This is a genomic window from Blautia sp. AF14-40 (assembly GCF_003479665.1).
In the GTDB taxonomy this organism is placed as follows: domain Bacteria; phylum Bacillota; class Clostridia; order Lachnospirales; family Lachnospiraceae; genus Fusicatenibacter; species Fusicatenibacter saccharivorans.
In genome coordinates this window covers 63,837-121,507 of the sequence record NZ_QUHK01000001.1, presented here as the reverse complement: position 1 = coordinate 121,507, position 57,671 = coordinate 63,837, and the positions used below count along the sequence as shown (strand labels likewise).

52 protein-coding genes and 1 tRNA gene (2 of these 53 cut by a window edge) are annotated in these 57,671 nt (G+C 49.4%); 3 read left to right on the top strand and 50 right to left on the bottom strand.

Going from position 1 to position 57,671, the window contains the following annotated elements:
• Nucleotides 1–236, top strand: partial view of a 3-deoxy-7-phosphoheptulonate synthase gene (locus DWW13_RS00630; protein WP_117509093.1) — the 3' portion only. 799 nt of this gene lie to the left of the window's left edge; only the last 236 of its 1,035 coding nucleotides appear in the window; its start codon lies beyond the left edge, outside the window; its stop codon occupies nucleotides 234–236.
• 98 nt (nucleotides 237–334) lie between these two features.
• Here the strand turns inward: DWW13_RS00630 and DWW13_RS00625 are convergent, their stop codons facing one another.
• The 10 genes from DWW13_RS00625 to DWW13_RS00580 all read right to left on the bottom strand — a co-directional run bounded on the left by DWW13_RS00625 (nucleotide 335) and on the right by DWW13_RS00580 (nucleotide 14,360).
• Entirely contained in the window at nucleotides 335–1,681 is a 1,347-nt protein-coding gene (locus DWW13_RS00625; protein WP_117509094.1) for a glycoside hydrolase family 30 protein, read from the bottom strand.
• Between the two features lie 39 nt (nucleotides 1,682–1,720).
• A complete protein-coding gene (locus DWW13_RS00620; RefSeq protein ID WP_158554955.1) occupies nucleotides 1,721–2,542 on the bottom strand; it encodes an MBL fold metallo-hydrolase in 822 nt (273 codons plus the stop codon).
• Between the two features lie 160 nt (nucleotides 2,543–2,702).
• Complete coding sequence (locus tag DWW13_RS00615) at nucleotides 2,703–4,238, bottom strand: ABC transporter substrate-binding protein (protein ID WP_117509096.1); 1,536 nt, start codon at nucleotides 4,236–4,238, stop codon at nucleotides 2,703–2,705.
• 42 nt (nucleotides 4,239–4,280) lie between these two features.
• Nucleotides 4,281–5,189, bottom strand: a complete 909-nt coding sequence (locus tag DWW13_RS00610; RefSeq protein ID WP_117509097.1) for a carbohydrate ABC transporter permease — start codon at nucleotides 5,187–5,189, stop codon at nucleotides 4,281–4,283.
• 24 nt (nucleotides 5,190–5,213) lie between these two features.
• Nucleotides 5,214–6,146, bottom strand: coding sequence for an ABC transporter permease (locus DWW13_RS00605; protein WP_117509098.1), 933 nt, complete (start codon nucleotides 6,144–6,146; stop codon nucleotides 5,214–5,216).
• Nucleotides 6,147–6,472: 326 nt separating this feature from the next.
• Nucleotides 6,473–8,275 carry a cache domain-containing sensor histidine kinase gene (locus DWW13_RS00600; RefSeq protein ID WP_118718974.1) on the bottom strand — a complete coding sequence of 601 codons (1,803 nt, stop codon included), beginning with the start codon at nucleotides 8,273–8,275 and terminating at the stop codon, nucleotides 6,473–6,475.
• Nucleotides 8,272–9,789: a response regulator transcription factor gene (locus DWW13_RS00595; protein ID WP_118718972.1), complete on the bottom strand. Its 1,518-nt coding sequence runs from the start codon at nucleotides 9,787–9,789 to the stop codon at nucleotides 8,272–8,274. Before DWW13_RS00595 ends, DWW13_RS00600 begins: the two co-directional genes overlap by 4 nt.
• Before the next feature lie 205 nt (nucleotides 9,790–9,994).
• On the bottom strand, nucleotides 9,995–10,876 hold the full coding sequence (gene xerD, locus DWW13_RS00590) for a site-specific tyrosine recombinase XerD (protein ID WP_118718970.1): 882 nt from the start codon (nucleotides 10,874–10,876) through the stop codon (nucleotides 9,995–9,997).
• Between the two features lie 111 nt (nucleotides 10,877–10,987).
• The gene (locus DWW13_RS00585; RefSeq protein WP_055218220.1) at nucleotides 10,988–11,563 is read right to left on the bottom strand and encodes a stage II sporulation protein M; all 576 of its coding nucleotides are present in this window, start codon (nucleotides 11,561–11,563) and stop codon (nucleotides 10,988–10,990) included.
• 214 nt (nucleotides 11,564–11,777) lie between these two features.
• Complete coding sequence (locus DWW13_RS00580) at nucleotides 11,778–14,360, bottom strand: glycoside hydrolase family 3 protein (protein ID WP_055218222.1); 2,583 nt, start codon at nucleotides 14,358–14,360, stop codon at nucleotides 11,778–11,780.
• A 187-nt stretch (nucleotides 14,361–14,547) separates the two neighbouring features.
• Here DWW13_RS00580 and DWW13_RS00575 point away from each other — a divergent pair, with 187 nt between their 5' ends.
• The gene (locus DWW13_RS00575) at nucleotides 14,548–15,378 is read left to right on the top strand and encodes a helix-turn-helix transcriptional regulator (RefSeq protein ID WP_117760398.1); all 831 of its coding nucleotides are present in this window, start codon (nucleotides 14,548–14,550) and stop codon (nucleotides 15,376–15,378) included.
• Nucleotides 15,379–15,490: 112 nt separating this feature from the next.
• Here DWW13_RS00575 and rny read toward each other — a convergent pair whose 3' ends face one another.
• The 28 genes from rny to DWW13_RS00435 all read right to left on the bottom strand — a co-directional run bounded on the left by rny (nucleotide 15,491) and on the right by DWW13_RS00435 (nucleotide 46,427).
• Nucleotides 15,491–17,056, bottom strand: a complete 1,566-nt coding sequence (rny, locus tag DWW13_RS00570; protein WP_118718968.1) for a ribonuclease Y — start codon at nucleotides 17,054–17,056, stop codon at nucleotides 15,491–15,493.
• 148 nt (nucleotides 17,057–17,204) lie between these two features.
• Nucleotides 17,205–17,831: a regulatory protein RecX gene (locus DWW13_RS00565; RefSeq protein ID WP_055218226.1), complete on the bottom strand. Its 627-nt coding sequence runs from the start codon at nucleotides 17,829–17,831 to the stop codon at nucleotides 17,205–17,207.
• On the bottom strand, nucleotides 17,832–18,899 hold the full coding sequence (recA, locus tag DWW13_RS00560) for a recombinase RecA (RefSeq protein WP_022463338.1): 1,068 nt from the start codon (nucleotides 18,897–18,899) through the stop codon (nucleotides 17,832–17,834).
• Nucleotides 18,889–19,074 carry a hypothetical protein gene (locus DWW13_RS00555; RefSeq protein ID WP_118718966.1) on the bottom strand — a complete coding sequence of 62 codons (186 nt, stop codon included), beginning with the start codon at nucleotides 19,072–19,074 and terminating at the stop codon, nucleotides 18,889–18,891. The genes recA and DWW13_RS00555 overlap by 11 nt, the downstream gene beginning before the upstream one ends.
• A 106-nt stretch (nucleotides 19,075–19,180) precedes the next feature.
• Nucleotides 19,181–20,623 (bottom strand): glycogen synthase GlgA, encoded by a 1,443-nt coding sequence (gene glgA, locus DWW13_RS00550; RefSeq protein WP_055218231.1) that lies wholly within the window; start codon nucleotides 20,621–20,623, stop codon nucleotides 19,181–19,183.
• A gap of 192 nt (nucleotides 20,624–20,815) precedes the next feature.
• Nucleotides 20,816–21,616, bottom strand: coding sequence for a sporulation transcription factor Spo0A (gene spo0A / locus DWW13_RS00545; RefSeq protein ID WP_055218233.1), 801 nt, complete (start codon nucleotides 21,614–21,616; stop codon nucleotides 20,816–20,818).
• Between the two features lie 206 nt (nucleotides 21,617–21,822).
• Nucleotides 21,823–23,043, bottom strand: coding sequence for a SpoIVB peptidase (gene spoIVB, locus DWW13_RS00540; protein ID WP_158568303.1), 1,221 nt, complete (start codon nucleotides 23,041–23,043; stop codon nucleotides 21,823–21,825).
• A 165-nt stretch (nucleotides 23,044–23,208) separates the two neighbouring features.
• Nucleotides 23,209–24,900, bottom strand: a complete 1,692-nt coding sequence (gene recN / locus DWW13_RS00535; protein ID WP_117509106.1) for a DNA repair protein RecN — start codon at nucleotides 24,898–24,900, stop codon at nucleotides 23,209–23,211.
• Between the two features lie 63 nt (nucleotides 24,901–24,963).
• A complete protein-coding gene (gene argR, locus DWW13_RS00530; protein ID WP_055267041.1) occupies nucleotides 24,964–25,440 on the bottom strand; it encodes an arginine repressor in 477 nt (158 codons plus the stop codon).
• Between the two features lie 29 nt (nucleotides 25,441–25,469).
• Complete coding sequence (locus DWW13_RS00525; RefSeq protein WP_022463345.1) at nucleotides 25,470–26,327, bottom strand: NAD(+)/NADH kinase; 858 nt, start codon at nucleotides 26,325–26,327, stop codon at nucleotides 25,470–25,472.
• A gap of 19 nt (nucleotides 26,328–26,346) precedes the next feature.
• Nucleotides 26,347–27,156, bottom strand: a complete 810-nt coding sequence (locus DWW13_RS00520; RefSeq protein WP_022463346.1) for a TlyA family RNA methyltransferase — start codon at nucleotides 27,154–27,156, stop codon at nucleotides 26,347–26,349.
• On the bottom strand, nucleotides 27,153–29,030 hold the full coding sequence (gene dxs / locus DWW13_RS00515; protein WP_117760402.1) for a 1-deoxy-D-xylulose-5-phosphate synthase: 1,878 nt from the start codon (nucleotides 29,028–29,030) through the stop codon (nucleotides 27,153–27,155). The genes DWW13_RS00520 and dxs overlap by 4 nt, the downstream gene beginning before the upstream one ends.
• Nucleotides 29,031–29,041: 11 nt before the next feature.
• Nucleotides 29,042–29,956, bottom strand: coding sequence for a polyprenyl synthetase family protein (locus DWW13_RS00510; protein WP_330415388.1), 915 nt, complete (start codon nucleotides 29,954–29,956; stop codon nucleotides 29,042–29,044).
• Nucleotides 29,934–30,179 (bottom strand): exodeoxyribonuclease VII small subunit, encoded by a 246-nt coding sequence (xseB, locus tag DWW13_RS00505; protein WP_226906307.1) that lies wholly within the window; start codon nucleotides 30,177–30,179, stop codon nucleotides 29,934–29,936. The genes DWW13_RS00510 and xseB overlap by 23 nt, the downstream gene beginning before the upstream one ends.
• A gap of 22 nt (nucleotides 30,180–30,201) precedes the next feature.
• Nucleotides 30,202–31,428, bottom strand: a complete 1,227-nt coding sequence (gene xseA, locus DWW13_RS00500) for an exodeoxyribonuclease VII large subunit (RefSeq protein WP_022463350.1) — start codon at nucleotides 31,426–31,428, stop codon at nucleotides 30,202–30,204.
• Nucleotides 31,418–31,855 carry a transcription antitermination factor NusB gene (gene nusB, locus DWW13_RS00495; RefSeq protein ID WP_022463351.1) on the bottom strand — a complete coding sequence of 146 codons (438 nt, stop codon included), beginning with the start codon at nucleotides 31,853–31,855 and terminating at the stop codon, nucleotides 31,418–31,420. The genes xseA and nusB overlap by 11 nt, the downstream gene beginning before the upstream one ends.
• 127 nt (nucleotides 31,856–31,982) lie before the next feature.
• Nucleotides 31,983–32,375, bottom strand: a complete 393-nt coding sequence (locus tag DWW13_RS00490) for an Asp23/Gls24 family envelope stress response protein (protein ID WP_022463352.1) — start codon at nucleotides 32,373–32,375, stop codon at nucleotides 31,983–31,985.
• Nucleotides 32,376–32,445: 70 nt separating this feature from the next.
• The gene (gene sdaAA, locus DWW13_RS00485) at nucleotides 32,446–33,318 is read right to left on the bottom strand and encodes an L-serine ammonia-lyase, iron-sulfur-dependent, subunit alpha (RefSeq protein WP_117760404.1); all 873 of its coding nucleotides are present in this window, start codon (nucleotides 33,316–33,318) and stop codon (nucleotides 32,446–32,448) included.
• The gene (gene sdaAB / locus DWW13_RS00480; RefSeq protein WP_117760405.1) at nucleotides 33,308–33,991 is read right to left on the bottom strand and encodes an L-serine ammonia-lyase, iron-sulfur-dependent subunit beta; all 684 of its coding nucleotides are present in this window, start codon (nucleotides 33,989–33,991) and stop codon (nucleotides 33,308–33,310) included. The genes sdaAA and sdaAB overlap by 11 nt, the downstream gene beginning before the upstream one ends.
• Before the next feature lie 38 nt (nucleotides 33,992–34,029).
• Nucleotides 34,030–35,622: a peptide chain release factor 3 gene (locus DWW13_RS00475; RefSeq protein WP_022462532.1), complete on the bottom strand. Its 1,593-nt coding sequence runs from the start codon at nucleotides 35,620–35,622 to the stop codon at nucleotides 34,030–34,032.
• Nucleotides 35,623–35,729: 107 nt separating this feature from the next.
• Nucleotides 35,730–36,248 (bottom strand): DUF4364 family protein, encoded by a 519-nt coding sequence (locus tag DWW13_RS00470; protein ID WP_022462531.1) that lies wholly within the window; start codon nucleotides 36,246–36,248, stop codon nucleotides 35,730–35,732.
• A complete protein-coding gene (locus tag DWW13_RS00465; protein WP_118718964.1) occupies nucleotides 36,245–37,192 on the bottom strand; it encodes a TIGR01212 family radical SAM protein in 948 nt (315 codons plus the stop codon). The genes DWW13_RS00470 and DWW13_RS00465 overlap by 4 nt, the downstream gene beginning before the upstream one ends.
• A gap of 14 nt (nucleotides 37,193–37,206) precedes the next feature.
• Nucleotides 37,207–38,529, bottom strand: coding sequence for a replication-associated recombination protein A (locus tag DWW13_RS00460; RefSeq protein ID WP_022462529.1), 1,323 nt, complete (start codon nucleotides 38,527–38,529; stop codon nucleotides 37,207–37,209).
• Nucleotides 38,530–38,642: 113 nt separating this feature from the next.
• Nucleotides 38,643–39,335, bottom strand: a complete 693-nt coding sequence (locus DWW13_RS00455) for a polysaccharide deacetylase family protein (RefSeq protein ID WP_117760406.1) — start codon at nucleotides 39,333–39,335, stop codon at nucleotides 38,643–38,645.
• A 98-nt stretch (nucleotides 39,336–39,433) separates the two neighbouring features.
• Entirely contained in the window at nucleotides 39,434–41,797 is a 2,364-nt protein-coding gene (locus DWW13_RS00450; RefSeq protein ID WP_117760407.1) for a DUF2298 domain-containing protein, read from the bottom strand.
• A 2-nt stretch (nucleotides 41,798–41,799) separates the two neighbouring features.
• Entirely contained in the window at nucleotides 41,800–43,431 is a 1,632-nt protein-coding gene (locus DWW13_RS00445) for an ABC-F family ATP-binding cassette domain-containing protein (RefSeq protein WP_117760408.1), read from the bottom strand.
• Nucleotides 43,432–43,552: 121 nt separating this feature from the next.
• Nucleotides 43,553–45,622: an LTA synthase family protein gene (locus tag DWW13_RS00440; RefSeq protein ID WP_117760409.1), complete on the bottom strand. Its 2,070-nt coding sequence runs from the start codon at nucleotides 45,620–45,622 to the stop codon at nucleotides 43,553–43,555.
• Nucleotides 45,623–45,653: 31 nt separating this feature from the next.
• On the bottom strand, nucleotides 45,654–46,427 hold the full coding sequence (locus DWW13_RS00435) for a DUF6062 family protein (protein ID WP_117760410.1): 774 nt from the start codon (nucleotides 46,425–46,427) through the stop codon (nucleotides 45,654–45,656).
• A gap of 237 nt (nucleotides 46,428–46,664) precedes the next feature.
• Between DWW13_RS00435 and DWW13_RS00430 the strand changes: the two genes are divergently transcribed.
• Entirely contained in the window at nucleotides 46,665–46,898 is a 234-nt protein-coding gene (locus DWW13_RS00430) for a helix-turn-helix domain-containing protein (protein WP_022462523.1), read from the top strand.
• A gap of 89 nt (nucleotides 46,899–46,987) precedes the next feature.
• Here the strand turns inward: DWW13_RS00430 and metA are convergent, their stop codons facing one another.
• The 12 genes from metA to nrdR form a co-directional block, all read right to left on the bottom strand.
• Nucleotides 46,988–47,920: a homoserine O-acetyltransferase MetA gene (metA, locus tag DWW13_RS00425; RefSeq protein WP_055228462.1), complete on the bottom strand. Its 933-nt coding sequence runs from the start codon at nucleotides 47,918–47,920 to the stop codon at nucleotides 46,988–46,990.
• Between the two features lie 151 nt (nucleotides 47,921–48,071).
• Complete coding sequence (ligA, locus tag DWW13_RS00420; protein WP_117760411.1) at nucleotides 48,072–50,027, bottom strand: NAD-dependent DNA ligase LigA; 1,956 nt, start codon at nucleotides 50,025–50,027, stop codon at nucleotides 48,072–48,074.
• Nucleotides 50,024–50,725: a pseudouridine synthase gene (locus tag DWW13_RS00415; protein WP_117760412.1), complete on the bottom strand. Its 702-nt coding sequence runs from the start codon at nucleotides 50,723–50,725 to the stop codon at nucleotides 50,024–50,026. The genes ligA and DWW13_RS00415 overlap by 4 nt, the downstream gene beginning before the upstream one ends.
• A 75-nt stretch (nucleotides 50,726–50,800) precedes the next feature.
• Nucleotides 50,801–51,679, bottom strand: coding sequence for a hypothetical protein (locus tag DWW13_RS00410; protein WP_117760413.1), 879 nt, complete (start codon nucleotides 51,677–51,679; stop codon nucleotides 50,801–50,803).
• Nucleotides 51,680–51,823: 144 nt separating this feature from the next.
• A tRNA-Arg gene (locus DWW13_RS00405) sits at nucleotides 51,824–51,896 on the bottom strand.
• A 127-nt stretch (nucleotides 51,897–52,023) separates the two neighbouring features.
• On the bottom strand, nucleotides 52,024–52,935 hold the full coding sequence (locus DWW13_RS00400) for a DUF5688 family protein (protein ID WP_147345088.1): 912 nt from the start codon (nucleotides 52,933–52,935) through the stop codon (nucleotides 52,024–52,026).
• 268 nt (nucleotides 52,936–53,203) lie between these two features.
• Nucleotides 53,204–53,761: an elongation factor P gene (efp, locus tag DWW13_RS00395; RefSeq protein WP_022462517.1), complete on the bottom strand. Its 558-nt coding sequence runs from the start codon at nucleotides 53,759–53,761 to the stop codon at nucleotides 53,204–53,206.
• 84 nt (nucleotides 53,762–53,845) lie between these two features.
• Entirely contained in the window at nucleotides 53,846–54,370 is a 525-nt protein-coding gene (locus tag DWW13_RS00390) for a YqeG family HAD IIIA-type phosphatase (RefSeq protein ID WP_117509173.1), read from the bottom strand.
• Nucleotides 54,371–54,444: 74 nt separating this feature from the next.
• Complete coding sequence (locus DWW13_RS00385; RefSeq protein ID WP_117760415.1) at nucleotides 54,445–55,332, bottom strand: patatin-like phospholipase family protein; 888 nt, start codon at nucleotides 55,330–55,332, stop codon at nucleotides 54,445–54,447.
• Nucleotides 55,333–55,436: 104 nt separating this feature from the next.
• Nucleotides 55,437–56,795, bottom strand: coding sequence for a citrate/2-methylcitrate synthase (locus tag DWW13_RS00380; protein WP_055218390.1), 1,359 nt, complete (start codon nucleotides 56,793–56,795; stop codon nucleotides 55,437–55,439).
• Between the two features lie 130 nt (nucleotides 56,796–56,925).
• A complete protein-coding gene (locus DWW13_RS00375; RefSeq protein ID WP_118718962.1) occupies nucleotides 56,926–57,561 on the bottom strand; it encodes a DUF3786 domain-containing protein in 636 nt (211 codons plus the stop codon).
• 14 nt (nucleotides 57,562–57,575) lie between these two features.
• A protein-coding gene (gene nrdR, locus DWW13_RS00370; protein WP_022462512.1) for a transcriptional regulator NrdR crosses the window boundary here: on the bottom strand, nucleotides 57,576–57,671 show its end. Its footprint extends 357 nt past the window's final position; the window shows 96 of its 453 coding nt (coding positions 358–453); the start codon falls outside the window, past its right edge — the gene reads right to left on this strand; its stop codon occupies nucleotides 57,576–57,578.

Here is a 57,671-nt window from a genome sequence, read left to right as displayed (position 1 = left end):
ACTCCGGAAAGAAATACGAGCAGCAGATCCGTATCGTCAAAGACGTTCTGCACACAAGACGATGCAGCAAGGATATCGAAAGTCTCGTAAAAGGTGTTATGATCGAAAGCTATCTGGAGCCTGGCAATCAGAAAATCGGATGCGGAACCCATGTTTACGGAAAATCCATTACCGACCCGTGTCTTGGATGGGATCAGACCGAACGACTGATTTACGATATTGCTGAGGAGTGCTAAATTTTCTCCTTCGTTGCAAAAACACATATGAAAGAAACCTCTGTCGCAGATTTTACCGGTCTGCACAGAGGTTTCTTTCTTTTGTTATGATAAGGTTGTTAAATCAATACCGTTGCAATGCTATTGCCCCAGAAGGTCAGGCGGGTTGTGGTTCCGTTCATGCGGAGATTGACTACTTTCGTCTCTTCTGACGTATTTAATACAACGAGTGCAATCGTTCCATCCGGGTTTTTCGCTGCTGTAACCTCAAGATCCGGCGAATACGTGGAGCTTGCGATGCGGACGGCGCCCGGTTTGATGTATTTTGAGAAGTGGGCGATCGCGTGGAACATCGGTTTTACTTCGATTGTGTCGGTCGTTCCGTCGCAAATGATCGGTGCGCCGCAGAAGTTGTCCACGTGGTTCGGGCCGCCGATCTCATCAAGCACGAGGTTCCAGTCAATCCAGTAATTCATGCCATGGTTCAGATCGCCGATGATGTCGTGCGCATACTGTTTTGCATGGCGCAGAGAGTTTCCGGCAGCCGCACCGTACCGTGCCAGCTCTACGCAGCCCTCACTGTGCATCAGCATCAGATCCGGGTAATCTTCTCTTACCATCGAGAGGGTGTCAAAATGATCGCCTGAATACCAGTGGTATGCAACACCAGCAATCATATCTTTCGTTGTCTCATCCACAATGTCGCGGGTTCTCTCGTACGTTCTCTCTTTGTTGTGGTCCCAGATGTACAGTTTTACGTGATCAAGGCCTTTTTCTTTTAAGGTCGGGTACAGATAGTCACGCAGGAATTCTTTTTCCTCTTCTGCCGTATATTCGCAGGAATCCCAGGTCTGAACAGCCAGCGGCTCATTCTGTACCGTCATCCAGGAAATCGGCAGGCCGAGTTTTTCGTACTCGGTGATGTATTTTGCAATATAATTTGCGTAATCCGGATAGCTTTCTTTTTTCAGGTGGCCGCCGCCGTTTCTCACGCCGGTCTCTTTCAGGAAGGCTGGCGGGGACCACGGGGAAAGCAGCAGTGAGACCGGTTTGCCAAGAGTTTTGGAAACAGCTTTTACGAGCGGCTGCACGTATTTTGCATCTCTTTCCAGGCTAAAATCCCTGAATTCCGGATCGTCCGGGTTTTCGACTGCGCAGTAATTGCCGATGGAGAAGTCACAGCTGTCCATGTGAATCCGGCCGATCGTATAGCCAATGCCGTCTTTTCCATAATACGCTTCTACTACTTTCTTACGGTTTTCCTCACTCATGCGGGACAGTGCATAGCCTGCGGACTCGGTGAGTGCGGCGCCAAATCCCTCAATTTTCTGATACGTCTTGTCCGGGTACAGGTTGATGACCTGCATTTCCTGATTTTTCGCGTCCGGGATCAGTGCAGTTTCATAGTCTCTTGTTTTGATGCCATCTTCCCCAAAGATGGTTGCGTGTAATGTTACTTTTGCCATAAGTTTTCTTCTCCTTTTCTCTGCTTTTTGCAGATCATTTTATCGCTCCGGATCCTTTTCCAGGCAGTCCGGGTAATAACTGAGTCTTGCGGTTCCGTGTTCGGCATAGAGCATGCCTTCCCGCGGTGCGGTTTTTCCTTCTGCTTCGCCGGACAGAATCTGCTCGGCGGTTTTGATGCAGTCATCGAGAATCGTCTCTGGCTGGCTGAAATAGCCCTGCATGCCGCCGAAACCGATGTGCCCGCTGTAGGATCTCTCATAGCGGGTTTCGTATGTTTTCAGGTGATACAGCCCTTCCAGCGTTTTTCTCACGCTGCAGCCGAGGACAAGAAGATTCTGGTTGCAGGCATCGCCGGAGAACAGGATTTTCGTCGCTTCATCAAGAAAACAGATGCCGCCCGGCGTGTGGCCGGCCACCTCGATGCACTCGACGCGGCGGTTTCCCAGTTCGAAAACATCGCCCTCGTGCAGGGCATGGAATGTCGGCATTTCGAACGGCTGAATTTTGTTGAGATCATACTCATATGCCTGATAGCCGCCGTTTCTTCCAATTTCATCAGCAAAGCCGCGCAGCTGTTCTGCGTTCAGGTTCCGTGTCATAGCAAAATCTGCCTCGCCAAGATAGACATCCGTAAACGCACCGATTCCGCCGACATGATCGAGATGGCCGTGCGTCAGGACAACGTCGTACGGCTTGTCCGTCAAGCTTGCCGCGATGCCTTTCAGATCAGAAAGGCCGCATGCGGTGTCAATCAAAAGCGCACGCTCCTCTCCGACCAGAAAATAACACGCGGACAGACCGAATTCGTTGATGGCGTAGGTGTTTTTCGCAATTTCCATTACCATTGGTTCTTTTATCATAGTTTTGTTCCCTCCCATACATGATGGCTGTTTTCGGAAAAAGCAGGCACCGCACGCATACCCCCACGATATGTTCTGCTCCAGTACCTGCTTTTTGTCCGTCTGTTCTGCCTGCGGCAGAAGTTATATAGTCTTTGCGTTTCCCTTTCGGAAATTCGTTTTATTTCAGGCCTGCTACGTAAGCGTCAAGCTGTTTCTGAGCTGCCTCTTTCATGGTTTCGATTCCTGCTGCTTCCATCTGGGACTGATAATCAGCCAAACCAGATTCTGCATCTGTGTATCCGAGCTCAAGCGGCCACCAGTACTGCTGCTGTACATTGTTGCATGCAGCAAGCTGGGTCTCGAAGGAAGAGGTATCCAGTACAAATCCTGTGAATTTCTCATTTCCCTGTCCAGAAACGATGTGGGACTCAAACTCATCAATGTTAGTCTTATAATCGTCCGGAGTACCGATCGCCTGACGGTTCAGAGCATCACTTCTTGCAGACCACATTGCGCTCGTTCCATAGTTGTCCGTATCCAGAACCTTGAACTGTCCTTCATCGTTCAGCTCATAAGAAGTTCCTTCAATGCCGTAGTAGAACGCATCGTATACTTCCTGATCATTGGTGATCAGATCCCACAGTGCCATTGCTCTCTCCGGATTCTTGGAAGTATTGGAGATTACCATACAGTCCTGCGTATATGGAAGATGTGCAACATCTTTTACCATGTTAGAATAGTGAATATCGTATTCCGGATGAAGAATTGCCTGTCCCACATAGGAATCAATGTTATGGATCTTCAGAGCTGCTTTACCATTCTGAAATTTCGTGCTGTCCGTGTCTGACAGAGCAGATTTTGAATAAAATCCTTTCTCATTCCATCTTGCCATCATTTCCAGGAATTCCGGTGTTTTCTCCAGCTCATAGGAAGTCATAACAGTTGGATTTTCTGCATTTGGATCATACCACAGATAACGGATTCCGTTGAAGGCTGCCAGTCCCTGATTTTCCATATACATGAAGAAGATTTCCGGTGCTGTAGAGTACAGATCGATGCACTCCATTTCCGGATGCGTTTCTTTGATGATATCGCAGTACTCTTCAATATCTTCAAAGGTCTCCATCTTTCCGTCCCATTCGGTTCCCTCTACCAGGTCACCACGATAGATAGGACCATATGAATTGTAGGTAGACAGCAGGGAAGGAACACAATAATAGCTTCCATTTACTGTTGCCTGCTGTTTTGCTTCCTCAGACTGTGCTGCAAAGTTCTTCGGTGCGTAGGTTGGCCAGAGCTCATCAAGGCTCTTGAAGGCACCCTTCTGCGCCAGAGATGCAAAGTTCAGCCAGGATGCACTGTATGCCATATCAAACTCTTCTCCCGAAGAGAACAGCAACGGATATTTGTTTGCGTACTCCGCCCAGCCGATCCAGTTGATTTTCAAAGAGCAGTTCAGTTTCTCTTTTAAGAGTTTGTTCAGATTCTCGTCGATTGCATCCTGTCCTGCCGGACGGTCACTGATGACATACATGGAAAGCTCCACAAACTCGGATGTGTCAAGCTCACCGCTTGCGGATGATGTAGATCCGCTCTTTGCAGCTCCACCATTGGAAGAGCTGGAATTGTTGCTTCCGCAGCCTGCAAGCAGGCCTCCGGTCATGGCGATTGCCATGGATACAGCAAGTGCTTTTCTTAATTTTTTGTTTTGCATTTCTTTTTCCTCCTTTTTCGTTGCCTTTATCTAATCGTTCCATCAGCCTTTGACGGAACCGATTGTAACACCTTTTACAAAATATTTCTGTATAAACGGGTAAACCAGAATGATCGGGCCGGTTGCCACAACTGCCATGGCCAGCTTCAGGGAGTTGGATGGCATATCCTGCAGCGGAATGTTTGCAGAGCTTGCCATCTGGGACATTGCCTGCGTTTTCTGCATCAGGGCATACAGCATGTACTGCAGCGGATATTTTGTTTCTGTATTCATATACAGCATTGCATTGTACCAGTCATTCCAGTAACCAAGCGCAAGGAACAGACCGATGGTTGCCATTCCGGATTTCAGAAGCGGAAGGATGATGCTGAAAAATGTTTTAAACTCGCCTGCGCCGTCAATCTTCGCAGATTCGATCAGTGCGGTCGGAATTGCGGATACGAAGGTTCTCATGATCAACAGGTAGAAGACATTGAACACACCCGGTAAGATCAGGGCAAGGTAGCTGTCTTTTAAGTGCAGATACTGGATGTAGAAAATATAGGAGCAAACCATACCGCCGTTAAACAGGGTCGTAAAGTAGAAGAAGAAGGACAGAGCATTTCTGTACTTGAAATCTTTACGGCTGATCACGTAAGCGGTCATTGTCGTAAGCAGAAGTCCTACTGCAGTTCCGGCGAGGGTGATAAAAATAGATACCCCGTAAGCACGGACAACGGTCATCGGGCTCTTGAAGATCAGTGCGTAAGCGGCTGTGGTAAATTCTCTTGGGAGAATGCCATAACCCTGAAACCGAATCGCCTGCTCAGATGAAAACGAACCGGAAACCACCATAATAAACGGCAGTAAACATACCAGAGCCATCAGCGCAACAAAGGTGTAACAGATGACATAAAATACTTTTGTAGAAGTACTTTTCTTGATTTTCTGTGATTTTGCAACAGCTTGCATAACTAATTCCTCCTTTTTTCTGTCTTAGAACAGTGCAAGATCTTCTTCTACATGTTTTACGATTGCGTTTACGATCAGAATAGTCGCAAAGCAGATGACGGACTGATAGAAAGATGCTGCCGCTGTCATACCGAGGTTGGAGTTCTGAATCAGGGAACGGAATACATAGGTATCAATAACATCGGTCTTGTTGAAGAGCTGTCCGTTGTTTCCAACGATCTGATAGAACATCTCGAAATCACCACGGAGAATTCGGCCAACCTGCAGAAGAAGCATGGTGATAATGGTCGGAAGAATGCTCGGAAGAGTGATGAAACGGATTCTCTCAAAAATATTTGCACCGTCGATGGAAGCTGCTTCGTGAATCTCAGCATCGACACCGGTAATTGCTGCGATGTAAATAACGGAGTTATATCCACACCATTTCCATGAGTTGAACAGACAGATGATCCATGGCCATATACCGGCTTTGGATGCATCGTACATATTGATCTTCTCCCCTCCAAAGAAGGTTACGATACTGTTCAGGATACCGGTTTCATAGTTGAAGATATTGTAAACAAAAACTCCAACGATAACCCAGGAGATGAAGTACGGTAAGAAAATGATTGACTGTGTCACTTTTTTAAAGATTTTTTTGTTGATCTCAGAAATAAAAATTGCGATCAATACCGCAAGAAGCTGTGAAGTAACCAGGTTTAACAGGTTGTACACAACTGTGTTTCTCGTAATCAGCCATCCGGTTCCGGATGAGAACAGGTATTCGAAGTTTGCAAATCCATTCCACTCACTTCCGAATACGCCAAGGTCATATCGATAGTTCTTAAATGCAAGCACCAGTCCGGACATCGGAAGGTACTGCATAATCAATACCAGCAAAAATGCAGGCATCGCCATAACAAAAAGGGCTCTGTTTTTCTTTACTTCTGCTACAAAACTTTTCACATGCTTTCCCATTTGTTAACTTCCTTTCTTTTTCATCGTTCCTGCACTGTATGTAACTGCCGGCCTGTACAAGAGTGCTCCCAAGACCCTCCACGCATCGCTTTGTCTTGGGCTTGTTCTCAACTGATGACCCTATTATACCGAAGAATTTATCTATTTTGTACCCAACAAAACTTCGATTTCTAGTAATTTCTTATGCTTTTTGTGATCTCGCACAGGAAAAATCTTGTTTTTCTTCCCGTTTCTTGTCAATTTGCACAGCGTACTTTCCACATCTCTCTGCTCATTTTCACAATTTTTATGCAAAAAGAAAGAGAGGTTTTCCTCTCTCTTTCTTTTCAGATCTTCTCTTCCGCTTCTGCTATTGTCATAACCGGAATTTTGATCTCAACATGCGTTCCTTTTTCACTTTCCAGATACGTAACACCATACTTTTCACCGAAGCAGAGCTTCAGGCGAAAGTTGATGTTCCGCACACCATAGCCATGCTGTGCTGTCCGGATGTCCTGCTGTGTCTCTTTCTGCATCTGCTCCACATCAACTCCGGGACCATCGTCCTGAACCGAAAAAATAATATCCTGTTCCTCTCTTCTCGCACGGATCCTGATTTCACAACTTTCAATATCCGGTTTCTCCGCAATCCCATGGACGATCGCATTTTCCACAAATGGCTGAAGAATAATATTGAGACATGCATAGCTCTTCAGTTCTTCCGGCACATCTACCTCGAGAGAAATGGCGTTATCAAAGTGATAATTTTCGATATTGACATAAACCTCAACATGCTCGACTTCTTCCCCGATGGAAATCAGGCTCTTTCCATGATTCAGACTCAACCGATAGAACCGGGCCAGATTCCACGTCAGCGTTCCGATCTCCTCTGCACCGTAGTCCATGGAAATCCAGTTAATCAGATCCAGCGTATTGTAGAGAAAATGTGGGTTGATCTGCGCCTGCAGTGCCCGTACCTCTGCCATTTTAACTTCCTTACCAAGTTGATAATGCTCCTGCATCAGCCGCTGGACTTCCTGCACCATACCGTTAAAATTGTGATAAATTTCCTCAATTTCATCTTCCTCGGTTGTGATTGGCAGATTTGCGTTCAGATTTCCGCTTTCCAGACCCGTCATTTCCACATTCAGCTTTTTCAGTCTTCCAACGTAGTAACCGGAAAGAAGATATGACATCAATACAATAACGGCAATCATACTTCCAAGCATCAGAGCCGCTGAGAGCCACAGAAACCTGTACTGATCCTCATATTCATTTTCGGGAATTATCAAGATCATCTGCCAGGATGCACCGTCCACATTTTGCCGGGTAATGTAATATTCCTTCTGTCCCTCCTTCCTTTTTTCCATAAAAAGCTCCGCGCCATAGTTTAAAAGTATTCCTTTTTTCTGCATTTTTTGAAGAATACTGCTGTTAGAGCTGGTAATCATCCTGCCGTTTTCACTCATCAGATAAACAAGACCTTCTGATGTGATATTGGCATTTTTCATAATATCCTGGAAATATTTCGCAGAAACACTGATGCTGCAGATACCAAGTTCCTCTTCTTTTTCTTTTTTGGATGCAATCCGGTGATACAGGGTAACCATCTGCGAGGTATCCTGCTGATTCACACCGTCTCTCTCACGACTGATTGCAACGTAATCTTCTCCCCTGTTCAGAGCATACCGCAGATCAACGTAATCGCTGCGTTCCTTAAGCCTTGATACTCCATCGAAATAATATTGATTTCCCGCATACATCACCTCATCCGGCACGTACAGGCAGAAACGATAGATCGAGTTCGAAATCTCGTAGGAATTAAATTCTTTATTCAGCTCATAGTATTCCAGCCACTGCTCCATGTATGGTCTTTCTTCTCCAAAGCCATCCGCTGACAGTGTATTCTGAATTACCCCATTGTCCTCCACCATATTCGCCAGATACGTCATATTCCGCAGATAACTCTCCGCAAAAGAAATCGCCTGGCTTACCGACTGTTCCATCGAGTAATCCGTTTTTTCACGATAACGGCGCACCACCTGCGGATAGCACAAAGAACAGAGCAAAATCTGCATCAGAATCAGCGGAACGGCAAAATACAGCATCATTCTCTTATGCATTGACATTTTCTGTAATGGATGTTTCATCGCATCTGCAGACTCTCCTTATACTCTGTCGGGGTAACCCCCGTTTTCTTTTTAAATATTTTCGCAAAATAATTGGCATCCTCATAACCCACCATTTCAGATACCTGATAGAATTTTAGCTGCGGATCACGCATTTTCTGTTTCGCATTCTCTACACGCACTTCCAGCAGATACTGTCCAATCGTAAGTCCCGTTTGTTTTTTAAATACAGTAGAAAGATACGTCGGTGTCAGATAAACAAGCTCAGCGAGTGTTCCGATGGAAAGATCCTGATCTGTATAATGTTCCTGGATATATTCTGTGATACGGCTCACATGATAACTGTTCTCCGTTTTATGCGTATTCGTTTTCCCATTCTGCTTTTCAAAGAGCTGCCCAATTCTGCGTATCATTTCCTCTTTCATCTCCGCAAACGTTTCTGCCTGCATAAAGAAATCGGTTCCTCCCTGCTTCCAAGGCTTTTCCATCGTACCGGGATATCGATATTCCGCTGCTTTTTCCAGCATATCACGCATTACACAATAATGGTAACGTATATCAGAATTCATGCACAGATGATGGCTGACCAGTTTTTCATACAGCGTTTTCTGAAAAAGGCAGGCACCTTTTTCATCGTTGTCCATAATCAGTTGATAAAATTTATCCCGCTGTTTCTTGGCATCATCTATCCACGGCTTCTCTGGCGGAACATCGTCGTAGCAGACGCTTTTCCCCCATCCAAGCCAGGAAAGAGCCTTTCCCGCTTCCTTTGCCTGACGGTAAGACAACAAAATGTCTTTCTGGCAGCCGCCTCTTCTTCCATAGGATAAAAAGCATCCCGAAATCGAACCATCCTGCGTACAGCTTTTCAATGCATCAACCAAAACCGGTTCCATTTCTTTCCATCGCTTTTCTTTTTCACTTCCAAGAAGCAGAATCAGATAGAACGGGTCAAGCAGTGTCATTGTTATCGAAATCCGATACGGTTTCAGTGCTTCTTTTGCCATTTTCTCAAACTTTGGTAAAAATCCGGCTCCACAGCCTTCACTGTCAAAATGGATCATGACAATGCGGAAACTGGATCCCTCCGCCTGCTCAAGTGAAACATCGGTGTCCACCTCTAAAAGATAGTTTCGAAGTTTCGCGCGCTCACTTTTTCTGCGCTCCTTCACGCGTCGCACTGCTTCCTCGACGCTTTCCGAGAGCAGCTTCACGTTAACCGGTTTTTCCACGTATCCGACCGCATGCAGATCGATTGCCGCTTTTAAATATTCCTTATCTGCATAGCCTGTTGAAAAGATGATCTCAATCTCCGGAAATTTTTCCCTCAATTTCCGGCACAAATCCACACCGCTCATGCCCGGCATACGAATATCCGAGAGAACAATATCCGGCCGGAAGGCTTCCGCTTTCACCAGTGCTTCCTCTCCGTTTGCGGCTGCTTCAACCTCCGAAACGCCGAGTCGTTGCCATGGAACATGCCTTAAAAGGCCAGTTCGAATGATCTTTTCATCTTCTACCACAATCAGTTTCATGTTGTGATACCCCTTTGCTTATATCATACTTAAATGTAAAACCTGTTTTTCAGTATAACACAGATTTTGTAGCTTGTGAATCAAAATTGCTGTTTCCTGGCACATTCTAATCTGCATAATCTCCAAAAATTAAGCGTATTTGGCAAATCTTTTCATTCAAGTTTTGCCAAATACGCTTTTTCCATTTCTTTTTTTGTTCAATCTGCTACTTTCTCGGATGTGTCTTCCGGTACACGTCCCTGATTTTATTCACACCAAGGTGGAGATACATCTGCGTCGTCGAAATATCGGCGTGTCCCATCATCTCCTGGACACTCTTTAAGTCCGCACCGTTTTGCAGCAGATGGGTTGCAAACGAATGACGCAGGGTATGCGGCGTAATATCCGCCGTAATGCCTGCGGATTTTGCATAGGATTTCAGAATTTTCCAGAACCCCTGACGGCTCATCGGACCTCCGGAACAGTTGACAAACAGTACATCGTCCTCCCGTCCATGCATCAGGGCTGCGCGCGCACTGCCCAGATACTGCTCCAACGCCTTTTTTGCCGGTCCACCAAACGGAACGATCCGCTCCTTTTCATCGCGGCAGGTGATGTAGCCCATCATAAGGTTAACATCCTGCATTTTTAAATGGATCAGTTCACTGACACGGATACCGGTCGCATACAACATTTCCAGCATTGCTTTGTCGCGGATCCCCTTTGGCGTGTCGGTTTTGGGCTGGCGAAGCAGCAGATCGACCTCTGCGATGGAAAGGATCTCCGGCATTTTCCGCTCAACCCTCGGTGGCTGCAACGCTTTCGACGGGTCAGATACCATTTTTCCCTCCTGACATGCATATTGGCAAAACATATGAATCGCCGCGATGCTGCGCGAGATCGTTGCCGGGGAGAAGTGTTCCCGCTCCAGATATAATAAATAAGAATTTAAAACCGTTGCATTCATCTGCTCCGGTTTTTCTATTCCGTGCTCCTTCAAAAAAACTGCCAGCTTTCGAAGATCGCGCTGATAGGAGACTTCTGTATTTTTTGACGCTTTCTTTTCCGTCTGTAGATAGTCCGTAAATGACTGTATCGTTTCCTGCATAGCTTTTTTCCTTTTTGCTTTTTTCTCCCTCTCACTGCCCGATAAAGGGTAACAATGCTTTTAATTATATACACGTTTTTTCAAAAATGCAATTCCCTTTTCCGACCGTTTTTACAGGATTTTCGCAAGAAACCACGGATTGACATAACTCTCAAGCAGAATACCCCACAGAAGCAGGATCAGTGCAAAGAAGTAGCGCACGCCAAAGCAAAAATATTCCTTTTTCTGTATGCCGCCGGCAAGGTGATTCGTCTCTGCCATCCGGCTGCACGCAGCAGCCATCAGAAATAACGCGGCAAGGTAGAGGAAAATCTGCGGAAAAAGAGCCAGAAAAAAGAATAAAAGACCTGCCATTCCGTTCTGCAGATAGGCAGCCGAGAGAAAGACGCCACACAGAAAACCATATGCCCAAACGGCAGCAGTGGCAAAATACGCACCGATTGCCGTCAATCCAAAGAGAAGTCCCGCAAATGCCGGTGCTAACCGTACCTTTAGAAGATAGGAAAAGCAGGCCTTTGCGGAAATTTTTCTTCCCAAAAACGCCTCCGCCTGAAAGAGGCGGACGCTATTTCCCTCCTTCATTCCCATGTGGGATGCCGTAAGCAGCAGCAGTACACCGAGGGTCATACCGGCCGCAAACCAGAGGGCAAAAAAACGAATATATGCATTCTCATCCCGTTCTCTCATTTGCTTTTTGCGCCTCCTTATTTTCTGCCTTACTGTCAATGTATTCACGGTTCATAGACAATATACGTAAAAGAAGTGCCTGCTCCGCAGACCCCCATCTGCGAATGGCACTTCTTTCCTCTTTTCAGGGTCCCCCAATGTCTCACGCACCGAAATGTCCGTTCATTTCAAACCCTGCTTTTTGTATATCCCCATAAGATATTTTTCACTTCTTTTATTTCACGACAAGATAGGTATCCAGATCATCGAACTGATCAAGGTAGCTGACTGCGCCCTCGTACATATTGGACTGCAGTACGATATTTACCGTGTTATAGATGCAGCGTTTCAATTCTGCCATCGTCAGAGTTCCATCTGCAAGTTCTTTTTTGATGTTCTCGTGATCCTCCGGCAGACCCGGCATTACCATGTCATTTCCGGCTCTCATGCAGCCCGCTGCCGTACACTCGCCCTGGATCTGTACGTTGGTGGTTGTCCAGTCGGTCATGATAGCTCCTGCAAATCCCCACTCATCTCTCGCTGCTTTCGTGCAGGTATCGTAGCAGTTTGCAGCGTGCACACCATTGATCAGGTTGTAAGATGTCATAATGGACATCGGCTGTGCATCTTTGACTGCGATTTCAAAGCCTTTCAGATAGATCTCACGCAGTGCACGCTCGGACAGGATGGAATCGGAGCCCATACGGTTATCCTCCTGATTGTTGCATGCGAAGTGTTTGATCGTGGTTCCGCAGCCCGGTACCTTCTGTACACCGAGTGTCATGGCAGCCGCCATCATACCGGCAAGCAGCGGATCCTCGGAATAATATTCAAAGTTTCTTCCGCAGAGCGGATTTCTGTGGATGTTCATGCCAGGTGCCAGCCACAGTGTTACGTTGAACAGCTCCATCTCATGGCCGATCATCTCGCCGACTCTCTTGATCAGTTCTACATCCCAGCTCTGTGCCAGAAGTGTTCCAACCGGAATTGCGGTACAGAACTGATAATAGGTTGTTCCGCGTTTTTCCTGCGGTTTGCTGAAGAATCCGCCTTCCAGTGCCGCCAGGAAATCGCTCGCTACGATCTCTCCGTTGTCTACCTGGTATTCTCTCTTCAGACGAAGACCTGCAGGTCCGTCGACCAGAGCAATCGTGGTTACATTCCACGGCTCCTCCGAAGCACACGGGGATGTCTCCGCTGCTGCTCCCGGAACAGAAATTCCTGCGGAGCCAAGCGCGTTGCCCTGTGCTCTTCCCGGATCACCGGTTGCAAGGAGTGCCAGCTGATCCACAGAAAGGGATTCCACAATCTTTCCTGCTTTTCCAGGAAGCTCTTCCGGTACCGGCTGGTAATCTACTTTCTCAGTTGGGATCTCAGATGCTTTAAGCTCGATCACGCTCATTCTCTTTTCTTTTACTTCCTTCTGCCATGCAGCCTCTCTTGCCTGAACTTTTTCTGCATCAGGAACAATCTCATTCAATTCCTCTTTCAGCGGGCAGATATTTTCACACGCTGTCATGACTGCTTTCTCGTCCAGCTCCAGCGCGCCGGAGAGAACAGATGTATTCAGATCATTTCCAATCCAGATACCATACATGCCCGGCTCCAGAATCCAGGATGCGCTTTCCTCCTCATAGGAAGTCAGCTGATACAGCGGGAAGGTGATGGTCATGGTCTGGGATTCCTTCGGAGCCAGCAGTTTTGTTTTTCCAAAGCCTGCCAGACGGCGGAACTCTTTCACCAGTCTGCCCTGCGGGCAGGAAGCGTAGATCTGTACAACTTCTTTTCCTGCATAAGTATCGCCGGTGTTGGTGACGGTAACAGTCACGCTTACTTTCGGATTCATCATACCGCGGCCGCTTACTTTGATGTCATCGGTTCTGATCTCGAAATCGGTGTAGGACATACCGTAACCGAAGGAGTAACGGACTGGTACTTCAAAGGTATCGAAGTAACGGTATCCAACGAAGATACCCTCTTCGTATTTTTCTTTCATGAGGTCGCCGCTCTTGTAGCTGTAAACCTCTGCACCCGGATAATCATAGTAATCTTTTGCCCAGGTATCTGTCATTTTTCCGGATGGGGTTACATCGCCGCTTACAACATCAGCAAATGCATTTCCGCCTTCCTGGCCTGCCTGTACGTACTGTAAAATAGAGCGGATATTGTCAAATTCTTCTACGAATGCCAGATCCATCAGGCCGCCGGTGTTGATAACAAGAACAACGTTTTTATAGCATCTGGAAACCTGTGCCAGAATAGCTTTCTCTTCTTTGGAGATGAAGTAGTCACCCTCCGTATCAAAACGGTCTTTGTTCTCTCCTGCGATACGTGCCAGAACGAAGAATGCGGTGTCTGCACCGTCGGCTGCTGCTTTCTCTTCATCGATTGGGTTTCCGGATGGCATAAAGAACGGGGTTGCAGAGTACGCATCAAAGAATTTTGTGTCGTCTCCGTTCAATTTTGTGAAAATCTCATTTTTCCAGTCCAGTCTTGCCTGTACGTAGAGTTTATCGTAATCCTCCAGCCATTCACTGCTTGTTACGTCGTAGCCTGCATTTTTCATGCCCTGGAAAATATTAACGCTGTCACGCTCATTGACATCGCCGGAACCGGTGCCTCCTTTGATGGTGCGGATCGCACCTGCTCCGTAAAGACCTACCTTGCTGCCCTTTGCCAGCGGCAGGAAATGATCTTTGTTTTCCAGAAGAACGAATCCCTCTGCTGCTGCCTCGCGGGCAAGTTTGCGGTGATCTGTTTCACGCTGGGTTACTTCCGGAGATGTAGTTCCGTTAAAGGTTCTTACCTTTGCTTTCATGTCTTTGTTCCTCCCAAACTTTGTTTCGTGCTAATGTCTCCATTATCTTCCCTTTTTCGTGTAACTTCTAGTTCCTTTCTTGTCCTTTCTCTGGTTGATATTGATATTTCGCCCAATTTCTGGTACAATATTCTTATCTTTTTTGATTATAATTGACGTATATTTCTATCACATCCTGGAGGTACTTATGGAATCCTGCTTTTACGAAACAATACACGAAACCGATCTGCTGCACGTCCGTTTTGAGCTGCAGGATGCGCCCGCTTTTGTTTTTCCGGCGCACTGGCACGAATATGTGGAAATTCTCTATCTGATCAGGGGACAGTTTTCCGCGATTGTCCAGGCAACGGAGTATCGGTTAAACGAGGGCGATCTGATTATCATCAACTCCGGCGACCTCCATATGACGCGCTCCAACACCTGTACATATCTTCTGCTGCAGATTTCCGCAAGCCAGATGCGCCAATATCTGCCGGACTTTGATACGATGCGTTTCGACACGATCATTCCCTACTCGGAACAGCCGGCTCCGCTCCGCGCACTGCTCTCGGAGATGAACGAGATCCGGCAGAATCCTTCCGATTCATACCAGCTTCTCTTTACCTCACGACTGTACGAATTTCTGTACCATCTCTGCCGGTCGTATTCCCACCAGATCCCTTCGGCATCCCTCACGGGTTCACAGCGCGATCTGCAGCGCGTGACACACGTTATGAACTGGGTGAAAGTGCATTACCCGGAACCGTTAAGCCTCGAAACAGCCGCGGATTCCCTGGCGCTCTCGAAGGAGTATTTCTGCCGGCTCTTTAAAAAGTATACCGGACAGACCTTTCTCGAATATCTGAACGATGTGCGCACGATGCACCTGTACGAAGATTTACAGAATTCCGACGAAACGATCACGGTACTGATGGAGAAAAACGGGCTGTCGAATTACAAAATTTTTATGCGGACCTTCAAAAAGCTGTATGGCTCTACACCTCAGAAAATGCGCTCGAACCGGATACGGCACGTATAAATTCTTTTGAAACTTACTGTTCTTATACACACTGAAAAGGCTGTGGAACATGATTGCTCATGTCCACAGCCTCTTTTTGATTTCGTTATTAAATTGTTTCGTAGAAAGTCTTTTATTTCGCGTAATCCGTTACACGGCTCTCGCGGATAACATTGACCTTGATCTGTCCCGGGTATTCCAGTTCAGCTTCGATCTGTTTCGAGATATCCCTTGCGAGCAGTACCATTTCAGAATCGGATACCTGTTCAGGAACAACCATGATGCGGACTTCTCTACCAGCCTGAATAGCAAAAGATTTTTCGACACCCTTGAACGAATTCGTGATGTCTTCCAACTGTTTTAATCTGTTGGTATATGTTTCGAGTGTTTCTCTTCTTGCACCCGGTCTTGCTGCGGAAATTGCATCCGCTGCCTGAACGATACATGCAATCAAAGACTGGGGCTCTACATCCCCGTGATGTGATTCTACTGTGTTGATCACAATCTGAGATTCTTTGTACTTTTTGCAGAGATCTGCACCGATCTGAATGTGAGATCCTTCTACCTCATGGTCGATGGATTTACCGATATCATGAAGCAGTCCGGCACGTTTTGCCATGCGGACATCGCATCCTATCTCTCCTGCGAGGAGACCGGAAAGCTGTGCTACCTCGATCGAATGCTTTAATGCATTCTGTCCGTAGCTGGAACGGAATTTCATTCTTCCAAGGAGACGGATCAGCTCCGGATGAAGTCCGTGTACACCGACTTCCAGTGCGGCTGCCTCGCCTTCCTCGCGAATATTCTGTTCTACTTCTTTGCGGGCCTTTTCTACCATCTCTTCGATGCGGGCCGGATGGATTCTTCCGTCTACGATCAGTTTTTCCAGAGCAATTCTTGCCACCTCACGGCGAATCGGATCGAATGAGGAAAGAACGACTGCTTCCGGTGTATCGTCGATGATCAGGTCAACGCCTGTCATGGTTTCGAGTGTACGGATGTTTCGTCCTTCACGACCGATGATGCGGCCTTTCATTTCATCGCTCGGAAGCTGTACCACGGAGATGGTACTCTCGGATACGTGATCGACAGCACATTTCTGAATAGCTGTTACCACATACTCTTTTGCCTTACGGCCTGCTTCCTCTTTTGCTCTGCTCTCCAGCTCTTTGTAGAGCTTTGCTGTGTCGATTTTTACTTCGTCTTCCACAGATTTTAACAGATACTCTTTTGCTTCCTCGGAGGTAAAACCGGAAATTCTTTCCAGTTCCTGTACTCCTTTTTCGTGTAGACCGTCTACTTCCTTTTCTTTCTTTCTGACGCTTGCCTCTTTTGCTGCAATTTCGTTTTCACGACGCTCCAATACGTCCGCTTTTTTATCTACAGATTCTTCTTTCGATAAAACGCGCTTCTCATATTTCTGCAGTTCCGCTCTGCGCTCTCGGGTCTCTTTTTCTACTTCATTCTTCGTACGAAGAGACTCCTCCTTCGCCTCCAGCAGGGCTTCCCGTTTCTTAGTTTCGGCAGTTTTCAGTGCTTCATCTATGATGTTTCTCGCCTTTTCTTCCGCTGTGCCAATTTTTTCAGCATCCTGCTTGATTTTATTGTCCACAGCAATTTTCCTGGTAACAGGAACCGCAATAAGCAGCGTGACTACTACAGCAATGAATACCAGCAGAATTGTAATACCTGTACTCATTACCGGAGCACCTCCTTATTTAGTTTTCATTGCACATTTACAACACTACAATTTTATACTGTTTTCACAAATTTGTCAATGTTTTAAAAATATTCATGTAATTTATTGCACATAATTTCGCGGCATGTGGCGGAATCGCCGGGAATATTCAGGATTCTTCGTCAGCGGAATCTTGGTATTCTTCCAGTGCCCGACGGATTTCGGAACTGCCGAATCCCTTCCGCGTCAGAAAACCGGCAGCACGGCGGTACTCTTTTTCATCCAGCCGGTGCGGCGTGCCGAGCTTTGCGAAGGCGGCACTTTTTGCAAGTTCATACTCATCGCGGGCATCCTCCTGCTCTTCCAGGACGGATTCCACCAGTTCCCGGTCCACGCCTTTCTGTGCCAGCGCATAGAGGACTGCCTTTTTCCCTTTTTTCGCACCGCTGCCCGCAAGATACTGCTCCACGTATGCGCGGTCGTCGATATAGTGAAAGCTCTCCACGTACGAGACAGCCTCTTCAATGGCTCTCTCGGGATAGCCGTCTTTTCGTAACTTATCTTCCAGCTCTTTTTTCGTCCGCATCTGTCCGAGCAGCAGATACATCGCGCGGTGTTTGGCCCTTTTAGTCAGCACTTCCCCTGCCAGCTTTTCGTAAACCTCATCGGGAAGCTCCTCCTGCTCTTTGATGCGGGAAGCGCGGATTTCCCCGTTATAAAGAACCAGATCCTCTCCGTCATCGAAGAGGATCCGTGATTTCTTTTTATTCAGAGGACGAATCTCTGTCACAAACATTTATTCGTCGTCTCCTTCGGTTTCCGGAACTGCTGCTGTTTCCTCTGTGCCTTCCGGCGCTTCTTCCTTGATCAGGCCGTAAGCCACGCGCACTTTGTGCTCGATCTCATCCATGATTTCCGGATGCTCGCGCAGGTATGCTTTCGCATTTTCGCGTCCCTGGCCGATCTTGTCGCCGCCGTATGCGAACCATGCGCCGCTCTTCTGTACGATGCCGACGGAAGCTGCCAGATCCAGAACGTCTCCTTCTTTGGAGATTCCTTTTCCGAACATGATATCAAATTCTGCCTCGCGGAACGGCGGAGCTACTTTGTTTTTCACGACTTTGATTCTGGTACGGTTTCCGACCATCTCTCCGCCCTGCTTTAAGGCTTCAATTCTTCTGACATCGAGACGGATGGAAGAATAGAATTTCAGTGCACGGCCGCCGGTTGTGGTCTCCGGATTTCCGAACATGACACCGACTTTTTCACGCAGCTGGTTGATAAAGATAACAATACAATTGGATTTGCTGATCGCTGCAGTCAGTTTCCGGAGTGCCTGAGACATCAGACGCGCCTGCAGTCCGACGTGGGAATCTCCCATGTCGCCGTCGATCTCGGCTTTTGGAACGAGGGCTGCAACAGAGTCCACGATGATGATGTCTACCGCACCGGAACGGACCATCGTCTCGGTGATCTCAAGTGCCTGCTCGCCGTTGTCCGGCTGTGAGATATAAAGATTTTCAATATCAACACCGATGTTTTTGGCATAGGCCGGATCGAGCGCATGCTCTGCATCGATGAAGCCGGCGATTCCGCCGCGTTTCTGTACTTCGGCTACCATGTGGAGCGCTACGGTTGTTTTACCGGAAGACTCCGGTCCATATACCTCGATGATTCTTCCCTTCGGCACACCGCCAAGGCCGAGTGCGATATCCAGGCTTAAAGAGCCGGTCGGGATGGTTTCCACGTTCATGTTTGCTGCGGAATCTCCGAGCTTCATGACAGCTCCTTTTCCGTACTGTTTTTCAATCTGTCCAAGTGCGGCATCGAGTGCACGCAGTTTATCTTCGTTATTATTTCCCATACTGAATATTCTCCTTACCATGCGAACGTCCGTTCGCTTCTGTATCCATACTATTACAAATCTGCTTTGTTGTCAACTGTTTTTCTTTTTTTCCTGTGTCTTTTTTCAGCCCCCAAATCCTCTGCACCGGAGCTGCTTCGAATATATCCTTATGCACAAGTGTAGCATATTCCACTCTCCTGCCGCAACCCAAAAATACTGCAAAAAAATCCCGAAACGGCTTTTCTTTCCTCTTCTGCCATTTCGGGATTTTTTTCTTATTTTTCAGAATGCAGATCAGCTTATCCGATCAGCCAGTTGTACATTTCCTCGTACTGTTTTGCGGAATTCGCCCAGGAGAAATCCTGTGCCATTGCGCGGTCGATCATCTTGTTCCACTCGCGTTTTTTGTCGTAATAGATGCGCTCTGCGTACCGCACGGTACCCATCATCTCATGCGCATTGTAGTTTGTGAAGCTGAATCCAGTTCCTGTTCCCTCGTACTCATTGTACGGCTCTACGGTGTCTTTGAGGCCGCCGGTCTCGCGGACGATCGGAAGGGTTCCGTAGCGGAGGCTCATGAGCTGGGAGAGTCCGCATGGCTCAAACAGGGACGGCATCAAGAAGGCATCGCAGGATGCATAGATCTTGTGTGACATTGCATCGGAATAGTAGATGTTTGCCGAAACCTTCTTGTCGTATTTCCATGCGAAGTGGCGGAACATGTTCTCGTAGCGCTCCTCGCCGGTTCCAAGGATCACAAACTGTACGGCATCCTGGCACATCTCATCCATCATATAGCTGATGAGGTCGAAGCCCTTCTGATCGGTCAGCCGGGATACGATACCGATCATCATCGTCTTCGGATTGACCTCGAGTCCTAACTCCTCCTGCAGTGCCAGTTTATTTTTCACTTTCTCTTTACGGAAGTTCTTTACATTGAAATTCTTTGCAATCTGAGCGTCTGTCTCCGGGTTCCACTCATTGTAGTCGAGTCCGTTTACAATACCGCGCAGATCGTTTGCTCTTGCACACATCAGACCGTCGAGTCCTTCGCCATAGAACGGGGTCTGAATCTCCTGCGCGTATGTATTGCTGACGGTGGTGATCGCATCTGCGTAAACCAGACCGCCCTTCAAGTAGCTGGCATCGTGTTTGAACTCCAGCTTATCCGGTGTGAAGTAGTAGTCGGAAAGGCCGGTAATGCTCTGAATCGTCTTGCGGTCCCAGATGCCCTGGAATTTCAGGTTGTGGATCGTCATGACGGTTTTGATTCCCCGATAGAATTCATCTGCCTGGAAACGCTCGTGCAGGTAAACCGGAACGAGACCGGTCTGCCAGTCGTGGCAGTGGATGAGATCCGGGCGGAAGCCGATGGTCGGTAAAATGGAAAGCGCTGCTTTACTGAAGTAAGCAAATTTTTCCAGATCCCACGGCATGCCCGCATATGGAGTGCTTCCTCCGAAATGCTCCTCGTTGTCGATAAAGTAGAATTTGATGCCTTCATATTCCATCTCGAAAATGCCGACATACTGCTGTCTCCAGTTCAGATCCATGTAGAAGTTTGTCACATACTGCATCTGATTTCTAAACTGTTCTTTGATTCCTGCGTATTTTGGAATCACCACGCGCACATCAAAATACTCTTTCGGGAAGTATTTCGGCAGAGAACCTACTACATCCGCCAGACCGCCTGTTTTGATGAACGGTACACACTCTGAAGCCACGAACAAAATATTTTTCATGAAAAGAATCCTCCTGTAATTTCATGCTGATTATCGCATCTTTGTTTTTCTGTAATTCCTTCCTTTTTGTCACGATCCTATGAAACGCGAAAGGATAATCAACGTCCTGTCTGTATTATACCGTACTTTATCCAGAAAAAAAAGTCTAAACTTCTGTAATTTCTCCGTTTGTTCGGATTTTTTTGTTACTTTTTACTGATTTTTCAGTTCGAGACGTATTTTATCTGCAATTAATGCAATAAATTCAGAATTTGTCGGTTTACCCTTGCGGTTGTTCACGGTATAGCCGAACAGCTCGTCGATTGTATCCATTTTGCCGCGGCTCCAGGCCACTTCAATCGCATGGCGGATGGCACGCTCGACACGACTTGACGTTGTCTGGTGGCGTTTCGCGATGGTCGGATAGAGAATCTTGGTAATGGAATTGAGCATTTCCGTGTCCTCTACGGAAAGCAGAATCGCATCGCGCAGGTACTGGTATCCTTTGATATGGGCAGGAACGCCGATCTCGTGGATCATATTTGTCACATCGATTTCCAGACTGTTTTCCGGCGGACAGATCGGCTCTTTTCCGGGGTTTGTAAAATTTCTTGGATGGTATCTTCTTACTGCTGTCATTCCTTTTGTTGCTTTGATCCGGTTCAGAAGAGTTTCGTTGTCGAACGGTTTTAAGACGTAATAGTAAGCGCCGAGCCGGAACGCATCTTCGGTGATCCTCTCCTCTCCTACGGCGGAGACAACGATAAAGGCAGGTCTTTTTTTCAGATTTTTATCCTCATTGACTTTCTCCATTACAGTCAGACCATCCATCTTCGGCATGAAAATGTCAAGCAGTACGACGTCCGGTTCTTTGTCGCGGATGATACTGTAGATATCATTTCCGTTTCCGGTCTGCCCGATCAGTTCAAGCGTGTCATCCTGTTTTATGACGTTCCCAAGCATTTCCTGCATGCGTTCGTTATCATCCGCGATGGCAATGTTGATCTTTTCCATAAAGCTCTCCTTTGCAAAAACTCATAGTCTTTCCGGAATTTCACTGCATCCGTTTTCTTCTGAACTTTTTCCAATCACACAGACATTATAATTTTATTTTTTCGCATTTTCAATATATTTCCCGTAATTTTTTGAAAATTCGATCGACATTTTCCGTAAAAATTCGGAAGTTTGTAACAATTTCAACCAAATTAACGCATATTTTTTCAGTTCCGTTCAAGCATGTTTTCCGCAAAGACACCGTAGCCTTTTTCTGGATGGTTTACGAAAACATGGGTAATGGCGCCGATCAGCCTTCCGTTCTGGAGCACCGGCGAGCCGGAATTTCCCTGTACGATGCCGCCGGTTTTCTGTAGCAGCCGTTGATCGGTAATTTCGAGCACAAAATTTTTGTTCGTATTCTCGCTTCCAAGATCGATTTCTGTAATCTCCGCCTCATACTCTTCTACCGTATTGTCCACGCACATCCGCACGGTGGCCGGGCCCGTCTCGATCTCCTGCCGATAGGCAATTTCCGTCACGGTAAGCGGCAGTGCACTGCTTTTTTCCCTGTCCAGAACGCCGTGGATACCGTAGATGGTATTCTCCGCCACTGACCCGATACGGTTCTTTTCTTCGTAATGGATCACGCCCTGCAGTTCACCCGGTACACCCGCTTTTCCCGGGATCACAGACAGAATCTGTGTCAGATACAGTTCTCCGCCGTTCAATTGGAGCATTTTTCCGGTATCGATATCACTGATTCCATGGCCGAGCGCTGCAAAGGTTCCGTCCGGTTCCACGAAAGTCAGTGTTCCGATTCCCTGCATATTGTCGCGGACCCAGGCCCCGAGGCGGCAGGTGCCGTCCTGGCTTTTCTGCGGTGTCACCTGCACTTCGATCGTTTCCCCGTCCCGAAGCAGGGAAAGATACACCGGGGAACCGTTTGATACTTTTACTGCATCAATCAGATCCTGCTTGCTGCGGATGCTCTGTCCGTTTACTTTTGTGATATAGTCGCCTTCCCGAAGAATATTTTCTGACGGACGGCTGACGGTTCCGTCGGACGAACGGATTTCGGCTGTACGGATCACCATCACACCGTCGGTCTCCATATAGATACCGACCGGCGCTCCGCAGACGGCAACTTTCGGCCGTTCTTCCTGGATCACACGGATCTTTTTCAGCGGGATCCCGGCGGCGGAACATTCTACAACCGTTTCACCCGTTTCTCCGAATTCGGTTTTTTCTGCTTCCTTCGTATCTTCCGAAATCGTCAGAAGTGGATGTTTCGTGAGCGGCTGAAACGGGCTTTCGCTGTTCTCATCCACATACATCGTATCCGGCAGGGATTCGCGCATGGCATCGTAGCCAAGAAGAACGGCGAGGATCAGAAACAGCGCCGCCAGCGCAAGCAGGACTCTTCGGTATTTTTGTTTTCTCGTCATTTGCATTCCCATCCTTTCCGCCGCAGGGCAGAACTGCGGCATTTCTTTTGTTTTCGCGGCGGTCGTCAAGTTCTCGTGCAGGCACGGACTTTGACTCGCCGCCCGCGAAAAAGAGGGAAACCACGCTTTGTTTCGTGATTTCCCTCTTAGTATGCGGACTTCTCTTTATTTGAGTCTTGCAGATTTTTGTACCTGTGCCAATTCCTTCATCTCGCTGGCATTTGCCAGAACAGAATCCGTAATTTTCGCGCCGCCGAGCATTCTTGCCAGTTCTCTGACAGAATCTTCCTCGGATAATGGATGGATCGATGTGACGGTCTCGTTTTCTTCGACGTTTTTTTCGATTTCAAAATGAGAATCTGCCATCGCCGCGATCTGCGGCAGATGGGTGATGCAGATGACCTGATGGCGCTGCCCGATCTGTGCCATTTTTTCGGAAACCTTCTGCGCCGTCCTTCCGCTGATTCCGGTGTCGATTTCATCGAAAATCAGGGTTTCTGTCTCGTCGCGGTCGGCAAGAATCGTCTTGATTGCAAGCATGATTCGCGACAGTTCACCGCCGGAAACAACTTTCGCCAGCGGACGGATCGCTTCGCCCGGGTTTGTGGAGATTAAGAACTCCACAGCATCGGTTCCGTTTTCGGTGTAGCTTTTTGTCTTTTCAAATGAAATTTCAAATGCGACATGCAGGAAATTCAGGTCGCGCAGACCTTCGATAATCTGTGTTTCGAGCCGTTTTGCATAGTTTCTGCGGATTTTGGACAGATTATGTGCGGCCGCATCCAGTTTCTGCTCCGTTTTCTGTAACTGCTCCTGCAGTGCGGCGCGGCAGCTCTCAAAATTTTCCAGTTTTTCCAGTTTTTTCTGCTGTTCTTCGCGGTATGCGGCGATCTCTTCCATCGTCTTTCCATACTTTGCTTTCAGGCGGTTGATCTCATCGAGCCGTTTTTCCGTCTCGTAATACTCTTCTTCGGAAAAGGTCAGTTCGGAAAGATATGCGGAAATTTCGCGGTTGAAATCATTCAGCAGTCCGTCAATATCGGAAAGGGTCTGCGACGGACCGGAAAGTGCATCGTCGTACACTGCGGCCTGCTGCAGCTCCCGGATTGCGCGGCCGACCTGCTCCCCGGCGCTGTTCTCTGCACCGTAGCCGGTGATCGCATATACCGTCTGCAGAGATTCCGCGATCTTTTTCGCATGGCCCATTTTCCGGTACGCAGTTTCCAACGCTTCGTCCTCGCCCTCTTTTAGCTCTGCCTGATCAATCTCGTTGATTTCAAACGTAAGAAATGCTGCCTCCCGCTTTCTTGCCTCCTCGTCGAGTTCGTACGCCGAGAGCTCCTTTCGGACATTCTTCCACTCCTGGTACAGCGCCCGGACCTCTCCTTTTGCCGTGGCCGCCTCGGTTCCCGCAAACGCGTCAAGAATCGCGATCTGCCGGTCCGGATAGAGCAGCGACTGGTGCTCATGCTGGCCGTGGATGTCGAGCAGCAGGGACGCAAGAGCTTTTACCTGTGAGATATTGCATGCCTCGCCGTTGATGCGGCAGACGCTGCGGGATCCGGTGATCTTTCTGGAAATAATCACCTGACCCTCCTCCGCCTCGAGATCCATCTCTTTTAACAGCTCCAGCACATGCGGATTTTCGGTTTCAAAGACCAGTTCCACCAGCGCGCTTGTCTCTCCCGTCCGGATCATCTCGCGGGATATCTTCTTTCCAAGCGCCGCGTTGATCGAACCGATCAGGATGGATTTTCCGGCTCCGGTTTCTCCGGTCAGTATATTCAGGCCCGGACCGAACTCCACTTCCGCTTCGTCGATCAGGGCCAGATTTTTTACGTGTAAGTTTGTGAGCATTCTTTTCCTCCGGTGTCACACCTGCTGTCATCTTTTTTCTCTTTTTGCAGAGACGGGCGTTTTTTAGAACTCCTCGCCCGTCTCCTCCATGCCGTCCACCATCCGTTTCAGGCGTTCTGCTGCCACAAGCGCCGCGTCGTCATCTCTTGCCACGCAGAAAATCGTATCGTCTCCGCCGATGCAGCCGACGATCTCGCTCCAGTTCATCTCATCGAAAGCCGCTGCTGCCGCCATTGCCATGCCGGATACGGTTTTGATGACCAGAATATTTTTGGCAAGATCAACAGAAATAAACGCATCTTTCAGAACGCGCGCATAGCGGCTTCCCACCTCAGACGGTGCATTCTGCAAAACAGCATAACGGCTTCCGCCGTTCTCTTTTGGTACTTTTGTGAGCTTCAGCTGGCGGATATCCCTCGAAATCGTCGCCTGCGTTACGGCAAAGCCGCTCTCCTCCAGCTTCTTTGCCAGCTCCTCCTGTGTTTCAATGTCATATTGGTTAATTAATTTGATAATCTGTGCATGTCTCGCGATTTTCATTTCAAGCATCCTTCCCCAGTAACTATATCTTAAATGTTTGCCATTTTCTTTCTTAATGTCTCCAGAAAACTGATGTTGCTGATCTTCACAATCAGAGTATCCCGTCTGGCCTTTTTGATCACGATCCGGTCGCCGGTTTTCATCGGAACGCGGGTGTCGCCGTCAAAATATGCCATGCCCTGTTCAATGCCGCCGTCTCTCGAAGGCCCGAGCTCCACCTCGATCACATCCTCTGCCGGAAAGACAATGCTTCTCGTATTCAGGGTGTGCGGGGCAAGCGGTGTCATCAGCATCAGGCTGGCTGACGGTGAGATGATCGGGCCGCCCGCGGAGAGGCTGTAGCCGGTCGAACCGGTCGGCGTTGCGATGATGATGCCATCGGCGCTGTAGGAATTTAAAAACTCCCCGTTGACGTAATTGTCGAACCGGACGACACGCAGGTTTCCCTCACGGGTGATCGTAATGTCGTTGAGTGCCGCGTCCTCCGCAATCAGCTTTCCGTCCCGGTAAATCGATCCGCAGAGCATCATGCGGTGCTCAATCGTATACTCATCTGCCATCAGATGATCCAGCGCCGGATAAAGCGTGTCACGGTCGATTTCCGCAAGATAGCCGAGCGTTCCCAGATTGATGCCGAGCAGTGGAATCTGTAAATCCACCACGTCGCCTGCTGCCTGCAGAAGCGTGCCGTCACCACCGAGCACCAGAATGCCGTCGATATCTGACGGAACCTTCGCCGGATCCGTATAATGGTATTTTTCCCCTTTTTCGCTGTTATCGCAGAGAAGACACGTTTTTCCGCGCTCCTCCAGATATTGCCTGATCTGGTCTGTCACGGTAAGGTCCGGGTCTTTTGCTCTGTTTGTGATCAGGTAAAATCGCTCCATATCATGCTCCTTAACCCTTTTATTTATCCAGTGTATCGTGTGCGCTCTTTACAACGGCGTCTACATCGACATTGGTCTCTTCCTCTGTCACGCCGTCCGGCAGCCGGACAAGGTGAACGAGATACTCGATATTTCCCTCCGGTCCTTTGATCGGAGAAAATTCCAGATGGCGCACGCCGAAGGAAATGCTTTTCGCATAGGAAATGACCATCTCAATGACTTCTTTGTGTACAGCCGGATCACGGACAACACCTTTTTTGCCGACTTTTTCGCGTCCTGCCTCAAACTGCGGCTTGATCAGAGCTGCAATTTCGCCGTTCTCTTCCATCAGATTTCGGACCGGAAGCAGCACCTTGGTCAGGGAGATAAACGATACGTCGATCGATACGAAGGACGGTCTCTCCTCGATATCCTCCGTCACGACGTAACGGATGTTCGTGCGCTCCATACAGACAACGCGCGGATCGTTCCGCAGCTTCCAGTCGAGCTGGCCGTGGCCGACATCCACGGAATATACCTTGACGGCGCCGTTCTGCAGCATACAGTCAGTAAAGCCGCCGGTGGATGCTCCGACATCCATGCAGACCTTTCCATCCAGGGTAAGGTTAAAGTTTTTCATTGCTTTCTCTAATTTTAAGCCGCCGCGGCTCACATACGGCAGTGGTTTTCCTTTTAAGACAATCTCCACTTCTTCCGGGAACATGGAACCGGCTTTGTCCTCCCGCTCATTGTCCACCAGAACTTCTCCTGCCATAATCATGGCTTTCGCTTTTTCCCGCGATGTGGCAAGGCCCCGTTCTACCAGTAATACATCTAATCGTTTTTTCATCTTTCTTCCTGCCCCCGTTTTCTGTAGTATTCCTCAATTCTGCCGCAGATATCTTCCGGCGTAAAGCCGACCTGTTTCATCTGGTATGATACACTTCCGTGCGGAATAAAGCGGTCCGGCAGTGCAATAATCTCCACGCCGAACGGAAGGTCTTCTTCCTCGGCAAAAGCAAGGACGCGCTCTCCAAAGCCGCCGTCTTTTACATTTTCCTCGAGTGTTACGACAAGCTCATACGTATCGGCAAAGCTTCGAAGAAGTTCTTCATCGATTGGTTTGACGAACCGCGCATTCACAAGCGCCGCATCCATATCCATCCGCTCTTTTAACTGTTTCTGCACTTCTTCTGCCATTTTTACCATACTGCCGACGGCAAGAAGTGCAACACGGCTTCCCTCATGGATCACTTCTGATTTTCCGAGGCAGATGGGCGCACGGAACTCTTTTAATCCCGTATACGTTTCCCCTCTCGGGTAGCGCACCGCGATCGGGCCGTCGTAATCAACCGCAAATTTGATCATATCCGAAAGCTCCCAGAGGTTCTTCGGTGCAAGAATTGTCATATTCGGCATCGAACCCAGATAGGAAAGGTCGAAAATGCCGTGGTGTGTCTCCCCGTCGTAGCCCACAAGACCGGCGCGGTCAATCGCAAAGACGACATGGAGATTCTGCATACAGACGTCATGCATGATCTGATCGTACGCCCGCTGCAGGAATGAAGAATAAATCGCAACGACAGGCGTAATGCCGCCGAGTGACAGTGCCGCTGCAAATGTCACCGCGTGCTCTTCTGCGATTCCCACATCGAAACAGCGGTCCGGGAACATGTTGGAGAAGCGTTTCAGTCCGACACCGGTCATCATCGCCGCCGTGACTGCCGCAACATCCTTTCTTCGATCTCCCATTTTCCGCATGACCGTGGAAAAGACATCCGTGTACGTCGGATTGGATTTTCCAACCGGCAATCCTGTTTTCACATCGAACGGACCCGCACCGTGGAATCTTGCCGGGTGGCGCATCGCCGGCTCATAGCCGCGGCCCTTCTGTGTCAGGACATGCACCAGAATCGGTCCTTCAAACCGTTTTGCTTCCTGGAAGGTCTTGATCAGCTGCGGAATGTTGTGGCCGTCCACAGGACCTAAATACGTAAGTCCCATATCCTCAAACAGCATGCCCGGAATGATGATCTGTTTGATGCTGCTTTTCGTCTTCCGCATCGCATCCACCATGCCAGGTCCGATGCCCGGAATGCGGTTCAATGCCTTTGTGACGTCCATCTTGAAATCCGTGTACGCCGATGCCGTCCGAAGGCCGGACAGGTACGATGACATACCGCCGACATTCTCGGTGATCGACATTTCGTTGTCATTTAAAACGATAATAAAATTCGATTTCAGGCTGGCCGCATTGTTCAGCGCCTCGTACGCCATGCCGCCGGTCAGCGCACCATCTCCGATGATCGAAACAACGGAATAATTTTCTTTTTTCAGTTCCCGTGCACGCACATAGCCGACGCCTGCGGAAATCGAGGTCGAGCTGTGGCCGGTGTCGAATACATCGCAGTCACTCTCGCTCCGCTTCGGGAATCCGCTGATGCCGCCTTCCCGGCGCAGCGTTTCAAACCCGTCTTTCCGCCCGGTCAGAATCTTGTGCGTGTAGGACTGGTGTCCCACATCCCAGATCAGCTTGTCTTTTGGAAGATCGAAGACGCGGTGCATCGCAATCGTCAGTTCCACGACACCAAGATTGGACGCCAGATGGCCGCCGGTTTTACTCAAAGACTCGATAATAAATTCCCGGATTTCCTCTGCAAGCGCCGGAAGCTGGTCCGCCGGAATCTTCTTAATATCGTTTGGTTTCTGTATTTTTTCTAACATGAAATCATCCCTTACTTTTTTCTGGAAGTCAGAGATTCAAACAGCTCTTCCAGAAATATTTTATCTCCCGGACAGGACAGATTTTTCAGTTCGTCTACGGCCTCTTTCGTAAGCCGTTTTACCTCCTGCTCCGCCCCGTCTGTGCCAAACATCGTCACATACGTTGTTTTTTCATTCTTTTCATCACTGAAAACCGGCTTTCCAAGCTCCTCCATCGTGGATGTGACATCCAGGATGTCGTCCCGGATCTGGAACGCGATTCCGACTTTGGAGGCAATCCGGCAGAGCGCGTCAAGATCATCGTCGTTTGCTCCTGCAAGTGCCGCACCTGCCATCATGGCAGCCTCTAAAAGCGCCGAAGTCTTGTTCTCGTAAATGTAGTCCAGCATCTCACGGTCGATGGCGAAATGGCCGGCTTTTTCATTCATCACGTCAACACTCTGACCGCCCAACATGCCGGAAATTCCGGTTTTCTGACAGAGAATACCAAAAGCCCGCACTACGCGGTCGGTGTGCTCCTCCAGTGGAAAGGCTTTCCAGGCTGTCTCGTATGCATAGTTTAAAAGGGCGTCTCCTGCCAGCACGCCGACGGCCTCCCCGAAGACGACATGGGTCGTTTTTCTGCCGCGGCGGTAATCATCGTTGTCGATCGCAGGGAGATCATCGTGGATCAGGGAATGGGTGTGAATCATCTCCATGGCTGCCATAAATGGTTTTACAGCCTCCCCGGTTCCGCCGAACAGACGGAAACTCTCCTGCAAAAGCAGCGGACGAAGCCTCTTTCCGCCCGCTGTCATACTGTAATTCATGGCTTTTGCCAGTTCCTTTGCAAAGCCTTCCTCTTTCGGCAGGTAAGCGGCAATGATACTTTCCGCTTCCCGCGTTTTTTCTTCGAGTACCGCTTTAAAATTCTCTGAATGTTCCATCCTCATTCATCTGGAGCATTTTTTTCTCGACGCGGTCAATTTTCTGACTGCATTCGTTCAAAAGCTCCATTCCCTCCTTGTATAAACGAAAGGAGTCTTCCAGGCTGACATCGCTGCTCTCCAGCGTTTCGAGCATCTGATCCAGTTTTCCAAATGCTGCTTCCAGTGTCTCACCGGAAGGGGTTCCTTCTTCTTTTCTCTCTTCTGCTTCCATATTTCCCATGTTTTCTCGATTCTCTGCTTTTTCACGATTGTTCCATCCAGGATACGGCCGATGTCTTCTCTGCGCGCGCTGTGATCTTTCCGTCTGATACACAGATTTCGAGCAGATCACCTTCTTTGACATCCTGCACCGAAGTGATGGCTTTTCCTTCTTTTTCCACGTAGGAATAGCCCTGGTTCAGCTTGTCCAGCGGGGACAGACCCTTCATCGCCTGAATGTAAAGGGCAAGGCGGTGGCGCGCTTCTTTGAGCTTTTCTTCCATCGCATCTGTATACCGACGCTCCAGCTCGGCGTGGCGTGCTCTCTGGTCACGGATCTTATTTTCCGGTCCGAGATACTTCCACTTTGTCTCGTACTGCAGAAGGCGGCTTCTCGCTCTCTGCGTCTGGTTTGCCATCGCATGGTTCATGCGGCTTTTATAATTTTCCAGTGTGTTGAGTACCGCGCGGACATCAGCGACCGCCAGCTCCGCCGCTGCGGACGGGGTCGGGGCGCGCAGATCTGCCACGAAATCGATGATCGTTGTGTCGGTCTCATGGCCGACGGCGGAGATCACCGGGGTATGGCAGGAAAAAACGGCACGCGCTACTTTTTCCTCATTGAACGCCCAAAGATCCTCGATCGAACCACCTCCGCGGCCCACGATCAGCACATCCAGATTCAGTGCGTCCAGACGGCGGATGCCCTCCACGATGCTGTCCGCCGCTCCCTCTCCCTGCACCAGGGCCGGGTAGAGGATGATCTGGACAAAGGGATTCCGGCGGAGTGCAATGTTTTTGATATCCTGCACAGCAGCTCCCGTCGGTGCTGTGACAACACCGATTTTCTTTACATACGCAGGAATCGGCTGTTTGTACTCCGGGGCAAACATGCCCATCTCTTCCAGTTCTGCTTTTAGGGCCAGATACTTTTCGTATAAAAGGCCGGCGCCCTCTTTTGTGATCTCTTTTGCATAGATCTGATACTTTCCGTCCCGCTCATAGACGCTGATGCTGCCGCCGACAATCACATTATCGCCGTCCCGCATCGGGAAGGCAAGGCCGCGCCGCGAACCGGCGAACATGACACAGGAAATGGTTCCTTCCGCATCTTTTAAGGAAAAATAGATGTGGCCGGACGGATGGTATTTACAGTTGCTTACTTCTCCGCTGACGTAAATCCGGCGGAGCATATAGTCCTGGTCAAAGATGTTTTTGATGTATGAATTGACCTGGCCTACGGTGTAAACATTCTGATTTTTATTTCTCATCTTCTTCTCTTGCCAGTTTTCCAAGAATACCGTTGATAAAGGACGGAGACTGGTCTCTGCCGAAGCGTTTTGCCAGCTCAACGGCCTCGTTGATGGCTACACCGACCGGAACGTCCTCGTCGAATTTCATCTCGTAAACGGCAAGACGTAGGATCGCCAGGTCTACTTTTCCCATACGGGTCGTTTTCCAGCCCTCGGAAGTACGGTTCAGCATCTCGTCGATTTCCGGGATGTGCTCGGTCACATGATGGTATTTCTCTTCCATATAGGTCTGATCTTTTTCGCTTACGGTTACTTCTTCATCCTCGTCGTTGTCGTCAGAGTACGTAAAGTAAAGAGACATCTGCTGCGGCATCTCCTCTTTCTCCTGGAACTCTGCGGTATAGAGAAGTTTAAAAATATTTTCGCGAAGTTTGCTTCTGTTCATTGTCTGTTTTAATTCCTTCCTGTATAGTTAATTAACTATTTTTCTTCCATTTCATCTGGCTCTGAATAGTTAACAAGAACCGCGGGGTTGTAAGGGGTCGCCTTATTCCCTCGCGGTTCGTTGTTTTTTATTTCGTCTGTTCCATATTCACGCCTGCAATGGCTACATTGACATCGGAAACTTCCAGGCCTGTCATATTCTCGATCGCTGTTTTTACTTTTTCCTGTACGTTTTTGCAGGTTGCCGGAATCTCGTATCCATATTTGAGATTGAGGGCAAGATCCACGCAGACAACGCCGTCGAGTACATCAACTTTGACACCCTTGGAAAGATTTTTCATGCCAAGCTTGCTGACTAATTCGTTGGTAATATTTCCGGCCATGGAGGCTACCCCGTCCACTTCCGTTGCCGCAAGTCCTGCGATAATAGCTACCACCTCGTCTGCAATCTGCACGGTTCCGATTCCTTCGTCATCATATATCGTATAAGTGTTTCTTTTCTGAATTTTTGCCTCTGCCATCTTAAAGAACCTCCTCCTTGGCTGACTTTCCTTTATTATACCAAAAGTTTTCCGAAAATAAAAGTTTTTTTTATTCTTCTTCCTGTGCCGCGCACCACTCGCGTGCTGCCGGCGTGTTGGCAAGGCCGCCCTGGCCGGTTTCGCGCAGACTCGGATGCATCTGGTCGCCGACTTCCCGCATCGCATCGATCACCTGATCCGGCGGAATGCGGCTTATGATTCCCGCAAGTGCCATGTCCGCCGCAGAAAGTGCATTCACGGAACCGATCACATTCCGCTTGACGCACGGGACCTCGACAAGACCGCCGACCGGGTCACACACGAGACCGAGCAGGTTCTTTAATGCCATCGCTGCCGCATGCGTGATCTGGGACGGAGTGCCGCCGCCAAGTGCGGTCAGTGCGCCTGCCGCCATCGCGCTTGCTGTTCCGATTTCGGCCTGGCAGCCGCCGGAAGCGCCCGCAATGTAGGCCCGCGCCGCAACGACCTGGCCGATACCGGCTGCCGTGTAGAGCGCACGCACGATCTGCTCATCCGCTGTCCCCTTCTCTTTCTGGTAATTCACGAGCACAGCCGGAAGCACACCGCACGCTCCTGCGGTCGGTGCTGCAACGATCCGCTTCATGCAGGCGTTTGACTCACCCATCGCAAGTGCAGATGCCATAACTTTTCCGACAAACGGTCCGCAGAGCGTGTTCCCGCTCTCGACATACGCACGCATCGTCTTTCCGGCGCCGCCCACAAGACCGCTTCTCGACTGCAGCGAACCGTCGTAATTCCGTTCAGCGCCTTTCATGGCTTCCCACATGCCGCGCATCGTCTCAATGGACTCTTCGCGGCTTACATTTCTCTCATTCATATCGTCCAGAAGGATAACTTCATCAAACGGCAGGTCTTTTTCCTGGCACTCCCGGACAATTTCTTCCAGTGAATTATAAAACATCGTCCTCTTCTCCTTCCGTTACGTTGATGTATGTTACCTTTACAATGCCCTCACGATGCTCCAGCCATTCCAGCGACTCTTTGGGAAGCGGCTGATCCATCTCCACGACCATGACGGCCGATCCGCCTCTCTTGTCGCGGTAGAGGGACATATTCGCAATGTTGACTGACTTATGTGCCAGCATCGACGTAACCTCGGCTACGTGGCCCGGCTGGTCCAGATTGTGGACGATCAGGGTCGGAATCTCGCAGCTGCAGTTGACATCCAGCCCGTCGAGGCGGTTGATCATGATACGGCCGCCGCCAAGGGAGCACGCCTGCACCTCGAGCGTCCGGCCGCTCTTTCCCTTTACTTCCAGAACGACGCTGTTCGGATGGGCACTCGTCAGATTGGCGATGCCGAATGAATAGGAAAGACCCATCTTCCGGGCAATTTCAAAGCTGTCCGGAATCCGCTCGTCATCCGGCCGCATGCCGAGAAGACCCGCGACGAGACCGCGGTCCGTTCCATGACCCTTTCCCGTTGCGGCAAAGGAACCGTACATCAGTATTTTTGCTTCCACCGGCTGTTCCCCGAGAAGTTTCTGCGTCATCCATCCAATCCGCACTGCCCCCGCTGTGTGCGAACTCGACGGACCGACCATCACAGGGCCCAGAATATCGAATAAGTTCATTCCTTCTCCTTTTTAAGCGGCATCCCGCTCTTTTGTTCTTAGTTTTTGCTGAATTCGGTCAGCACAAGGTCTTTGTTTCGATCCTGTACCATGCCGACACTCCACGGATTGACAAAGAGAAGCAGCGGATTTCCCTTGAGGTCCATGACCTTCTTCATATCGGATGTACCCTGAATACGGTCCAGGTTGATCTCCTCTTTGTTTGCGATCCAGCGGATGTGCTCATACGGCAGGTTCTCCAGACGGATATCCACGTTGTACTCGTTCTCCAGACGGTATTTTAAAACGTCAAACTGCAGGACGCCGACAACGCCGACGATGATCTCCTCCATGCCGCCTTTGTACTCCTGGAAAATCTGGATCGCACCTTCCTGTGCAATCTGGGAAATTCCCTTGACGAACTGTTTTCTCTTCATCGTATCGAGCTGGCGCACTCTTGCAAAATGCTCCGGCGCGAAGGTCGGAATTCCCTCGTATGCGAATTTTTTGCCCGGCATACAGATCGTATCTCCGATAGAGAAGATGCCCGGGTCAAATACACCGATGATATCGCCGGCGTATGCTTCATCAACAATATGACGGTCACTCGCCATCATCTGCTGCGGCTGGGAAAGACGCATTTTCTTTCCTCCCTGCACATGGAAGACTTCCATTCCGGCGTCGAATTTGCCGGAGCAGATGCGCATGAATGCGATACGGTCACGGTGTGCTTTGTTCATGTTTGCCTGGATTTTAAAGACAAACGCAGAGAAATCCTCTTTGACCGGATCGATCACGCCGCAGTCTGCCGTACGCGGAAGCGGCGGCATCGTCATCGTGAGGAAGTGCTGCAGAAAAGTCTCCACACCAAAGTTGGTGAGCGCAGATCCGAAGAATACCGGGGAGAGCTCTCCCTTGCTGACAAGCTCCTGGTCAAACTCTGCACTTGCGCCGTCGAGCAGCTCGATCTCATCCATAAGCTGTTCTTTCTGGTCCTCATCGACCACATCGAGAAGATGCGGATCGTCGATATCAATTTCTTCCTCGATACCTTCCTTCGTTCCCTTCATTGTATCGGAGAAGGTAAGGACTTTCTTTTTGTCACGGTCGTAAACACCGCGGAATTTCTTTCCGGAACCGATCGGCCAGTTGATCGGGCAGGTTGCAATGCCGAGCTCTTTTTCGATCTCGTCGAGCAGCTCGAAGGTATCGTTCGCATCGCGGTCCATCTTGTTGATGAAGGTAAAGATCGGGATGTGGCGCATGACACAGACTTTAAACAGCTTTCTGGTCTGTGCCTCGACACCCTTTGAGGCATCGATCACCATAACGGCGGAATCGGCTGCCATCAGGGTACGGTACGTATCCTCCGAGAAGTCCTGGTGTCCCGGGGTATCCAGAATGTTGATGCAGTAGCCGTCGTAATTGAACTGCAGAACGGAAGAGGTAACGGAAATACCACGCTCTTTCTCGATCTCCATCCAGTCGGATACGGCATGGCGCGCAGTCGCTTTTCCTTTTACGGAACCGGCGAGATTGATCGCTCCTCCGTACAGCAGGAATTTCTCAGTCAGTGTGGTTTTACCGGCATCCGGGTGGGAAATGATGGCAAAGGTACGCCGTCTTTCAATTTCTTTTGTATAATCAGGCACAGTTTTATCTCCTTTGGAATATAAAATCTTATTTACTATGTTTTCCATGTTTATGCTTTTTAGACATACTAATTTATTCTATTATATGCCACCATTCCTGTCAATCGTTATCTTGACAGTTCATTCATAATCGAAGCATAAATCTTCTGACTCCGGTTTTCCCAGTTGCTGCAGATCTTTTTGGCCGCCTCCTCGGACGGAACCGTCACGACAATCTCAAAAATAGTCGTCTTCCGCTCTCTTGCCTGACAGCGGACCTCGTAGTCATCTCCCGCGGTCTTGTAGTAATCGGCCACAACGGACGCTTTTTTTCGCAGTTCATAGGAGTGCTCCTTCATATAGCGGTCGATTTCCTCCCGGATTTCCGGAGAGATCTCGTTTTCGAAGAAGGAAAGCGTCTTGCTGCCCTCCTCAGTCATGTGGTAGTACGAGGTGTTGCGCACCTTCTCGATCTCGATCAGCTTTGTATCCTGCAGCTCGCTTAACGCCTCCTGGAGATGAAAGTAGTTCGTGTACTCTTTTTCCAGGATAAAATCCGAAATCTGTGTATTTGACAGCGGAAAATTCACATTCTGCAGCATGTAGAGAATAATCAGTTTGTATAACGTAAAGGATGATTCAATCACGGTGTGTTTCCTCCTTTTTCTTCGTCCAGAAGCTGTCCCTGATACGCATGTTCTTCTTTCATGCGATGATGCAGCTCATTTAAGACGGCGCGTTTTGCCTGGCTCCATGTTGGTGCAATCAGAAGATCCCCGGGGCCGTCTCCCGTCACACGGTGGATCACAAGATCGGGACGGAGGCGCCGCAGACAGTCGGTGACAAGGGTAAGATACGCCTCCTGCTCCAGCACCTCAAATTTTCCGGCCGCGTAGTCCGCCGCAAGATCCGTGTTTTTCAGCACATGAAGCAGCTGAAGCTTGATGCCGGAAATGGAAAGTCCATTCAGGTAATCCATTGTTGCAAAGACTTCTTCCTGTCCCTCCCCCGGCAGACCGAGGATCGTGTGGACAATCACGGGAATCCCCCGCCTGTGCAGCTCGTTTACTGCCTGTTCAAAACAGGAAAGCGGATAGCCCCTTCGGATATACTGTGCCGTTTTTTCATGCATCGTCTGCAGTCCCAGCTCCAACCAGACCGGTTTGATCCGGTTCAGCTCTTCTAACAGAGAAAGAACCTCTTCCCCTAAGCAGTCCGGTCTCGTTCCGATCGAAAGGACCACGACCTCCTCGTCCGAAATTGCCTCCCGGAAAATTTTTTCCAGATATTCCACCGGCGCGTACGTGTTCGTATACGCCTGGAAATAGGCGATGAACTTATGCACCGGCCGCTTTTGCTGCAGGAGGGATTTCTGCTCCCGGATCTGTTCCGGGATGGATTTGTTTCTGTCCCCGGCAAAATCACCGGAGCCGCCCGCACTGCAGAAAATGCAGCCCCGGTCACCGCAGGTGCCGTCCCGGTTCGGACACGTCATCCCGCCGTCGAGCGAGAGCTTGTACACTTTTTCCCCGAACGTCTTTTTCAGATAGGCGTCCAGCGAATAATACGGCTTTCCAAGCCAGTCTGTCATGATTTCTTCCCCTTTTATTCGATGTCTTTTCCAATTTTTTTGAAGTTTTCCCGGATCTTCTGCTCATAGCCGTTCGTTCCAAGATGAAGGAAACGGCTTCCTAAGATCTCGTCCGGCAGATACTGCTGCTCGACGTAGTGATTCGGGTAATCATGTGCATACTGATAGCCTTGACCGTGGCCGAGTTTGGCAGAACCTTTGTAATGGGCGTCCTGCAGATGCGGCGGAACCGACGTCCGCACACTTCCGACCGTCTTCATCGCCGCAAAGACTGCCTCGCACGAAGAATTACTCTTCGGTGCACAGGCAACATACGTGGCTGCCTCCGCCAGAATAATCTGCGCCTCCGGCATGCCGACGCGTTCCACGGCAAGGGACGCGGAAACTGCTACATTTAAGGCATTCGGATCGGCAAGGCCGACATCCTCCGCCGCGCAGATCATGATGCGGCGGGCGATAAACTTGATATCCTCCCCGGCATACAGCATTTTGGCCAGATAAAAGACCGCCGCATCCGGGTCAGAACCACGCATGCTCTTGATAAATGCAGAGATCGTATCGTAATGCTGATCGCCCGTCTTGTCGTACCGCACGACGCGCTTCTGGATGCACTCCGATGCCGTTTCGAGATCGATATGGATTTTTCCGTCCGCCTGACGTTCCGTCGAGAGGACGCCCAGCTCGATTGCATTTAAGGCCGCTCTCGCGTCACCGCCTGCGATGTCGGCGAGGAACTCTTTTGCATCCGCATCGAGCACAACGTTGTACGTCCCGAGCCCCTTTACCGGGTCCGTCACCGCGCGCTCCAGCAGTTTTTCGATGTCCTCTTTTTCGAGCGGCTTTAATTCAAAGATAATGGAACGCGAAATCAGCGCCCCGTTGACCTCGAAATACGGGTTTTCCGTCGTCGCGCCAATCAGAACGAGTGTGCCGTCCTCCACAAACGGAAGCAGATAATCCTGTTGTCCCTTGTTGAAGCGGTGGATCTCGTCGACAAAAAGAATCGTCTTTTTGCCGTACATGCCGATCCGCTGCTGCGCTTCTTTTACGACTTCTTCCATATCCTTTTTGCCGGCTGTCGTGGCATTCAGCTGGGTAAACTCTGCGCTTGTCGTGTTGGCGATGACGCGGGCAAGCGTCGTTTTTCCCGTTCCCGGAGGGCCGTAGAAAATGACGGAGCCGAGTTTATCCGCCTTGATCGCACGGTACAACAGCTTTCCAGGGCCGATGATGTGCTCCTGTCCAACCACCTCGTCCAGCGTTGTCGGGCGCATGCGCGATGCGAGGGGGGACTCTTTTTCCATTGTGGTTTCTTTCATATAATCAAACAAATCCATGTATTTTTCACCCCATTTTTCTTCCTGCCTTTTATCTTATCACATTTTGGCGGGTATCCTCAACCCCTTAATCTCGGATTCTCCGCAACTATGTTCGATGGAATCCGCGGAAGCTATTCTTCAATCAGCTCACGCACCGTCACAAACGTGTATCCCTCTTCTTTTAATTCTTTTAAGATCCGCCGCAGCGCTTCCACCGTCGCGCGGTAGCCGTCATGCATGAGAATAATGCTGCCATCCTTCACATTCGGAAGCACCGCGCTGCAGATCGACGCGGTGTTCTGGCTCTCCCAGTCGCGGGAATCCACATCCCAGAGTACCGGGATCATCGTCACTGCAAGGTCCAGCCCCTCTCTCCATTCCCCGAACGGCGGACGGATATAGACGGGATATTCCCCTGTGATCTCGTAGATTGCATTGCTTGTTTTCACGACCTCCTCCCTCGCTTCCTCTTCTGATACTTTCGTAAGCTGAACATGATGAAACGTATGATTTCCGATCAGATGGCCTTCCGCATGCATCCGGCGGACGATTTCTTCGTTTCCGGCAAGACACTGCCCCTGCAGAAAAAACGTTGCCGGAATTTCATTTTCTTTTAAAATTTCAAGCACCTCCGGCGTATAGCACGCATTCGGCCCGTCATCAAATGTCAGCGCCGCACGGCGGGGCACACTTTTTTCTGCTTCCGCCGCTGTCTCTTTCGCGCCTTCTCTTTCACACCGTGCCAGCTCTGCAAACAGAATAGCCGCCATTATCACAGCCAGAAGCGGCAGAGGAACGTGCCGCACTTTTCGGAATCTCCGCATGGTCTGCCCTTCGCACTTTCTTCTGCATTCCCTGTATTATATGAAAAACAGGAGAAAAGATGCCGCACCCGGCGGTTCTTTTCTCCTGTTTTTGTTCTTTATGTATCCTGCACCTGAAGAATATACGTACCGGACGCAGTATCCTGGTAAACGATATCTCCGATGGACTGCAGCAGCGATTCGTTCAGTGCATCGCCGTATTTCTCCTTTTCTTTGCTTCCCACAAAAATGTAGGTCACATGATACTGCTCCAGCAGGCGCAGCACTTCATTCGTATCGGTCGAGGTGTACATCTGTTTCACGTCCTCGGCGCGGACATTTAAGTCTGCGGGATCCCCTCTCCAGAGCCATTCATGGACATACCATCCAAGCACGGTCGGAAGGCCGGTCATTGCGGAAACACGCTCGTAATCGCTGTAGCTGTCGCCGTTCGCCTCAAGCACAACCGGCTGTCCTTCTATTGTTTCATCCAGCCAGCGGATGGCACCTGCGTCCTCGGAAAAGACATTTTCCAGATATGCTGTCGCATCGAGTCCGCGGTACTCGGACAGATCGAAAACATTTCCGAACCAGGAGTACACGCTCGTTCCAAAATAGCCGAACGTCCATAAAAGCAGTACCAGCCCGATTCCGCCGAACACCTGCAGAATCCGCTCTTTTTTCCAGAGCAGGAACCGCGTGATGATGTAGCTCATGCAGATACCGAACAGGATAAATGCCTGATAGGTCAGCTTGAACATCGTGTTGGAGCGCGCATACGATTCTTCGTAGATATCGCGCACATAGACGAGCTCCGGAATGATGATAAGGCCGATGGCACAGAGGCCTAAAATACCGATCACCATATCGCTCACCGCAATCTCTCTCCAGAAATTACAGAAGGCAGAAACTTTTTTTGGCTTTTCTGCCGTTTCTTTTTCGCCCGGCTCCGGTTTTTTCTCTCCCAGAATCAGGGCAACGGCCTGCTCTTCCACCTCTTCCTGCGTCTTTCCATCGGCAAGTACAATCTGTCCCTGCCGCTCCATGCCCGGAAGATGACGGTTTTTCCGCCATGCTAGCAGAACGGCTGCGATAAACAACACAACGAGCACCGTCGGAAGGCCCCAGAGAATCGCCAGCTGATACAGCATCGAATGGTGCTTGGCAATGCCGACACCGGAAACCATCGTCTCAAACTTCATTGTAAACGGAAGGGCGACAATCGTTCCAATTGCAAAAACTTCTGCAGCCTGCAGGAGAACCGTTCCGATCGTCTCTTTCGCCCGCGCATGATACCGGTACAGCGCACCGTACAGAGAGAAGCCTGCAATCACGACGAAATAGATAACAAAATCCCAGTAGTTGGACCAGTGGAACACACCGATCAGAAAGCCCGCCGCGATGATCTGCGGCTGAAGCAGAACGTCTTTTAACGACCATTTCCACTCTTTTTCCGGATCACGGCAGGTATTTTTCACGTAGGAATATAAAAGGCCCAGCACCAGCAGGACGAACATGACATTCACCACATGGGCATGCAGGTCGCCGAGCACAAAGGAATACGATGGAAACTCATGAATCGTGCGGTCATTTTCCACAAGCGGGTCATACCCGATATAGCGGGTCGAACTCGGGAACCAGTAAGCCGATTCGTTCAGTCCCAGCCACTGGCGGATGCAGCCGTAAATCACATAGTGCATATTTCCGGCAAGGGAAACGGCGCCTCCCGAAAGAAGACCGCCAATCACCGGTGCAATCTGGCTTTTATTGCCGCCCTCTTTCCGGATGCGGTGGCACGCACGCGACTCTGCCAGATGGTAGGTGATCGAAAACGGCAGAACAAACGCGAACGATGCCACCATCGTACGCATCAGATGGTACGTCTGCTTTACATCCGTGAAGGTAATCTTCGTCAGAAATACGGCATAGAACTGGCCGCCGTAATAGTAGTTAATACCGCTTCCGCTGTACCAGAGATCCTCTGCCGGAACGGCGGTGCTGCGCATCATGGCCTTCATAAAACCATAATCCATGAATTTTTCGGTTCCGTGTGCCTCCGGGTGAAAGCCCGCAAAGTAGGTCCAGAGAAGGAAAAAGGCGAAAAACAACACTTCTTCCATCATCAGGAAGTCGATTTCCGGCGCATGGACGCGTACCTTAAAGCATCCGAAAATCCAAGAAGCCAGGATCAGTACACCGACTGTGATCAGGCAGACCGGTGCGGTAAACGGAACCAGTCCGAAGCTTCCAAGAGCAAATACAGCAAAACCGGAAACAACGATGCCAAGCACTTTAGAAAACATCCATCCCCGGTCATGAAACCGCGGAAACAGCGCTGCGGCAGCCGGATAAAATCCAATACCGAGCACCAGGGTCATAAGCCACCACTTCAGGAACGGAACGTTGTCCGTTCCAAGAAGCGGCGTTGTTGCCAGCACAAGCAACACCAGCAGAATGCCGGAAACTGTCGTCTTTTTGCTCATCTTTAATTATCTTCCTCTGTCATTGTGTAGACATGACGTTTTCTTGCCATCTCATCGCTTGCAAGATACTCGTCGTAGGTGGTCATCTTATCGATCAGCGCGCCGTTCGGAAGGATCTCCATGATACGGTTTGCTGTAGTCTGTACAAACTGATGGTCGTGGCAGGTGAACAAGAGCACGCCCGGGAATTTGATCAGACCGTTGTTCAGTGCAGTGATGGACTCCATATCCAGATGGTTGGTCGGCTCGTCGAGAACAAGAACGTTTGCACCGGAAATCATCATCTTGGAGAGCAGGCAGCGCACTTTCTCTCCTCCGGAAAGGACTCTGACACGTTTCACGCCGTCCTCACCGGCAAAAAGCATTCTTCCGAGGAATCCGCGGACATACGTCACGTCCTTGATCTCTGAATACTGGGTCAGCCAGTCTGCGATAGTCAGGTCGCAGTCGAACTCTGCGGTATTGTCTTTCGGGAAGTACGCCTGTGTCGTCGTTACGCCCCATTTGTAGTAACCGGAATCCGGCTCTTCTTCTCCGGTCAGAATCTTGAACAGCATGGTGATCGCCTGCTCGTTGCTTCCGACGAAAGCAACTTTATCTTCTCTTCCGAGGGTGAAGCTTAAATTATCCAGGATTTTCACGCCGTCTACGGTTTTGGTCAGTCCCTCTACCTGCAGAACGTCGTTTCCGATCCCACGGTTCGGACGGAAATCGATGTAAGGATATTTCCGGCTGGACGGTTTGATATCGTCGAGCTGGATTTTCTCCAGGGCTTTCTTACGGGAAGTAGCCTGTTTACTCTTCGATGCGTTGGCGCTGAATCTAGAGATGAAGTCCTGTAACTCTTTGATCTTCTCCTCTTTCTTCTTGTTCGCCTCTTTCATCTGTTTTACCAGCAGCTGACTGGACTCAAACCAGAAGTCGTAGTTTCCGGCATAGAGCTGGATTTTTCCGTAATCTATATCTGCGATCTGGGTGCAGACTTTATTCAGGAAGTAACGGTCGTGGGATACAACGATAACGGTATTCTCGAAGTTGATCAGGAACTCCTCAAGCCACTCGATCGCATCGAGGTCCAAGTGGTTGGTCGGCTCGTCGAGAAGAAGGATGTCCGGGTTTCCGAACAGGGCTCTTGCAAGAAGAACCTTGACCTTCTGGCTGCCGGTCAGGTCTGCCATCTGTGCGTAGTGCAGTTCCGGCTCAATGCCAAGGCCGTTTAAGAGCTGCTCTGCATCGGTCTCTGCCTCCCAGCCGTTCATCTCTGCAAACTCACCCTCGAGCTCGCTCGCTTTGATACCGTCCTCATCGGTGAAGTCTTCTTTTGCGTACAGCGCCTCTTTCTCTTTCATGATCTCATAGAGACGGGCATTTCCCATGATAACAGTGTCGAGTACCGGATAGCTGTCGTATTTGAAGTGGTCCTGCTCGAGGAAGGAAAGACGCTGGCCCGGTGTGATGGTTACGTCTCCGTTTGTCGGTTCAAGCTGGCCGGACAGGATTTTCAGGAAGGTTGATTTTCCCGCTCCGTTGGCACCGATCATGCCGTAGCAGTTTCCCTCGGTGAATTTGATATTGACATCTTCAAACAACGCTTTTTTTCCGACACGAAGTGTCACATTATTTGCTGCAATCATACTTTTTAAAACCTCATTTTCTTATTCTTAATTGTAAACGTGAAGTTACCGCCGGGGTTTCCCGGTCATACGGAGTATAGTCTACCATAGATTTCCGTTTTCTGGCAAGTAGGGAAAGCCCTTATTCTTCGTCTTTTTCACCGGAAATTGTAAAAAAGCTGTCATCCCGGTCTTTTTTGTCGATCAGTTCATTGTACTGCAGGCATTCATACTGCCGTTCGTACTCGAGATCCTCCTCCGGCGCATCGCTGTCGTTCCAGCGGTACCAGGTTCCGTCACTTGCTAAAAAGCCGAGGTGATTGAGCGCCGGCATCTTCTCGCGCAGGTCAAGCAGATACTCGTTGTACGGCGTCAGTTCCAGGCCGGTAAGGCTTAACGCATAGCTTGAGAGATAGTTTGTGCTGATCCAGACATTGCTCTCGGATTTCATGCTGTAGTTGGTCCAGATGAAGAACGGGGTTCCATAGAACTTCTCCTGATCCTCGACCGAAAGATTCTGATAGGCGTCTCCGGCAATCCATGTTTCAAACGCATCCGGCAGTTTCGGGGAATGATCTCCGAACATAATGATCATCGTCGGCTCGTCCACCTGCTGGAAATACCGGATCAGATAGGAAATTGCCTCATCGGAAAGCTTTAACAGGGAGAAATACTGATCGGCCTCATCACTGTCGTAGCCGTTGCAGTTGATATCCGCCTGGAAATAACGGTTCGTGTAGCCGCTGTGGTTCTGCATCGTCACATCAAAGAGGAAGAACGGGCTGCCCGGCTCCTTGTTCTCGTAGGTTTCCACGATCTTCTCATAGTTCGCCTGATCGCTGATCATACCGCGGTACCGCTTGGCCGTATCGGAGAACTGATCAATCGAGATGAAATCATCAAAATCAAGGAAACGGTACGCCGTGCTCCGCTTCCAGTTTGTCGCCTTGTTCGGATGCATCGCGATTGCCTGATAACCCTGGTCTTTTAACGTCGTGACAAGGGAATACTGGCTGTGCGTAAAGTAGCTGACGTACGGCACCATACCCGGGAACCGCTTGCAGGAGTTTCCGGTCAGGAACTCATACTCCGTTTTTGCTGTTCCGCCGCCCTTGGTACACGTCAGCGTGTGCCCTTTGATGATATTTTCGGTCAGCGAGTCGAGGAACGGCATGTAGCTCTCGCTCGTCTGCGGATCGCCGACGGAGCGGTAGTCAAACCACGACTCGTTCATGATCGCGATGATGTTGACGGGTGTCACGCTATCCGCATTATCTTTTCGAAGATCTTCTGTTTTCGTCTCTTTCTCGCTCGTATCGGCAATCGCTGTCACTTCGTCTTTCGAATAGCCGTCCGGCGGTGTCAGGCGCATGTATTTGGCGACCGCGGTAAAACCGACCGTCGTTCCGTACTGGCGGTATGTCTTCGCCGGATTCCAGAGGTCACTGATGACACCGAACTCGGCGTTCCAGTTCAGATTCATGTACGCCAGGTATGTTCCGAGCGTCAGCGCAGCAGCAGCCACGCGGAGCAGAATTTTATTCCTCGTTTTCCGTGCAAAACGGTATTCCCGGCTCTGCAGCCAGAGGCGCACAACGAGCATCATCGTGATAAACGAAGTCACGATTTCACCTGTGATCTCGAATTTGTAGCCGCCGACTACGTCCGCCGCCGTCGCAATGCTGTACAGGTCGATGAGCTGGAACGCTTCTCCGCGGAACAGATAAACATAGTAGAATACCAGACTCATGCAGAAATAAAAGATGTTCATGAAAATCATCGCGCGGCGGATGGAGTTCAGAAAGAGGGAAACGAGAATGGAAAGTACGAAAATGACACCGATATTCAACAACGCATAATACCATTTCATCTCCCGGAACTGGCTGTTTGTGACAAATTCCAGTGTGGCAAACAGATAGGCTGCGTTTGCCAGCATCAGAATCGGCTGTTTCCATCCTACATAGCGCGGTTTTGGTTTCTGGTCCGGCTTTGCAGCAAACCAGCAGAAACTGACGACTGTCGTCAGTATGATACACGCCAGCAGGCACGGGAACAGAAAGTGAATACTCCACTCCCGGTCTGCCGCCGTCGTATCCAGCAGCGGGCGCGCCAGAAACAGCAGCACCGCCAGCACGCCGAAATACAAAACAAGAAACGCGCACCGGGCGCGCTCCTTTTGATTCTCTTTTAATCTCTGATAAAACTTCTGCATCGAAACTTTATGCTCCTTTTATAAACAAGAATTATAATCCTTCCATAAACGGCTCGTCCGCCGGATAGCCGCCGCCTAATTTTTGCATACAGCGCTGGATGGAATCTTTTGAATTTCCCCAGTCCTTATCCTTGTTGCGGTAATCGAATTTATCAGTAAACCATGTTACCTCTTCCTGCAGCCGCTGGTAATTTTCTTTCATGATTTTGAACAGAGTCGGGTAAAATTCCGCTTTCTGTTTATCATTCAGCTTTTTCTCCGCCGTTTCTACCAGATCCGCAAAATGCGGCAGACAGAAGCCTTTTCCCTCGCGGAACAGTCTTGCAAACTCCTCATCTTTTTTGTAGAGATCAAAGAACGTATCAAGATAGCGGTTATAGTTTGCCTTGAAGTGATCGCAGACGTAGCACGAATGCGTCTTCTCATCAATCCACTGGCCGATCGCAGTCTCACGGCCCTGTTTGTCGAGGGATGTCTTCTGCATCCGCTTGAACACCGAGGATTTTCCCGGTGCAAACAGATTCATCTGTGCGGCAAGCTCCTGGTTCAGTTTTTTCAGATGGGTGGATAAAATCAGACCGCTTCCGAGACGGTTTCCGTAATCGTACATCATTTTATAGTGGTGGCGGCAGAATCCCATCGCGTCTGTTTCCGCACGCACATCATCCTCCATATAGGATGCGCCGGAACCGAGCGCAAACGAAATCGCATGCTGCTCTGCTTCCCGCTCCAGATAGCAGAACGGGCACTCATCTTCCGCCTTGAATGCATCCATCAGCGGAATGGTATGGATCGACTCTTTCATATGCAAAAACCTCCGATTTTATTTGTTGGTGCTTTCTACAGCATACACAAAAACCTCTCATTTGTCAAAAGAACTCTTTTTCCTGTTTTCCTATTATTCTGATGGATAATTTCTATATTTTGCACAATTTACATGTGCATTATAAAAATTTAAAGTTGTTTCTTTTTGGTATTTAATCGTTTAAGATAAATATTATATAAGTCTTTGTATCACTCTGTTCAGAAAGGAGCCGCAGCAATGGGAGAACGTCATACGGAGGAGATGCGCCTCCTCGGTCTTACCATCGCTTTTTATCGCAGAGCACGCGGATTAACGCAAAGTGAGCTTGCCGAAGCTGTCCAGATCAGCCGTACACATATGAGCAACATCGAAGCGCCAAACAGTCATACCTCTCTGTCTCTAAACAAGCTGATGGATATTGCGGAAGCACTCGAAATTCCGCTGAAAACATTATTTGATTTCAAACGGTAAGCCCGGAAAGCTTTCCGTTTTTTATAGCAGATTTTTACAGCAACCCCCCGCAGCCGGTGTGCGCCCGGTGCAGGGGGGCTTTTTCTCTCTTATTTTCCCGAAAAATCCGGAGTTCCGTCAAGATTATACGGGGTCACCTGGTATACATAGTAGTTCAGCCAGTTCGTGTACAGATTGTTCGCATGTGACCGCCATAAAAGCACTGGTTTTGTATTTGGATCGTCGTTTTTATAATAGTTCTTCGGAATCTCAATCGGAAGTCCTTTGTCTTTATCGCGGTGGTACTCGCCGTCGAGCGTCATACGGTCGTACTCCGGATGACCCATCACGAAAATCTTTCTTCCCTCTTCCGCCATGCCAAGATAGAATCCGGCTTCGTCGGACTCTGCGAGAATCGTGACATCTTTGCAGGCACGGATATCGTCGATCGGTACTTCTGTGTGGCGGGAATGCGGTGCCAGAAATTCGTCATCGAAGCCTCGCACAAGCGGGATCTTGCGGTTGTTGACTTTGTGCCAGAACAGCCCGAATTTCTTCTCCGGAAGCATCCGTTTCTTCAGCCCGTAGAAATGATACAGACTCGCCTGGGCTCCCCAGCAGAGGAACATCGTGGAGGTAACGTGTGTGTTCGTCCAGTCCATGATCTTTGTCAGTTCATCCCAGTAGTCAACTTCTTCAAATTCCATCTGCTCGACCGGCGCACCGGTGATGATCATACCGTCGTAATAATTTTTCCGCACATCCTCAAATTTCACATAGAACGTGTTCAGATGGCTGGTCGATGTATTTTTCGCCTCGTGGCTTGCCACCATCAGAAAGGTGACATCAACCTGCAGGGAGGTGTTGGAAAGGGAGCGCAGAAGCTGCAGCTCGGTATCTTCTTTGAGCGGCATCAGATTCAGGATCATAATCTTCAGCGGACGGATGTCCTGATGAACCGCTCTTGTCTCGTCCATGACGAATATATTTTCGCTTTCGAGTATTTCTTTTACAGGTAAATCTGCCTGAACTTTAACCGGCATATTCTTTTTCCTCGTTTCTATTCTTCTTGATCTGCCGCGCTTTTCTCTGCGCAGACAGGCGGTTTGCTTTTTCCGGCAGGAATTTCTGCCGTCTGCTTCCGATTATAGCAGATTCCCGCGCGGGATGCAAACCGCCTTTGCAGATATTTCGTTATTCTTCTGTCATCTTCAGAAATTCCTCTTCTGAGATCACCGGCACGCCGAGTTCGCGCGCTTTCCGGTTTTTGGAGGAACTGGATGTCGTGTCGTTGTTGATCAAATAGCTCGTCTTTCCCGTTACACTTCCGGTGGCTTTTCCGCCGAGCTCCTCGATTCTTGCCTTTAATGCATTCCGGTTCGGGAAATGTTCCACACTTCCGGTGATAACGAAGGTAAGACCGGCTAATTTCTGTTCTTCCTGGCTTGCCTGCGGCTTCTCAATCGTCAGATACGGCAGAAGGCGCTCAAGGCGTTCTTTATTTTCCTCATCCGCAAAGTAATCCACGATGCTTTTTGCAATCACTTCTCCGACACCGTCGATCTGCGCGAAATCCTCCGCCGATGCATTCCGGATCCGGTCGAGATCGAAATCGAAGGCTTTGCAGATCATTCTCGCGTTTGCAAGACCGATATTTAAGATGCCAAGTCCGAAAATCAGACGGGGCAGCGTTGTGTTTTTCGCGCGCTCGATGCTGTCGATCAGATTCTGGTATGATTTTTCACCGAAACCGTCCATCTCCACAATCTCGTCGCGGTAGCGGTCGAGACGGAAAATATCGGCAAACTCACGGATGAAGCCGTGGCCCACGAATTTTTCGAGCGTTGCCTCCGACATGCCGTCGATGTTCATCGCGTCGCGGCTTACAAACAGGGTGAATGCCTTCATGAATTTTGCCGGGCACTCCGGATTCGTACAGTAGAGGGTCTCGACATTGTTCATCATCTGAATCCGGGTGGCACCGCCGCAGGCAGGACACGTTTCCGGAATATCGCGCACACCGCTTCTCGTCAGATTCTCTGAGATCTGTGGAATGATCATATTTGCTTTGTAGACAAGGATTTTATCACCCACACCGAGATCCAGCGAACGCATGATACTAATGTTGTGGACGCTTGCGCGGGAAACCGAAGTTCCTTCCAGCTCGACCGGCTCAAAAACCGCAACCGGATTGATGAGACCGGTTCTCGACGGGCTCCACTCAATTTCAAGCAGAGTGGTCTCCTTCTGTTCATCCGCCCATTTGAAGGCGAAAGCGTTCCGCGGGAATTTCGCGGTTGTGCCAAGTGATTCTCCGTAGGCGATATCGTCATACAACGCGACAAGGCCATCGGACGGAAAATCGTTTGTCTCGATTTTCGTGGAGAAATATTGCATCGCCTCGTCGAGGTTATCTTTGGTGACAACCTTGTATTCCACCACCTCGAAGCCCTGCTCTTTCAGCCACTCCATCTGACGGATTCTGGAATTTTCGAAATCCTGTTCCGGAGCGCTCACAAGCGCAAATGCCATAAAATGAACGTGGCGTTTTGCCGTAATCTCATTGTTCAGCTGGCGCACAGAACCGCTGCAGAGGTTCCTCGGATTCTTGTATTTCGCATCGACATCCTCAATCTCCTCGTTGATCTTCTCAAAATCGGAATAGCGGATGATCGCCTCGCCACGCAGAACCAGCTCTCCCTGGTACGGGATTTTTAAGGGAATATTTTCAAACACTTTTGCATTGTTCGTGACAACCTCTCCGATCACGCCGTTTCCACGGGTGACGGCCTTTGCGAGGGTACCGCCGCGGTACGTCAGAACGACGGTCAGACCGTCCATCTTCCAGGACAGCAGCGTTTTGTGATCCCCGATGAAGCTGCGGAGCACTTCCACATCTTTCGTTTTATCAAGGGAAAGCATCGGCGACTCGTGCGCTTCTTTCGGCAGTTCGTTCATCGCCTCGTAGCCGACTTTTGTGGTCGGGCTTCCGGCGAGTGTTACGCCTGTTTTTTCCTCTAATACCTGCAGTTCGTCATACAGCGTGTCGTACTCCAGGTTGCTCATGATCTCCCGGTCTTCCTGGTAATAGGCTTTTGCCGCTTCGTTCAGCTTTTTGACCAGTTCCTTCATCCGTTCTGTCTCGTTCATCGCTTTTCCTCCCCGATCTGCTTTTTCAGTTCTGCTAATTCTTTTTCCGTTAAAGGGCGGTACTCCCCTGTTTTCAGGTCTTTCAAGTGAACATTCATGATCCGCACACGTTTCAGCTTTGTGACACGATATCCTAATGCTTCGCACATCCGCCGGATCTGACGGTTCAGCCCTTGCGTCAGAATAATCGTAAAGCTGCGCTCTCCCGTTTTCCGGATCCGGCACGGGCGCGTCACGGTATCGAGAATCGGCACGCCGGATGCCATTTTTTTCAGAAATTCCGGTGTAATCTCTTTGTTTACCTCGACCTGGTATTCTTTTTCATGGCGGTTTCTGGCACGCATGATACCATTTACGATCGCACCGTCGTTCGTCATCAGAAGGAGGCCTTCGGAATCTTTATCGAGTCTTCCCACCGGGTAAATCCGCACCGGGTAGGACAGATAATCGATGACGTTGTTTTTCTCCCGTTTTTCCGCAGTACAGACGATGCCGCGCGGTTTGTTGAAGGCGAGATAGACTTTTTTCTCCTCCGGAACAACGGTTTTGCCTTTCACGACAACAACGTCGCCAGACTCCACCTGCATGCCGGTTTCCGCGCGTTTTCCGTTTACCGTAATCTCGCCCGCTTCTGTCAGACGGTCCGCCTCCCGCCGCGAGCAGACGCCCGCATCACTTAAGTATTTGTTTAAGCGCATGGTTTTATCCTTCCAAAAAAGCAGTTTCATAAAAACCAGAAACTGCTTTTTTTGTTTTGTATTATTCTATTGTTCCTACTGAATGCTCTCTACATATGCTCTCAGGGAAGCATCTGCATCGAGTGCATTCTGATAATCGTTCTGAACCTGTTCGATCAGATTTTTGACTTCTTCGTTTTCGAGCGCCGCTTTCATAGCCTCGGTTACGGCCGCATCGCTGTCGGTATCATCCATGATTTTCAGGCTGCCGTCTTCTTTCGTGTAGAGATAATACTCCGAAAGCATCGGCAGGGTCTGGTTGATTCCCAGATATTTGCATCTGCTGCTGACAAACGTGATGTACGTTCCGTCGCTTGGACCGCTGATCGTGTAAGCCTTTACATCTCCGTATGACTCCACGTCGCTTTCTGCCTCAATCTGCGCCTGCTCCTCCGCGGTCAGATTATCTGTTACTGCAAAAAGACCGTTGATATCCCTTGCACCGAGCGCGGTGTAATACTGCTCCAGCACGGTGCTTACTTCCGGGACATTGTCCGCGGCAAAGGAGACAGCCGTATTATCGGTATTCTCTGTATTACCGGTATCGTCTGCCGCTTCCGGCTCACTTGTCGGCTCAGCCTCTGCATCCGGCGCGCTGGCGGTATCGGTACTGGAAGCATCTGCACTGGAATCATTCGCGGAATCCGAAACGTCCGATGAAATGCCTGTGCTGTCCTCAGAATCTGCTTTGCTGTCTGCTTTTACCTGTGTCTTTTTATCCGGCACATTGTTTCCGGTGCTGCTGCTTGTTACGGTTCCGCCGCTCGATTTTCCATCGTTTTTTGGTGATACCAGATGAACGATGAGAAGAACCGCTGCCACAATCAGGAGAATTGCTCCGATCAGAAGCATGTAGCGCAGATTATCGGAAATCCATTCCCGGATTTTATCTTTTGTTGTCATTGGTTTTGCCATATTTTTCCTCCTTCATCAAAACTGATCCGCCGGATCAGTTATTGATATGCTCAGTAAGCAAAAAAACCTCTACTTCACACCGAAGCAGGGGCTTTCCTTTTCCTGCGCCGGTCCTGCCCGCCGCAGCATGCCATGTAGCAAAAACGCGTCTGGAGGGATTCGAACCCCCGACACACGGTACCGGAAACCGTTGCTCTATCCCCTGAGCTACAGACGCTGATGTGATCTGTTTTCTCAACCACACTATGATAGTTTACCACAGACTCCTGCAATTGTAAAGTATTTTTCCCACCCAGCCGCCCATTTTTTTCTTAAATTATTCGCAGACTATTCTGCCACACAGCTTACGTTTCTTCCTCACACAGCGTCAGTTCCCCGCTTTCCCGGTGGTAATAATAAACGTGATCCGACAGAATCTCCTGCGGCTTGACCGTCTTTTCATTCACGTCCCGTACCATGTCGGAAAGACACTCCTCCGGGAACACATCATAATCCGGAATCACCATGCACTCGTGGATACTGCTCGGAATCACATAAAGACTTGCCTCAAAGCGCTGCGAAAGACTCTCCAGCACGCCGGGATAGCACATGCAGATTGCACCCAGCTTTCCTCTGCGGTTGCTGACCAGGTAAAACTGTTCCGCCAGCGGACCAAGCTCGAACATGGGAAACGTTACTCCGTACTCCTCTTTCAAATACATCATAAGGCTGTCTGTGCGCACCGGCAGATCCCGCAGGGTGTTCTCCCAGGCACGGGCATCCAGCTCCTCCGCCGAAATTCCCCACAGCTCCCGGTGCGTCTCGTGGATCAGAATTGTCGCATCCGGCACGCGGTTTCCCCGCATCTGGTAATAGTACACGACCGCGAGATCGAGAAATTTTCTGTGTGGAACTTCGGAGAGCAGCGTACGGTTTTTCTCCGCATGAATGAGCTCGCAGTAGATCTGCGGCGCAGCATTTTTCCAGTTGGTAAAAAAGGCAGCTTTCTCCGGTCTTCTCGCCTCCGCTTCCACTTTCCGGTACTGCTCCAGTACCTTTTCTGCAATCTGAGAAAGCGGCACGCCCTGCAGACAGCATTCATACAGAAGCTCCACGTAGATCGTCGGTGCAATCCAGTCCTTCTTTCTGCTGATGACAAACGCCTCTTTTTCGATACCGTTCAGCTTCTGCACCGATTCTACCTTCACCTCAAAATCATCGCCGGCTTTTCTTTTCAGCAGCGCGGCAAGCTGCTCTTTGAACATCTGATAGTCCATTTTTTCCCACCTTTCCTGTTTGATTGCCTTTTGTATTTTTGCTTTACGGAACAAAAAAGCTCCGGAAAACACAACTTAAAAACCTCTGTACAGATCTGTATATGCCAGAGATTCGTTGGTTCGCGGAACTTCGAACGATGAGAAAAACGGGCCCGGGCTGCTTCCGACAGCCTTTATCAGCCATTTTTCAGACGAATATTCTATTTATTTAGAAAACCGTGTCCGCCACAAAGAAAGTTGTGACGGACAACGGCGGGAACAGTCTTACTTATACACGGGACAGATATTCACCTGTTCTGGTATCAATTTTGATTTTGTCTCCCTGGTTTACGAACAGCGGAACGCTTACGGTAGCACCAGTCTCAACGGTAGCCGGTTTGGAAGCACCCTGTGCGGTATCTCCCTTGAAGCCTGGCTCAGTCTCGGTGATCTCAAGCTCTACAAACAGAGGCGGTTCGATTGCGAATACATTTCCGTTGTAGGAACATACTTTAACCATTTCGTTTTCTTTTACAAATTTCAGAGCATCTCCGATGGTCTCTTCGTTCAGAGCGATCTGCTCATAGTTTTCTACGTTCATGAAGTAGAATAAATCACCATCGCTGTACAGATACTGCATGTCTACACGCTCGATACGAGCCTGCGGGAATTTCTCAGTCGGACGGAAGGTACGCTCTACCACACCACCGTTGATGACATTTTTTAATTTTGTTCTTACGAATGCAGCTCCTTTACCAGGTTTTACATGCTGAAATTCAAGAATCTGAACGACCTGACCATCGATCTCGAGGGTAACGCCGTTTCTAAAATCTCCTGCTGAAATCATTCTGATTTTTCCTCCTTAACATAGTACGATGCGCCAAATGCGCACCATAGGCTTATCTTATAATATAATATTTTTCCCGATTTTTCAACTGTTTTTTTTCGTAATCCTGCCGCGGGCCAGATCACGCTCATAAAAGAACAGTACAATGTGCTCCAGATACCGTTTCAGAACGATCTGAATTTCCTCTTTCGGATTGATCGGCTCGGTCAGAATATTGTAAAGTCCGGTCCGTTTTGCACCGTACACATCGGTGAAAAGCTGATCCCCGACAAAGACCGCCTGCTCCTCTTTAATCCCCATTCTCCGGCATGCCTCCTGGTAGTTTTTCACCGATGGCTTGTGCGCATTTTCGATATAGATAGAACCGACCGCATCGGCAAACGGAGCCACACGCGGTTTCTGATTGTTGGAAAGCAGACAGGTGGAAAAACCAGTCTCCCGAAGAGACGCAAAGAACGCAGCCGCCTCCTTCGTCGCCGGCGCACCGTGCGGAACAAGCGTATTATCGATATCAAAAATCACGCCCCGGTATCCTTTCCGGTACAGATCCGCGTAATCGATCGTATAGGCACTTTTTTCTCTCCGGTCCGGGTAAAACATCCGCATCAGTATAGTTCCCCGGTTCTTCTGGTTTTTTCCACTCATCTTCTTTCTCCAATCCTCTTTTCGTTTATACAGTAACTTTATTCTTCTTTCAGAAACTCCTGCAGAGCCTCAAAATTTGCTTTCATCTGGTCATAGCCGTGCTGGTAAAATTCCCGCAGCTTCTCCTCGTCCTTTTCGAGACGCGATACCGCCGGTATCTCCGGGCGGATCACAAAGACGGAGCCTTCTTCTTCCCATTTTTCGATGCATTCGAGCACCTGGTTATAATGTTTCGCGCGGTTTACAAGCGCACGCACGAGATTCGGGTATTTGCGGAATGCCGCCACATACAGCTCCCAGCCTCTCGTTCCCTCTTTTTTGCGGTAACCGAAATTCCGTGTCAGAATAATGACATTTTTTCGGTGTCCCGTCTTTAAGGAACGGATAATCGGGATCGAATCGGCAACACCGCCGTCGACGTACTCGTTTCCGTCGATCTCCACCATCGGGCAGGCGATCGGCATGCTCGATGATGCACGGCCAATTGCAAGCAGACGTTCTTTATTTTCACGGTCATCCAGATATTCCGCGCGTCCCGTCTCACAGTTTGTCACAACCAGCTCACACGTCTGCGTCGATGCAAAATACGTATCAAAATCAAATGGAAAAACCTCATACGGATACCGTTCGAACACCATATCCATGTCGAGCAGTGCTTTTTTCTCAACGATTGTCTTGATATTCTTATTGACGTAGCGGTTTTTCTCATCCGTGACAATCATACAGTCCCTCGTTCTGCCAATCTGGCGCGATACATAGTCCAGCGCATTGCAGGCTCCGGCGGAAACGCCGATCACATGAGGGATATAATACTCCTGCTCCATCAGAAAGTCCAGCGCTCCTGCTGTAAAGACGCCGCGATTGGCCCCTCCTTCCAGTATGACTGCTCCGGATTTTGTTATGCTGTAATTTTTTGTCTCATTCATTCTCCTGCACTCTCCTATTTTTCACAATGACACATTACTTCCTGCACAGAGCAATGCCGGAGCAGATCGGAAAATCCCGACACGCTCCGGCCCTTCTGCCTGTTTTATCTGTTTTCCAGCGGAACATAGTCCACTTCATCTTTGACACTCTTGTACGCCGGGCGGATGATCTTGTCGGTGTTGATCAGTTCCTCCATCCGGTGTGCACTCCAGCCGACGATACGCGCGCAGGCGAACATCGGGGTGTAGAGCTCCAGCGGAAGATCCAGCATGCTGTAAACGAAGCCGCTGTAGAAGTCGACGTTTGCGGATACACCTTTGTAAATATGGCGCTCCTCGCCGATGATCTTCGGAGCCAGTTCCTCGACCATAGCGTACAGCCGGTAATCTTTCTCTCTGTGTTTTTCTTTTGCCAGCTGCTCAACGAAACTCTTAAAGATGCGCGCACGCGGGTCGGAAATGGAGTAAACCGCATGGCCCATACCGTAAATCAGACCTTTCTGGTCGAACGCCTCTTTATGCAGCAGCTTTCTTAAGTAATTCGATACTTCTTCCTCATCCGTCCAGTCTTTGACGTGTGACTTCATATCGTCGAACATCCGCACAACCTTGATGTTTGCACCGCCGTGCTTCGGTCCCTTTAAGGAGCCGAGCGCCGCTGCAATTGCGGAGTACGTATCGGTTCCGGAAGAAGAAACAACATGTGTTGTAAAGGTCGAGTTGTTACCGCCGCCGTGCTCCATGTGGAGAACGAGGGCAAGATCGAGGATCTTCGCCTCCAGCGGAGTGTACTTCTGATCCGGTCGGAGCATCAGAAGAATATTTTCTGCAGTCGAAAGCTTCTTCGACGGGTTGTGGATATATAAACTTTTTCCCTTGATATAATGGTTGTACGCCTGATAGCCATAGACGGACAGCATCGGGAAAACAGAAATCAGGTTAATGCACTGGCGAAGCACATTCGGAAGGGAGGTATCATCTGCGTGGTTGTCGTACGCGTACAGGGTCAGAACGCTTCGGGACAGAGTGTTCATCATGTCCTTGGTCGGCGCTTTCATAACAACGTCACGCACAAAGTTCTTCGGCAGGGACTGCTGCTGTTTTAAGATTGTCTTAAAATGATTGAGCTGCTCTTCATTCGGCAGATTTCCAAATAAGAGCAGATACGCAACTTCTTCGAATCCCATACGGTTTTCACTTAAAAAGCCCTGGGTCAGTTTTTCCACGTTGATGCCGCGGTAGTACAGACGTCCGTCACACGGCGTTTTGACGCCGTCAATGATATCCGAAGACACAACGTTTGAAATCTGTGTCAGTCCCGCAAGGACGCCAACGCCGTTGATATCGCGCAGTCCGCGTTTTACATCGTATTGCCCATACAGCGAAACATCCATTTTGGAGTTATCCAGACAGATGTTTGTCAGTTCCTCTATTTCCGGTGTTACTTTCATGCTAAAAGCCATATGCATTCCCCTTTCTCTTCTCTCTTTTTACTTACTTTCACTCATTATAGCATTAAACCAGGGGATTCGTATACTGAAATTTTTATAAACATTCGGAAAATTTTCGTAAGATTTTGTCTCACAAAAGGTATCAGGCTTCTGTTTTACATGCATCGAAGGCTTGATCCAGTGCGTCCAGGAAGTCTCCCATCACGTAATACAGCGTCTCAAACCGCAGATAATCGAGGACGTTTTCATCCCACATAAACTTCAGCACCGGCGGGAATTCCTCATCGGACTCCCAGAACTGGAAGACGAGCGGCAGAAACGGAAAGACATGAAAAACAAAAGCAGCGTCTCCCGGGGAATATGGTTTTCCGCTAAGGGAAACGCATGCTTTTTTCAGCTGTTCCACATGCCCGTCATACCGTGCGGCGCGGCTGTCGTGAACGCCGGACGCAATCGTGCGGCCTTTGATCGTTCCCTTTAAGGAATTGGTGCGCGCATACGTGCCGGCGAGCACAATCTCCTTCTTTCCGCAGCAGAGCAGGTCGAAAATCGTCAGTGTCTCATTGAAACTGCCCTGGTGCACATGAAGAAAATGGTCTTTTGAGCCCTCTGCAACGCCGGTATGGCGGTTCACTCTCCACTCCTCAAAAAGGTACGGCACATAGAAATAATCGTCATCAAAGGCAAAGCCATACTTCCCTTCGATCTCCTTCTGATCGTACGTCAGAAAGCGCTCCTGCATCTGATCGCGCATTTTAATATAGTTCGACACTTCCATTTTTTTGCCTCCCGCTATTTGTCGAGCATCTTTTTCAGCTCGTCCATGAACGTGTTGACGTCCTTGAACTCACGGTAAATCGACGCAAAGCGGACGTACGCCACCTGATC

Bases quoted from the DNA above. Each gene is read 5' to 3' on its own strand.
- DWW13_RS00625 (WP_117509094.1), bottom strand. From the start codon at position 1,681: ATGGCAAAAGTAACATTACACGCAACCATCTTTGGGGAAGATGGCATC.
- DWW13_RS00620 (WP_158554955.1), bottom strand. From the start codon at position 2,542: ATGATAAAAGAACCAATGGTAATGGAAATTGCGAAAAACACCTACGCC.
- DWW13_RS00615 (WP_117509096.1), bottom strand. From the start codon at position 4,238: ATGCAAAACAAAAAATTAAGAAAAGCACTTGCTGTATCCATGGCAATC.
- DWW13_RS00610 (WP_117509097.1), bottom strand. From the start codon at position 5,189: ATGCAAGCTGTTGCAAAATCACAGAAAATCAAGAAAAGTACTTCTACA.
- DWW13_RS00605 (WP_117509098.1), bottom strand. From the start codon at position 6,146: ATGGGAAAGCATGTGAAAAGTTTTGTAGCAGAAGTAAAGAAAAACAGA.
- DWW13_RS00600 (WP_118718974.1), bottom strand. From the start codon at position 8,275: ATGAAACATCCATTACAGAAAATGTCAATGCATAAGAGAATGATGCTG.
- DWW13_RS00595 (WP_118718972.1), bottom strand. From the start codon at position 9,789: ATGAAACTGATTGTGGTAGAAGATGAAAAGATCATTCGAACTGGCCTT.
- xerD (WP_118718970.1), bottom strand. From the start codon at position 10,876: ATGCAGGAAACGATACAGTCATTTACGGACTATCTACAGACGGAAAAG.
- DWW13_RS00585 (WP_055218220.1), bottom strand. From the start codon at position 11,563: ATGAGAGAACGGGATGAGAATGCATATATTCGTTTTTTTGCCCTCTGG.
- DWW13_RS00580 (WP_055218222.1), bottom strand. From the start codon at position 14,360: ATGAAAGCAAAGGTAAGAACCTTTAACGGAACTACATCTCCGGAAGTA.
- DWW13_RS00575 (WP_117760398.1), top strand. From the start codon at position 14,548: ATGGAATCCTGCTTTTACGAAACAATACACGAAACCGATCTGCTGCAC.
- rny (WP_118718968.1), bottom strand. From the start codon at position 17,056: ATGAGTACAGGTATTACAATTCTGCTGGTATTCATTGCTGTAGTAGTC.
- DWW13_RS00565 (WP_055218226.1), bottom strand. From the start codon at position 17,831: ATGTTTGTGACAGAGATTCGTCCTCTGAATAAAAAGAAATCACGGATC.
- recA (WP_022463338.1), bottom strand. From the start codon at position 18,899: ATGGGAAATAATAACGAAGATAAACTGCGTGCACTCGATGCCGCACTT.
- glgA (WP_055218231.1), bottom strand. From the start codon at position 20,623: ATGAAAAATATTTTGTTCGTGGCTTCAGAGTGTGTACCGTTCATCAAA.
- spo0A (WP_055218233.1), bottom strand. From the start codon at position 21,616: ATGGAAAAGATCAACATTGCCATCGCGGATGATAACGAACGCATGCAG.
- spoIVB (WP_158568303.1), bottom strand. From the start codon at position 23,043: ATGACGAGAAAACAAAAATACCGAAGAGTCCTGCTTGCGCTGGCGGCG.
- recN (WP_117509106.1), bottom strand. From the start codon at position 24,900: ATGCTCACAAACTTACACGTAAAAAATCTGGCCCTGATCGACGAAGCG.
- argR (WP_055267041.1), bottom strand. From the start codon at position 25,440: ATGAAAATCGCGAGACATGCACAGATTATCAAATTAATTAACCAATAT.
- DWW13_RS00525 (WP_022463345.1), bottom strand. From the start codon at position 26,327: ATGGAGCGATTTTACCTGATCACAAACAGAGCAAAAGACCCGGACCTT.
- DWW13_RS00520 (WP_022463346.1), bottom strand. From the start codon at position 27,156: ATGAAAAAACGATTAGATGTATTACTGGTAGAACGGGGCCTTGCCACA.
- dxs (WP_117760402.1), bottom strand. From the start codon at position 29,030: ATGTTAGAAAAAATACAGAAACCAAACGATATTAAGAAGATTCCGGCG.
- DWW13_RS00510 (WP_330415388.1), bottom strand. From the start codon at position 29,956: ATGGAACATTCAGAGAATTTTAAAGCGGTACTCGAAGAAAAAACGCGG.
- xseB (WP_226906307.1), bottom strand. From the start codon at position 30,179: ATGGGAAATATGGAAGCAGAAGAGAGAAAAGAAGAAGGAACCCCTTCC.
- xseA (WP_022463350.1), bottom strand. From the start codon at position 31,428: ATGAGAAATAAAAATCAGAATGTTTACACCGTAGGCCAGGTCAATTCA.
- nusB (WP_022463351.1), bottom strand. From the start codon at position 31,855: ATGAACAGAAGCAAACTTCGCGAAAATATTTTTAAACTTCTCTATACC.
- DWW13_RS00490 (WP_022463352.1), bottom strand. From the start codon at position 32,375: ATGGCAGAGGCAAAAATTCAGAAAAGAAACACTTATACGATATATGAT.
- sdaAA (WP_117760404.1), bottom strand. From the start codon at position 33,318: ATGTTTTATAATTCACTGGAAGAAATTGTCCGGGAGTGCCAGGAAAAA.
- sdaAB (WP_117760405.1), bottom strand. From the start codon at position 33,991: ATGAACTTATTCGATATTCTGGGCCCTGTGATGGTCGGTCCGTCGAGT.
- DWW13_RS00465 (WP_118718964.1), bottom strand. From the start codon at position 37,192: ATGACAGACTGGCTTGGAAAGCCGTATTATTCGCTGGACGCCTATCTG.
- DWW13_RS00460 (WP_022462529.1), bottom strand. From the start codon at position 38,529: ATGGATTTGTTTGATTATATGAAAGAAACCACAATGGAAAAAGAGTCC.
- DWW13_RS00455 (WP_117760406.1), bottom strand. From the start codon at position 39,335: ATGCGGAGATTCCGAAAAGTGCGGCACGTTCCTCTGCCGCTTCTGGCT.
- DWW13_RS00450 (WP_117760407.1), bottom strand. From the start codon at position 41,797: ATGAGCAAAAAGACGACAGTTTCCGGCATTCTGCTGGTGTTGCTTGTG.
- DWW13_RS00445 (WP_117760408.1), bottom strand. From the start codon at position 43,431: ATGATTGCAGCAAATAATGTGACACTTCGTGTCGGAAAAAAAGCGTTG.
- DWW13_RS00440 (WP_117760409.1), bottom strand. From the start codon at position 45,622: ATGCAGAAGTTTTATCAGAGATTAAAAGAGAATCAAAAGGAGCGCGCC.
- DWW13_RS00435 (WP_117760410.1), bottom strand. From the start codon at position 46,427: ATGAAAGAGTCGATCCATACCATTCCGCTGATGGATGCATTCAAGGCG.
- DWW13_RS00430 (WP_022462523.1), top strand. From the start codon at position 46,665: ATGGGAGAACGTCATACGGAGGAGATGCGCCTCCTCGGTCTTACCATC.
- metA (WP_055228462.1), bottom strand. From the start codon at position 47,920: ATGCCGGTTAAAGTTCAGGCAGATTTACCTGTAAAAGAAATACTCGAA.
- ligA (WP_117760411.1), bottom strand. From the start codon at position 50,027: ATGAACGAGACAGAACGGATGAAGGAACTGGTCAAAAAGCTGAACGAA.
- DWW13_RS00415 (WP_117760412.1), bottom strand. From the start codon at position 50,725: ATGCGCTTAAACAAATACTTAAGTGATGCGGGCGTCTGCTCGCGGCGG.
- DWW13_RS00410 (WP_117760413.1), bottom strand. From the start codon at position 51,679: ATGGCAAAACCAATGACAACAAAAGATAAAATCCGGGAATGGATTTCC.
- DWW13_RS00400 (WP_147345088.1), bottom strand. From the start codon at position 52,935: ATGGACTATCAGATGTTCAAAGAGCAGCTTGCCGCGCTGCTGAAAAGA.
- efp (WP_022462517.1), bottom strand. From the start codon at position 53,761: ATGATTTCAGCAGGAGATTTTAGAAACGGCGTTACCCTCGAGATCGAT.
- DWW13_RS00385 (WP_117760415.1), bottom strand. From the start codon at position 55,332: ATGAATGAGACAAAAAATTACAGCATAACAAAATCCGGAGCAGTCATA.
- DWW13_RS00380 (WP_055218390.1), bottom strand. From the start codon at position 56,795: ATGGCTTTTAGCATGAAAGTAACACCGGAAATAGAGGAACTGACAAAC.
- DWW13_RS00375 (WP_118718962.1), bottom strand. From the start codon at position 57,561: ATGGAAGTGTCGAACTATATTAAAATGCGCGATCAGATGCAGGAGCGC.